Source organism: Phenylobacterium sp., assembly GCF_030693625.1.
Taxonomy (GTDB): Bacteria; Pseudomonadota; Alphaproteobacteria; order Caulobacterales; family Caulobacteraceae; genus Phenylobacterium; species Phenylobacterium ferrooxidans.
The window spans coordinates 1-53,593 of the sequence record NZ_JAUYAF010000066.1 but is presented as its reverse complement, the minus strand read 5'-3'; the positions used below and the strand labels follow the sequence as shown (position 1 = coordinate 53,593).

Sequence of the window (53,593 nt, the reverse complement as noted above, 5' to 3'; positions counted from 1 at the left end):
ACCGGCGAAGGGCTGAGAACGCATATGAAACCGAAATCAGTCGCGGTCGTCGGGGCCGCAGAGACCACCAAGATGGGCAAGATTCCGGACGTTTCCGTCCTGGGTCTGCACGCCGACGCCGCCCTCAACGCTATGAAGGACGCGGGGCTGAAGCCCTCGGACATCGACGGCGTCGCCACCGCCGGGGTCAGCCCCGTCGAACTGGCCCAGTATCTGGGCATCACGCCCACCTATGCCGACGGCACCAGCGTCGGCGGCTGCTCCTTCATGCTGCACGTCCGCCACGCGGCGGCCGCCATCAATGCGGGCCTGGCCAAGACCATCCTGATCACCCACGGGGAATCGGGCCGTTCGCGCGTCGGCGCCGGCGGCTTTGGCCGTAACGCCACCTCGCTGATGGGCCAGTTCGAAATGCCCTACGGCGTCACCAGCCCGCCCACCATGTTCACGATCCCGGTGCTTCGCTACATGAAGACCTACGGCGTGACCGAGGAGGACCTGGCCACGGTGTCGGTGATCCAGCGGGAGTGGGCGGCCCTGAACCCGCGCGCCTCGTTCAAGGACCCGATCACCGTCGACGACGTGCTGAACTCGCCGATGATCGCCTGGCCTTTCCGGATGTTGATGTGCTGCCTGGTCACCGACGGTGGCGGGGCCCTGATCATCACCAGCGCGGACCGGGCCAAGGACTTCCCCAACAAGCCGGTCTATGTGCTGGGCACCGGGGAGAGCGTCGAGACCCCGATGGTCAGTCAGATGGAGGACTTCAACTCCTCCAAGGCGTTCCGCGTCTCGGGCAAGAAGGCCTTCGAGGAAGCCGGCATCAAGCACGCCGACGTCGATCACCTGATGATCTACGACGCCTTCGCCCACCTGCCGCTGTACGGCCTGGAGGACCTGGGCTTCGTGAAGCCCGGCGAGGCCAAGGACTTCGTGCGTGAGCGCAACACCGCGATCGGCGGCAAGCTGCCCATGAACACCAACGGCGGCGGCCTGTCTTACATGCACTCGGGCATGTACGGGATGTACGCCCTGATGGAGAGCGTGCGTCAGATGCGCGGCACCGCGGCGGCCCAGGTTGACGGCGCCAAGATCAGCGTCTGCCAGGGCGTGGGCGGCATGTTCGCCGCGGCCGGCACGGTGATCTTCGGCAACGAAGCGTAGAGCTTAATCAACGACTTACCGCACTCCATGCTGCGCAGCATGGAGTGCAGCAATTTCGCCCTCTCCGGGAGACCGGGGAGGGCGTTTTGCTGCGGGAATACTGCGCAGCATTTTTTGCCTTTCCTCCCCTGTGAAGCGAAGCGGAACGGGGGAGGAAAGGAGACGCCCAAATCTACCCAGGGTCGCTGGCTGCAAGCCCTGCCTGTGGGGCGCCCTGTCGCACCCCTTGGAAGGTCTTCTTAACCCTCTCTGGTCACAGTGAATCGTCGCACTTGACGGCGAAACGCAAGAGATGACCGGGCCTTAGGGAAGCACCCAAGCCCGGTTCGAAGGACAGAATGGGTCTCAGCCCCGACTCTCGCGCCCGGTTCAACCTCGAGCGGGCCTCCGTGCTCATCCTCGAGGAATCGACCATGGGCATGAGCATCCTGGTGCAGATCCTCACCGGCTTCGGCGCCAAGGTGCTGCACCGGGCCGAGAACGTTGAGGAAGCCCAGGGGCTGGTGGCCAAGGTCGAGCTGGACCTGGTGGTGGCCGATGCGCTGGGCCCCGGCGGCGAAGGCTATGACTTCGTGAGCTGGCTGCGCCGCTCGCGCATCGAACCCAACTGCTACGCGCCGGTGCTGCTGACTGCGGGACATACCCCGGGCGGCGCCGTGCAGAAGGCCCGCGACTGCGGCGCCCACTTCGTGATGACCAAGCCGCTCACCCCCATCGCCGTGCTGGAGCGCGTGCTGTGGATCGCCCGCGAGGGCCGGCGGTTCGTGGAGTGCGACAGCTATATGGGCCCTGACCGACGCTTCAAGAACGAGGGCGTGCCGGCCGGCCAGGTGGGACGGCGGCGCGACGACCTGGTCGGCGATGTCGGCGAGGCCAGCGAGCCCAACATGGAACAGGACAGCATCGACGGCATGCTGAAGACACGACGGGTGACCCTTTGAGCGCGGTAAAGATCCATGTTCCGGTGGTGCGGCTGGCCAAGCTGCTGCGCACGCCCGGCGGGCTTCCCGTCGCCGACGCGGTCAAGCGGGCCGGGGCGGGGCTGGAGAGCCTGCGCGCCGAGTGCCTGGACGAACTGCGGGTGACCCTGGACCAGGCCGAGCTGTGCGCGGGCCGCGCCAACGGTGAGTACGACCCCGCCGTCGCCGAGGAGCTCTACGCCATCGCCAGCGCCGCCATCGGTGTGCCCACGGCCTGTGGCCTGGCGCCCATCGACACCGCCCTGGTCAGCCTGGCCGACCTCACCGACTATCTGAAGACCCGCAAGACCTGGGACCCCAACGCCGTGGCCGTGCACCTGCGGGCCTTCCGCCTGCTGCTGCACACCGAGGCGGGCAAGGACAGCAACGGCACCAAGGCGATCCTCGAGGGCCTGCGCCGGGTCAGCCAGCGCTACGCCAAGCCCGAGGCTCCGAGCGCCGCGGCCGGCTAAGGGCTTTACGTGTCCGGCCCCAGGCGCTTCACTGGGGGCATGACCGAAAACAGTATCCGTGAACGCTCCCGCCGCACCCTGGAGAGCGCCCGATCCAATTATCAGGCCGACCCCTCCCTCCCCAACACCGTCTGGTGCGGCCGGGTGCTGGGGTTCCGCTATCAGATCGAAGAGGCGATCGCGGTGTTCAGCGAGGGCCTGGAGCGGTTCCCCGACTCCTTCGAACTCCTGCGCCAGCGCGGCCACCGCTATCTGTCGACCCGGCGCTTCGCCGAGGGGCTGGCCGACCTGGCCCGCGCCGCCGAGCTGCTGGAGGGCAAGCCCGAATGGATCGAGCCGGACGGCAAGGACAACGAGCTGCCGGTGCCCCCCACCAGCATCCAGTTCAACACCTGGTATCATCTGGCCCTGGCCCATTACCTGCTGGGCGACTGGGACGCCGCCGAGGCCGCCTATCGCCGCTGCCTGGACTGGGTGCGGGCCGATGATCACGACGGGCTGACCGCCTGCAACGACTGGCTCTACATGACCCTGCGGCGCCGGGGCGACGAGGCCGCCGCCGCGCAGGTGCTGGCCTCGATCCCGCACGGCCTGCCCGATGAGGCCTTCGTCGAGGGCCCCTCCTATTATCGCCGCCTGCGGATGTACCGGGGCGAATTCGAGCCGCAGGATCTGCTGACCCCCGACCTCGGCTCCCAGGTGATCCACGACCTGGAGACCCTGTACGCCACCCAGGGCTACGGGGTGGGCAACTGGTATCTCTACAATGGCCAGGCCGACCTCGCCCGCGAGGTATTCGAGCAGATCCTGCAGGGCCGCAGCCGCTTCGCCTTCGGCTACATCGCCGCCGAACGCGACCTGCGTGAGATGACGGGCGGGTAGGGCGCGCGGGCGACAGGCCGCCAGGTTTCCATCGGGCCGGAACACCCGTCAGCCTGCGACGTCGCAAGCGAGCGCTCGTCAGGCGCGATGCGTTTGCCGGGTACGGCAATGGGGTGGTCTCGGCAGGTCTCAAGGCGCACTTCTAAGTCGCTAGCGTCACCCCGCGCCGGGTGGGCGCGCGGACGTTGGGACTGATGGCCTCGACGTCCAGCCCCATCTGGCGGGCGGCCTGGACCAGTTGCAGGAAGCGCTGAACGATGATTTGGCCGCCCTGCAGGATTTCCGGCGACTGTTGCCGACTCATGCTCGACAGGTAGCCGCCGGGCGTGCGCGCCACATAGCCTTGAGCGACATAGCGCACGACATGGCGGCGGATGGTCTCGTGGTGGAGGCCCAGCCTCTCGGAAAGCTCGGCTATGGTGACCGGCCGGCGCAGCTCATCCGGCGGCGGACTATTGGACCAAGCGTACTTCTGAGCGAGTTCGCGATCATAGGTGATGTCGCCAGCGTTCGTCGTGATCAAGCCGGAGAAGATCAAGGCGTCCAGCATCGAGCCGTACGGGGCGACGCCGGCCTCCAGGACCCGCAAAATGAAGGCGTCCAGAAGAGCGCCCAGGGGCGCAGCCAGGTCCTCGTCCCGCTGCGGTGTGGCGCCAGGGCCAGGATCGAAAGCGTAGCCGAGACCCTTGAGATCGGCGATCAGGCGGCGCAGGCCCTCGCATCGCTCCAGGTCCCAAGCCAAAGGCGGTGCGGGAGCCCCTGCGGCTATCGTGACCCCGGAGTCCCCCGCTCGGCTTACAAGACCCGCGGACTCAAGGACCGCGACTTGGCGGCGGGTGGTTTCATAGGCGAGCCCGAGGGACTGAGCGATAGCCCGGACACTGATGCCGCCGCGAACATTTCCGCCCGGGCTCCGGGAAGCCTGCGCCACGGCCATATGGACAACGCCCCGGGTGAAGCCGCCTCCGTGCCGGTCGATCAGCCTGCGGCCTTCGTCGAGCAGGAACTCCAGGACGCAGCGGAAGATCAGCCGGTTGCGCCGCGAGTTCGCCGCCTCGGAAATGTGGATCATGGTCCCGGCCCCCCAAGCTTGACCATAGACCGGCGAGGCTACCCCTCGGCAAGCCCGCATAACGATGTTTTGCAATCTAGCGAGTTGTGTCTCGTGGGGTGAGCCATCAGGGATTGCAAAGGCCCACGATCCGGGTAGGGCCGGTCTTGCTGTCGGCTCGCCAATCGGCATTCTTGCCGACCGAACTGAGTAAACGGCAGGAGATATTCATGCGCCGCCTTCTTGTTCTCGGCTTGGGTTGCCAGCTGCTTGGCGCCGCCGCCGCTCAGGCCCAGACGTGGACCCCCCTGGCCGTGACTGGGCCCGAGACCATCTTCTATGACCCGGCCACCGTCACCCGCGCGAACGGCGTGGTGACCGCCGTAATGCGGGCGGAGTTCAACCCGCCGCAGGCCTCTGGCTCGGTGATGGTCAGCGCCATGGTGGAGAAGATGTCCATCAACTGCGCCGGGAATGTCTATTCCGATCTCGGCAATGTCGCCTACGACGCCGCGGGCGCAGTGTTATGGAACCAGCCCGCGTCAGGCGCGGTCAAGCCGATTACGCCGGGCTCCGGGGCGAGCGCCATCCACGCCAAGGTCTGCCAATAGCTGACCATGAAGTTTCCGCACCGTGCGCTCGCCCTGGCGATCCTGGGGCTGCTGATGCTGGCGGCTGCACCCGTCCGGGCCCTGGCCGCCCCCACGCAGGCCATCACCTGCCGCCTGGGCGCCTGGTTCGTGTCCGTGCACGACATCAACGCCGCTGAGGGCACGTTCAAGGCAGACTTCTGGATGTGGAGCGTCTGTCCCGAGCGCGAGTTGAACCCGCTTGAGAGCCTGGAGTTCCTGAACGCCGCGGAGACCGAGGAGGGCCTCGACGCCACCCTGCAAAGGGGGGGCAAGTGGTGGTCGACGCGCAAGATCTCCGGCGTCTTCCGGCAGGACTTCGACCTCCAGAACTATCCCTTCGACCGCCAGGCTCTGGAGATCCTGGTGGAGGAGGCGGTTCTGGACGAACGGAGCCTTCGCTATGTCGCCGACAGCCGCAACTCGGGCCTCGACCCGGGGGTGAAGGCGCCGGGGTGGCGGCTGACCGGGTTTCGCAACACGGCGGGCGTCGCCATGCATCCGACCACCTTCGGCGACCCGTCCCTCCCCGACGGCGCAAGCTATTACGCCACCCTGCGCATGGAGATCGTGGCCAATCGCGCCCGGCTCGGCAACTTCGTGAAGGCCACCTTCGTCCTCTACATAGCCGCGATCCTGGGTCTGATGTGCTTGGCGCTGGACGTTGTGGACACCCGAGCATCCACGCACAGGCGCTGCCCATGCGCCCAGTTCGCGCGCTGGCCCACAAGCGCGGAGCGAAGACATCAAGAAGCGGGTGTTCCTAGTTCACGGGCGCGACGACGGCGCGAAGGCCAGCGTCACTCTGTTTCTTGAGCGACTAGGGCTCGAGGTGATCATCCTGCACGAACAACCGAATGGCGGCCGCACCTTGATGGCCAAGTTCATTGAGGAAGCATCAGCTGCAGCATTTGCGGTGGTCCTGATGACTGCTGACGACCTGGGACGACTGGCAAGCGATACTAAAAGCCACCCCAGCGCACGAGCGCGACAGAACGTCGTCTTCGAGCTCGGGTTCTTCATCGGGCTGATCGGGGCGAGCAGGGTTTGTGCACTCGTCGCCCCTGGTGTCGAGCGGCCCTCAGATTTCGAGGCAGTAGCTTACGTGCCGTTCGACGCGGGGGCCACGTGGAAACAAGAACTTGCCCGAGAACTGAGGGTGGCCGGTCTCCCCATCGATCACGACGCGCTTCTGCGTTGAGGGGGTACTCAGCGGGGTACGTTCCGGGGTACGCGGCACAGTCCGCTTTGCCCCAGGGGGCTGATTTCATTGACTAAAAAAGACCGCTTGGATTTTGGCGGTGAGAGAGGGATTCGAACCCTCGTTAGGCTTTCACCTAAACACGCTTTCCAAGCGTGCGCGATCGACCACTCCGCCACCTCACCGGCCGTCGCGAACGGCCCGGAGGTCGGTCGCGAAGGCGCGCAATATACTCAGGAAGCTCGCCCGGGCAAGCGGCGTCCGAGCGCGGCGGCAAGATGGTCGGGATCGAACAGGGAGCGGCCCTCGCGGCGGGTGAGCGCGGCCTCCAGTTTCACGCTGTCGGCCGACCATTCGGCCAGCCGCCGCCGGGCGTCGGGGCGGTCCTCGCGCAGGGCCTGGGCGGCCTGCGACAGGCGGGTGTCGGCGGCCCGCAGGCGCCTGCGCTCGCGGGGCAGGGCGGCGTAGCGCTCGTCGATCAGGCCGAGCCGCGCGCGGGCGGCGGCGATCATCACCCCGGCGGCGGGACGGTCGCCACGGGCGGCCAGGGCGTCGGCGGCGGCGAGGGCGCGTCGTACGTCGGACATCAGGCTGGCCACCGTGACGGGGACAGCGCCGGCGCGGGGGCAGGCGCTGGGCGAGAGGGCTCGGACATAGGCGACCAGGCCGGCCAGCACGACGGCGGGCGGTTCGCGGCCGTCGAACTCCTGGGTGATCAGGCCGTGGATGAAGGGCGGCAGGTCCTCAGGTGCGACCTTGAGTCCGCTGCGGCCGCGGCTGAGGTCGGGGATGGGCCGAGGGTCATCGAGCGCGTCGCCGCGATGGGAGCTGAACAGGGACGAGGTGACGTCGGCCGTGCCGGCCGGGCCGGAGACGCCGGGGAACAGGAAGGCGGGGTTGTCGCGGCCTGAGCGGTGACAGGTCTCGCAGGTCAGTCCGGCGCGGGCGGCCTGGCCCCCCAGGACGGTCGGGGTGCGGAAGGCCGCGCGGCCCACCTCCACGGCGAGGCGGGCCTCGGGACCGGTCGCGGGCGACAGGCACTCCGGCGGGGTGGTCGTCAGGGCGCGCACGAGATCGGCCTGGGGCGCCAGCCAGGCCTGGGCGCGCAGGGGCGTATCGGCCGCCTGGACCGCGACGATCCCCATGAGGGCGAAGGCGGTGGCTAGCTTGATGGTTCGCGGCCGGCGTCGATCCAGCGACGTAGTTCCTCGGCCTCGGCGCAGCCGAAGGCGCAGATGCGGTCCAGGCGGGCCAGCATCACCCGCGCCCCGGCCAGGTCGCCGCGCTCCACCTTCAGTTCGCCGTAATACTCCGTGGCGCCGCGATGATCGGGCGCGATGGCCAGGGCCTGGCGGTAATAGGCCTCGGCCTGCTCGGGCTGGCCCTTCTTGCGCCAGGTGTAGCCCTGATAGGTGAGGATGTCGGGGTGCGGCCCCAGGGCCTCCCGGGCGGCGGCCAGGGAGGCCAGGGCCTCATCATAGCGGCGCTCATTGATCAGGCTGACGGCGGCCAGATAGGCGCGGTCCCCGGCGGCGGGGACAGCCAGCAGCAGCGAGCCGGAGGCCGCCACCGCGGCGCCGGCGATGGCGCTCTCGACGGCCTTCACCGCCGCGCCGAGGGCGGGGGCGTCGCCGCAGGTTCCGCAGACCTGGGCGCGGGCCCTCAGCCAGTCTAGCTGAGCCTGCGCCTTGGCGTCCTTCAGACCGCCCAGGGCCACGCCGAGGCCGCGACGGGCCTCGATGCTGTCGGGCTCCAGCTTCAAGGCCTTCTCATAGGCGCGGCGCGCGCCCTTCAGGTCGTTCTGGCCGGCGTTGGCGAGGCCCAGCAGGCGCCAGGCCTCGGCGTTTTGGGGCAGGGCGTCGACGACCCGGCCGAGGGCGCGCTCGGCGTCCTTGAATTTGCTGGCGTTGAGGGCCTCGACGCCCTTCACATACTCGGCGGCCGGATCGTAGGTCGGGGCCGACATGCTGGGCATGTCGCCGCCGCCCCCGCCACCTCCGCCGGCGCTCCAGGCGATGCCTGTCGTGGCTAGGCTGAGCATCGCCCCGAGGACCAGCGCTCCGCGCAGTCTGTCACCCATCATCGCCTCCCTGAGCGTTCGCATAACAGTGTCATATCCTGTGCGCGACGTCAGCTGGGTGGTGGGCGAATGGCGCACCCTCGCCGTATATTGAGCTCTCCAGCCACAAGGACCGCCATGACCCCTGCCGAGTTCGACAAGGCCAGCCGGCGCGAACTGGGCCTGCCCCCGTGACTCCGGCGCAGCTGGAGGCTTGCGCCCTGAGCTTCCCAGGGGCCACCAAGGTGGTCCAGTGGGGCGGCAGCGACGTCTACAAGGTGGGCGGCAAGATCTTCGCCATCGTCGGCCTGGGCGGGCGGCTGATGTTCAAGGTCACCGACCTCGCCTACGAGGTGATGACGGAGAGCGGGATGGCCAAGCCCGCCCCCTATCTGGCCCGGGCCAAGTGGGTGTCCTTCGACGAGCCGGACCGGCTGGATCCTGACGAGGCGGCCGACTGGCTGAAGACGGCCCATGCCCTGATCGCCGCGAAGCTGACCCGGGCGAAGCGGAAGGAGCTGGGGCTCTAGCGTTCCTCACCCGCAGCGGGAGGAACCGGACCAGTTCCCAGCAGCGCGCGGAGCTCGCGGATGGCGGCGGCGGCCTTGGAATGGCGCTGGCGCCAGATCAGCAGGCTGACAGCGCCGAGGGTGACGACCAGGAAACTGATGGGTCCGAACAGCCAGGCCGCCGCCGCCAGGGCGAAATAGTAGCCGCGCACGCCGGCGTTGAAGGCCGAGAGCGCCGGGTTGAGCAGGCGTGCGGCGGCCTCCCCATAGCGGTCCTTGAAGGCCTGGTCCTCGGTGTCGGGCGCCGCGCCCACCACGGCGATGCAATAGTTCATCTGGCGAATGGCCCAGATGAAGTCGAGCAGGCCGCGGGCGAGGGCCACCAACACCAGCGCGATCTGGAACTCGAACAGCAGGCGGGTGGAGGTCTTGATCACCACCAGGCTGGAGGCCGAGCGGAAGGTGCTTTCGCCGCCGAACAGCACGCCCGCCGCGGCGGCGATCAGGATCAGGTTGGAGGAGGCGAAGAAGGAGGCGGAGTTCAGGACGTGGCCCAGCAGCTGGCCGTCCATGAACTTGTTCTCGCGCCCGGCCATGTTCTTCATCCAGGTCAGCCGGATGAGGGTCAGGTCGGTGTTGATGGCCCCCCGGCCCCGGGCGGCGGCCTTGAGCAGGGGCTCATAGGCCAGCCAGGCGACGGCGAAGACGAGGAGCGCCGTCAGGTCCAGGGGCGAGAGCGGCATGCCCTAGTCCTCCATGATCAGACTGTGCTTGTTGGTGTCGCGCAGGGTGAGCGCCACCAGGAAGGCGATGGCCATGATGGAGGCGACATAGACATAGAAGCCGCTCTCCATGCCCTCCTTCTTGAACCACAGGGCGACATATTCCGCGGTGCCGCCAAAGATGGCGTTGGCCGTGGCATAGGGCAGGGCGACGCCAAGCGCCCGCACATGGGCTGGGAAAAGCTCGGCCTTCAGCACCGCGTTGACGGCGGTGTAGCCGGAGAGGATCAGCACCAGGGCGCACATCAGGGCGAAGGCCATGGTGGCGTCGGAGGTCACGGCGATCCTCGAGAAGATGGGATAGGTGAAGATGCTCCCGAGCAGGAAGGCCGCCAGCAGGGTGGCCTTGCGGCCCACGACATCCGACAGGGCCCCGAAGGCCGGCTGGGCGATCATGTAGACCAGCAGGGCGGCCGCCGTGATCGCCGTGGCCATGTCCTTGGTGAAGCCCGAGGTGTTGACCAGGAACTTCTGCATGTAGGTCGTGTAGGCGTAGAAGGCCAAGGACCCGGCCGAGGTCAGGGCGAAGATGGTCGCCGTCTCCTTGGGGAACTTCACGAACAGCAGCATGGTCCGCGAGCGTTCCGCGCCCTCGGCCTGAGCGGTCAGGTAGGACTGGCTCTCCTCCAGGCCGGTGCGAATCCAGAACACCACGATGGCTAGGACCCCGCCGATGGCGAAGGGAATGCGCCAGCCCCATTGGGCGAGATCCTCCGGCGACAGGATGTTCTGCAGCAGGATGAGGACGCCGAGCGCCGTGAGCTGGCCCAGGATCAGGGTGACGAACAGGAAGCTCGACCAGAAGCCGCGGCGCTTCCTGCCGGCCATCTCCGACATGTAGGTGGCGCTGGCGCCGTACTCCCCGCCCAGCGACAGGCCCTGGACGAGACGCGCCAGCACCAGGGCCACCGGGGCGGCGGTGCCGATCATCGAATAGTCGGGGATGATGGCGATGGCGAAGGAGCCGGCGCACATCATGGAGACGGAGACGGTCAGGGCCGCCTTGCGGCCGGCGCGGTCGGCGTAGAGGCCCATGAACCAGGCGCCGATGGGCCGGGCGAGGAAGCCGACGGCGAACACCGCGGCGGCCTGCAGCAACTGGGCGGTCTCATCGCCCTTGGGGAAGAAGTGCTTGGCGAAATAGAGGGCGAAGGAGGAGTAGACGAACCAGTCGTACCATTCGACGAAGTTGCCGGCCGAGCCGCCCAGGATGGCCCTGAACCGCTGCATCGAGGTGAGCCCCGGCGCCATGGCCTCTGACGAAAGTTCTCCGCCGCTCTCGGTAACCGTCATGCATCCCCCCCAACGAACTCACTTTGGGGGGAATGCTAGAGGGTCTTTGCGTTCAGGCGAAGGGCGCTTGCGCTATATCCGGCCCATCAGGACCAGGACCAGGACAATCACCAGAACCAGGCCCAGGCCGCCGGAGGGGAAGTAGCCCCAGGAGCGCGAGTGACCCCAGGTGGGCAGGGCGCCGATCAGGGCGAGCACGAGAATGATGAGTAGAATGGTCCCCAGCGACATGGCTCAAGCCTCCCAAGAGCCTGGCCGGGTGGCCAGGCGATCAAGCTTGAGAACGGGCGCCGCCGGTTAAGGTTGCCGGAGCCCTTTCCTTCCAGAGAATCTGAAAGGAAAGGGCTCCTTCGAAAATAGGAGCGTGACGGGCGCCTGAATCGGTCCCCACTTCAGGCTGTCACGCTCCAGCGGACCTAGTCGACGATATCGGCGGTGTGTAGATGGGCGTCCTGCTCCTTGACCTTCAGGGCGTAGAGCAGGCCGATGAAGGCCCCCTTCACCCGGGGCAGGAGGGCCAGGGTCGCGGCCGCCAGGGGGATCAGGGTGGCGGGCAGCATGATCGCTGCCGGCGCCTGCCAGATGATCGGAAACAGCAGCAGCGGCGCCACCAGAAGGTGGCCGACGATCAGGATGGTGAAATAGGCCGGGCCGTCGTCGGCGGGGTACTGGGCGATGTCGTGGCCGCAGACCTGGCAGCGCGGCTCGACCTTCAGGTACTTCCAATAGAGCCTGCCGCGCTCGCAATGGGGGCAGCGGCCGCGCAGGCCGCGGATCATGGCTTGGACAAGGGTGGGGCGTTCATGACGGGACATGACCGCCATATGTGTATCGGGACCCTGGGAGTCCAAGGTGGCGGGCGGTCGCATCGGGAACATGATCTTCGCAATCCCAGGCGGGGCTTGAAGTTCCCCCAGATGGGCGCGTCGTTAGGTCCCACCGCGCCAGCGGGAAGGCGTCGTCCGCGCAACCTGCTCGGGAGCAAGGCGCGGAGAAGGCTCATGAATTTCAGGACGGGCTGCGCGAACCCGGGCTCAACGGTCGCGCCACCGGGCGCCAGATCACGCCGCTGGCGTCCTCCGGGGAGGACGCCAGGAAGCCGCGGCCCTAGCGCTTGGCGTCGTCGGCGGCGCCGCTGACCGCACGGCCGGCGGCCGAGACGTCTTGGCCCGCGCCGGAAATGGTGTTGCAGGCAGACGTCAGCATGGCGGCGGCGGCGACGGCGAGAACCAGGATCTTGCGCATTCGAGAACTCCTCAAGGACGGGCCGGCGGCATAGCCAAGCTTGTGGGCGATTTGTAGGCGAGGGTGAGGCGCCGGGGCAAGGGGCGCGCAAGCAGGTCCCTTCTCCCGCAAGGGGAGAAGGGGAGTCGTCGCTAATCGGCGTCCATCTTGAGCGCCGCGATGAAGGCTTCCTGGGGAATCTCCACCTTGCCGAACGGGCGCATGCGCTTCTTGCCGGCCTTCTGCTTGTCCAGCAGCTTGCGCTTGCGGCTCATGTCGCCGCCGTAGCATTTGGCCGTCACGTCCTTGCGCAGGGCGCGCACGGTCTCCCGCGCGATGATCCGGCCGCCAATGGCCGCCTGGATCGGGATCTGGAACATGTGGGGACTGATGAGGTCCTTCATCTTCTCCACCATGCCCCGGCCCCTGGCCTCGGCGCGGTCGGCGTGGACCAGCATGGAGAGCGCGTCCACCGGCTCGGAATTCACCAGGATGGACATGCGCACCAGGTCGCCGACCCGGTAACCCTCGATGGCGTAGTCGAAGGAGGCGTAGCCCTTGGAGACGCTCTTCAGCCGGTCATAGAAGTCGAACACCACCTCGTTGAGCGGCAGGTCGTAGACCACCAGGGCGCGGGAGCCGACATAGGACAGCTCGCGTTGTTCGCCGCGGCGATCCTGGCACAGCTTGATCACCGAGCCGAGATACTCGTCCGGGGTCAGGATGGTGGCCTTGATCCAGGGTTCGGCGATGGTGGCGATCTTCACCGGGTCGGGCAGGTCGGCCGGATTGTGCAACTCCAGCTCGCTGCCGTCGTTCAGGCCGATCTTGTAGACCACGCTAGGCGCCGTCGCGATCAGGTCGAGATCGAACTCGCGGCTGAGGCGCTCCTGGATGATCTCCAGGTGCAGCAGGCCCAGGAACCCGCAGCGGAAGCCGAACCCCAGGGCCGCGCTGGTCTCCATCTCGTAGGTGAAGGAGGCGTCGTTCAGGCGCAGGCGGCCGATGGCGGCGCGCAGGTCCTCGAAGTCGGCGGCGTCCACCGGGAAGAGGCCGCAGAACACCACCGACTGGGCGACGCGGAAGCCCGGCAGGGCCGTCGCCGTCTGGCGCTTCTCATCGGTGATGGTGTCGCCGACGGCGGCGTCGGCCACCTGCTTGATCTGGGCGGTGATGTAGCCGATCTCGCCCGGGCCAAGCTCGCCGGTCTCGGTCTGCTTGGGCTTGAAGACCCCGATGCGGTCGATCTGGTGGGTGACGCCCGCATTCATCATGCGCACCTTCATCCCGGCCTTCAGCACCCCGTCGAGGACGCGGACCAGAACGACGACGCCCAGATAGGGGTCGTACCAGGCGTCCACCAGCAGGGCCTTCAGCGGGGCGTCGCGGTCGCCCTTGGGGGGCGGCAGGCGGGTGACGACGGCCTCCAGGACGTCGGCGATGCCCTCGCCGGTCTTGGCCGAACAGAGCACGGCGTCCGAGGCGTCGATGCCGATGACGTCCTCGATCTGCTGGCGCACCCGCTCGGGCTCGGCGGCGGGCAGGTCGATCTTGTTGAGGACGGGGACGATCTCGTGATTGTTGTCGATGGCCTGATAGACGTTGGCGAGCGTCTGGGCCTCGACGCCCTGGCTGCTGTCGACCACGAGGATCGAGCCCTCGCAGGCCGCCAGGCTGCGGCTGACCTCATAGGCGAAGTCGACGTGGCCGGGAGTGTCCATCAGGTTCAGGACATAGGTCTCGCCGTCGCGGGCCGTGTAGTCGAGGCGCACGGTCTGGGCCTTGATGGTGATCCCGCGCTCGCGCTCGATCTCCATGTTGTCCAGCACCTGTTCGGTCATCTCACGCTTGGTGAGGCCGCCGGTCTCCTGGATCAGGCGATCGGACAGGGTCGACTTGCCATGGTCGATGTGGGCGACGATGGAGAAGTTGCGGATTCTGGAAAGAGGGGTGCTCATGGTGCGCCAGCCTCTACCACATTCCGGCGCGCCTGCGAGGGTGGAGGGGTGCTTGCAGCGCCATCATGCTTAATCAGGTGTTAAGCTGGACCGCCGCATTGATGACGCCAGGGGATGGGAGGCTGTTTCGCCTTCACTCGAGGACGTTCCATGGATCGCCGCACACTGATCGTTTCGGGCCTGGCCACGCTGGGCGCCGCCGGGGCCGCCAAGGCGCAGGAGCCGGGCCAGAACGGGCCCTACCAGACGCCCACCTATCCGGCGTCGCCGCCGGCCTATCCCAATCAGAATCACCCAAATCAGACCTACCCCAATCCGGGAGAGGCTCCGGCCGAGCCGTTCACCCGCGAGGAGATGGTCAACAACGTCTCTGACTTCCTGGGCGTGACGGCGGAGGCCGCGGGCGGGGCCATCGAGCGGGTGTTCCGCGACAACGGCCGGCCCACGGCCTATATCGCCGGCCAGGAGGCCTCAGGCGCGATCTCGGTCGGCGCCCGCTACGGCAAGGGCCTGCTGTACATGAAGAACCGCGCGCCGATGGAGGTCTACTGGCAGGGCCCCTCGGTGGGCTGGGACCTGGGGGGCAACGCCAGCCGCGTCTTCACCCTCTGCTACAATCTCCAGTACCCGGAGATCCTCTTCCAACGGTTCCCGGGCGTCGAGGGCGCCGCCTATCTCGTGGGCGGGCTCGGTGTGAACTACCTGCAGTCCGACGAGGTCATCCTGGCGCCGATCCGCGCCGGCGTCGGCCTGCGCCTGGGCGCCAATATCGGCTATCTCGGGTTCAGTCGGAAACGCCGGACCTGGCCTTTCTAGGGCCGAGCGCTTGTTTGCCGCGCTTCCGGGCGGCGAACCGGTTCCCACTTCGCCTGAAGCGCTAGTGCTTGTCGGTCTTGGAGGCCAGCAGGTCCATCAGGGCCAGCATGACGCCGGAGACCACGAAGGTCAGGTGAATGCCCACCAGCCACGCCAGGGTCCGGTCGGGGATCGGCTCGTTCTCCGACAGGCGCATGAAGGCCCGCAGCAGAGCGATGCCGGAGATCGCCACGATGGAGGCGATCAGTTTCATCTTCAGGCCTGAGAAGTCCACCGTCCCCATCCAGGAGGGGCGGTCCTCGTCGTCGCCGGTGTCGATCTTGGAGACGAAATTCTCGTAGCCCGAGAAGGTGACGATCAGCAGCAGGTTGCCGGCCAGGGACAGGTCGATGAGGGAGAGCGCCATGAGGATGGCCTCCTCGGGGCTCATCGTCGGGATGTGCTGGAACTCGTGCCACGCCTCGTTGAAGAAGACGAAGACCAGGGCGGCCAGGGCCATGATGAGGCCGACATAGAAGGGCGCCATCAGCCAGCGGGACCGGAACAGGCCGGTCTCCAGCCAGCGTTCGAGGACGGGCTTAGGCTTGGGCGATTTCCCGGGGCTGGACGTGGTCATGTTGGATGTATGGGATGATGCCTGGGGCGATTCAAGAGCGTTGGCGGGAACCCGCCGGCCTCCAAGGCGTAGCTCCGGAAATGCTGTGTCCCGGCGCCTGAGCGCCGGGCGCCCATGGGAGTGCGCGCTTGGAGAAGCTGTCCGCCACGGTCTGGGATTGGTTCGCCACCGGCCAATGGCTGGTCCCAGCTGGCAAGCTCGCGGTGGCCGCGGTCATCGTCGCAACGGGATTCATCGCCGCCCGCCTGGTGTCGGGGGGCCTGAGCCGATGGCGCGGTCGCGCCCGGGGCGGGCGGCCCATCATCTATATCGTCGAGAAGCTGTCGGGATACGGCCTGGTGGTGGCCGGGTTCTTTGTGGCTCTGTCCACCCTGGGGATCGACCTGACCTCACTGGCGGTCTTCGCCGGCGCCCTGGGGGTGGGGGTCGGTCTTGGCCTGCAGGGGATCGTGCGGGAGTTCGTCTCGGGCCTGGTGCTGATCTTCGATCCCCACGTCCATGTGGGGGACTTCATCGAGCTGGAGAACGGGGTGCGCGGGGTGATCGTCGAGGTGGGGCCCAGGGCGTCGCGGCTGCGCACCAATGACGGGCTCAATGTCGTCATTCCCAATTCCAAGCTGATCGAGAGCCAGGTGATCAACTGGACCCTGAAGGGCGGCACCCGGCGGATCCATGTGCCCTTCTCGGTGGCCTACGGGGTGGACAAGGCCCTGGTGCGCGACGTGGTGATCCAGGCCGCGCGCGCCACACCCTTCACCCTGCCGGAGACCGAGGACCGCAAGACCCAGGTGTGGCTGATCGGGTTCGGCGACTCGGCGCTGAATTTCGAGCTGGTGGTGTGGCCGACCTTCGACGCGGTGAAGCGACCGGCGGCCATGCACGCGGCCTATACCTGGGCGATCGAGGACGCCCTGCGCTCGGCCCAGATCGAGGTCCCCTACCCGCAGATGGACGTGCGGGTGCGCAGCCTGTTCGGCCAGGAAGGCGGCGAGGCGTTCACGGCCCTCGGCCTGAAGGCCGGCAGCGCGCACGAGCCGGCGCCCCACCCGGTGGTCGAGACCAAGAACGACGCCGCCGACGCCCTGGTCGCCGATGTCGAGCGCGAGGCCCGCGAGCGCCTGACCCAGGATCGGGAATAGGCCGCCTCAGCGCCGCAGCTTGGCGCCCACGGTCTTTTCGGCCGCGGCGACGATCCTGGCCGAGAGGGCCTCGATCTCGGGCTCGGTGAGGGTCTTGTCGCGGGGCTGGACCAGGACCTCGACGGCGACTGACTTGGAGCCCTCGGGCACACCGGGACCCGAATAGACGTCGAAGACCCGGGCGTCGGCGATCAGGGCCTTGTCGGCGGCCAGGATCGGACGGACCAGGTCGCCGGCCGCCACCTCGGACCCCACCACGAAGGCGAAGTCGCGGCTGAGCGGCATGAGGGTCGAGATGTCCAGGGCGGGCTTGGTCTTGGTGGACTTCCGCTTGCCCTCCGGGATGGTGTCCAGGTTCAGCTCGAAGGCCACCAGGGGGCCGTCGACGTCCAGGGCCTTGAGCACGCGCGGGTGCAGTTCGCCGAACTCGGCCACCACGGTCTTGGGGCCAAGCTGCAGTCGGGCCGAGCGGCCGGGATGCCACCAGTCGGAGGTCGAGCCCTGGACCAGCTGCAGGTTCGGCGCGCCGATCTCCTCCAGGATCGCCATCAGGTCGGCCTTGAGGTCGAAAAGCGGATCGGACTTCGCGCCGTCCCAGCGGCGGGGCGGGTGGGGCGCGACCAGGGCGGCCAGCACGGTCATCTGGTCCTGCGGCTCGTCGCCGCGATAGAGCGGGCCGATCTCGAAGGCCGCCAGGTCGGGGAAGCCGCGCCGGGCGTTGCGGCCCGCGGCCTCGATGAGGTTGGGCAGGATGGATGGCCGCATGCAGTCCAGATCGGAGGCGATGGGGTTGGTCACCACCAGCTTCGCATCGCCGCCGCCGAACAGCTTCGCCGTCGCCCGAGCCGTGAAGCTCCAGGTGATGGTCTCGGCATAGCCGCGGGCGGCCATGGCGCGCCGCGCGACGCGGACCCGGCCCTGGCGCACAGTGAGCACGCCGCCGGCGGCAGGCGCCAGTTCGGGCAGGGGGGTGGCGGGCAGGGCGTCATAACCCTGGATGCGGGCCACTTCCTCGACCAGGTCGGCCTTGCCCTCGACGTCGCGGCGCCATGACGGCGGGGTGACCTGGTCGCCGGCCACCGCGAAGCCGAGCTTGGTGAGAATCTCGTCGATCCGGGCGTCGCCGATGTCCAGACCCGAGAGGCGCTTCACATAGGTGTGGTCGAAGGTCATGGTGGTGGGGGGCGTGGGCGCCTCGCCCGCCAGGGTGACCTCTGAGGCCTCGCCGCCGCAGAGCTCCAGGATCAGCTTCGTCGCCAGCTCGAGGCCGGGGACCAGGGACTGCGGATCGACGGTGCGAGCGAAGCGGTACTGGGCGTCGGAATTGATGCCGGTGGAGCGCCCGGTCTGGGCCGTCAGGATCGGGTCGAACCAGGCGCTTTCCAGGAAGACGTCGGTGGTGGTTTCCGAGCAGCCGGTGCTTTCGCCACCCATGACCCCGCCTAGGCCGATGGCGCCCGAAGCGTCGGCGATGACGCAGATATCGGGGGTGACGGCGTAGGTCTTGCCGTCGAGGGCGGCGACCTCCTCGCCGTCGCGGCCCATGCGGGCCTCGACGAAGCCGCCGGTCAGCTTGGCGGCGTCATAGACATGCAGCGGCCGGGCGCGGTCGTAGGTGATCAGGTTGGTGATATCCACCAGGGTGTTGATGGAGCGCAGGCCGATGGAGGTCAGACGCTGGGCCAGCCAGGCCGGGGACGGCCCGTTCTTCACGCCGCGGATCAGCCGTCCCGAGAAGGCCGGGCAGGCCTCTGGCACGGGCAGCTTGATCGCGATCGGATTGGGGAAGGTCCCGGGGACCGGTGCGACGGCGATGTCCTTCAGGGTCCCGAGGCCCGCGGCGGCCAGGTCGCGGGCGATCCCGACGACGCCCAGCCAGTCGGGGCGGTTGGGGGTGACCTCGAAGTCGATCACCGCCTCCAGGCCCAGCGCCGTGGCGGCCGGGGTCCCGACCGCGAGATCGTCTGGCAGGTCCATGATGCCGTCGGACTCGCTGGCGGCCTCCAGCTCGGACGCCGAGCAGAGCATGCCGTTGGAGACCACGCCGCGCACTGGCTTCTCCACCAGCGTCACGCCGAGGCCCGGCACATAGGCGCCGATGGGGGCGTAGATGGTGGTCAGGCCCGCGCGCGCATTGGGGGCGCCGCAGACGATCTCCTTGCGGCCGTCGACGGTGTCCACCTGGCAGACCCGCAGGCGGTCGGCATTGGGGTGCTGCACGGCCTCAACGATCTTGGCGACCGTGAAGGCCGCAAGCTTGGTGGCGGGGTCTGCGACGTGCTCGACCTCAAGGCCGGCCATGGTCATGGCCTCCACCAGTTCGGTGGTGGAGGCGGTGGTGTCGAGGTGCTCGCGCAGCCAGGAGAGGGTGAATTTCATGATGCTCTCCTCAGCTCAGGCCGGTGGCGGGATTCGGCGCGGCGAAGGCCGAGAAGCCGTAGTGCTGCAGCCAGCGGACATCGGTGGCGAACATGTCGCGCAGGTCGGGCATGCCGTACTTGAGCACCCCCAGGCGGTCGACGCCGCAGCCGAAGGCGAAGCCCTGCCAGACGTCAGGATCCAGGCCGCAGTTGCGCAGCACATTGGGGTGGACCATCCCGCAGCCGAGGATCTCCAGCCAGTCGGTCCCCTGGCCGATCTTCACCTCGTCGCCCGAGCGGTCGCACTGCACGTCCATCTCGGCGCTGGGCTCGGTGAACGGGAAGTGGTGCGGGCGGAAGCGGGTGACCACGTCCGGGGTCTCGAAGAACCGGCCGAGGAAGGTCTCCAGGGTCCACTTCAGGTGGCCCATGTGGATGGCCTTGTCGATCACCAGGCCCTCGATCTGATGGAACATGGGCGTGTGGGTCTGGTCGCTGTCCTTGCGGAAGGTGCGGCCCGGCACGATGACGCGGATCGGCGGCTCCTGGCCTGAGGCGATCCAGGGGGCGGCCGGCTTCTGGTTGGTGCGGTTCATGACGCGGACCTGCACCGGGCTGGTGTGGGTGCGCAGCACCTTGCGCTCCCCCTGCTCGTTCTCCGGCAGGAAGAAGGTGTCGTGCATCTCCCGGGCCGGGTGCTTGGGGGGGAAGTTCAGGGCCGTGAAGTTGTTGAAGTCTGTCTCGATGTCCGGCCCCTCGGCCAGGGAGAAGCCCATGTCGGCGAAGATGGCGATCATCTCATCCATCACCTGCATGGTGGGATGGACCCCGCCCTTGCGGCGCGGCGCCGGCGGCAGGGAGAGATCGACGCGCTCGGCCGCCAGCCGGGCGTCCAGCTCGGCGGCTTCCAGGCCGGCCTTGCGCTCGGTGATGGCGGCGGCGACGCGGTCGCGCAGGCCGTTGATCAGCGGACCCTGTTCGCGGCGCTCGTCGGGGGACATGCCCCCCAGCGACTTGAGCAGGTCGGAGATCGCCCCGGACTTGCCCAGGGCCGAGACGCGGACGGCCTCCAGGGCCGTGAGGTCAGGGGCGGCCGCGATGGCGGCGGTGAGGTCGGCTTCGAGTTTGGCGGTCATGACACGGCGTTCTTAGAGGGGGTGACAGGGCGCGGGAAGAGGACAGCAAAAAGCCCTCCGGCGGTTCGGCCGAAGGGCTTTGAATGCTTTAGGAGCCAAGGGCTCCCGGGCCTCAAGCCAGAGCGGCGCGAACCTTCTCAGCGATGGCCTTAAACGCGGTGGGGTCGTTGCCCGCGATGTCCGACAGGACTTTGCGGTCGATCTCGATCCCGGCCAGGTCAAGGCCGTGGATAAAGGTCGCGTAGGTCAGCCCCTCGATGCGGGCCGCGGCGTTGATGCGCTGGATCCAGAGCGAGCGGAAGTTACGCTTGCGGACCTTGCGGTCGCGGTAGGCGTACTGGCCGGCCTTGTCCACCGCGGCCTTGGCCGTACGGATGGTGTTCTTGCGGCGGCCGTAGAAACCCTTGGCCTGCTCAAGAACCTTCTTGTGACGGGCGTGGGCGACGACGCCCCTTTTAACGCGTGCCATGTGTCAGTGCTCCGATCAAAGGCCGTAGGGCAGGTAGGACTTGATGGTCTTGACGTCGGACGACGACATGACCTTCGTGCCACGGTTCTGACGGATGTACTTGGCGCTGTGGCTCATCAGCCGGTGGCGCTTGCCCGCGACGCCGGCCTTGATGAGGCCAGACGCAGTGATTTTGAAGCGCTTCTTGGCGCCTGACTTGGTCTTCAGTTTCGGCATTTCTCTGCGGAGCGTGAGCCCCGTCCTCTGGCGTATTGATGAACCGTCCTGGCATGCCATTGGCCAGACGGTTCCGAAGGGGAGGGCGAATACGCGAAAGGCTGGGGGAAAGCAAGGGTTTGAGTCTCCCGAGACCCAGCCTGCCGGTTCCCGTGGATCTAGCCGGTTCGCCCGACATGGGGCATGCGGCGCGCCACCTGGATGGCGAGGATCAGGGCCGGGACGATGAGGATGGCGGTGAGCGCGAAGGGGGCGCCCGGGGAGACCAGGCTGAAGAGCTGGCCCGCATAGATGGGGCCGCCGATGCGGGCGAGCGCATTATTGGACATGTTGAGGCCCAGCATCTCGCCCTGGCGGTCCGGCGGCGTGGCCTTGGAGATCAGGCCCACCAGATTGGGGAAGCAGATGGACTGGCCAAAGCCAACGATGGCCAGGCCCAGCACCGCCTGGGCCGGAACCTGCGACGTGAACTGCACGAGCATGCCGACGAACATCAGGCACAGACCTGCGATCAGCACCCGGGGCTCGCCGAACCGGGCCACCAGCCAGCCGGTGGCGATGCCCTGGCTGAAGGCGCCGATGACGCCGATGACCATGAAGGCCAAGCCGATTTCGCGGGGGCCCCAGCCGAACTTGGCGGCGGTCCACAGGCCGTAGGTGGCCTCGATGCCGGCGAAGCCCGAGACGATGACGAAGGAGATGATCAGGATGCGGGCGATCACCGGATGGGCGAAGGCCTCGCGCAGGGCCACCTGACGGCCACGCGGACGAACGTCCGGCGTGCCGGGCCGGGTCTCGCGCACGAAGAAGAAGACGCCGGCCGCCGAGGCCAGGCCAAGCGCGGCGGCCGCGAACAGGGGCAGCTGGAAGCCGATGGGGCCGAGGCTGGGCTGGGCCAGCAGGCCGCCCAGGGCAGGGCCGGTCATGAAGCCCATGGAGAAGGCCGAGCCCATCACCCCCATCCGCCCGGCGCGCTTCTCCGGCGGGGTGATGTCGGCCATGCAGCCTTGAAGCGTGGAGATATTGCCCGCGAAGAAGCCGCCGGCGAACCGGGCCACGAAGGCGAAGATGATGTTGGGGGAGAAGGCTAGGGCGATATAGGCCAGGGCGCTGATGGCGATGGTGGCGATCAGCACGGGGCGGCGGCCCACCCGGTCCGACAGCCGTCCCCAGAAGGGTTCCCCCAGGAACTGGCCGAAGGAGAACATCGAAAACAGCAGGGCGATCTGCCAGGCCGGGGCGTCGAAGGCCTGGCCGAAGAAGGGCAGAAGCGGGATCACCACGCCGAAGCCGGCGATGTTCAGGAACACCACCGACAGCAGGATGATCAGGGCGCGGAGGTCCTGCTTGTCGCTCGGAACGCCCGCGCCCGGCGGGGTCATGGCTCAGGCTTTGGCGGCTCGGTCAGGAGCCGTGATCTTCGGGTGGCCGACAGGGCCAGCAGGATGGCCGGCGCCACCACCAGGGCGCCGAGGATGAAAGGCCCATCGCGCATGACGGGCACCATCAGGCCGGCACAGACCGGCCCCACCACCCGGGCCAGGGCGCCGGTGGCGTTGTTGAGACCCATGATCTGACCCTGCCTGTGCGGGTCGGCGGTGCGCGAGATGATGGCGCCCACATTGGGGAAGGCCACCGACTGGCCCGCCGCGGTCAGGCACATCAGGGCGATGGTCATGGGGCCGCTGACGGAGAACACCTGCAGAGCCGCGGCGACGGCGGTCATGCCCATGCCGACCGACAACATCACCCCCTCGCCGAAGCGCTCCGACATCGGGCCGGTGATCATGGTCTGGAAGAAGAAGGCGGTGGCGCCGGTGAAGGCGAAACAAACCGCGATCTCGCGCGGGCCCCAGCCGAACCGGGCCTGTGACCAGAGGCCGAACTGGCTTTCGATGCCGGTGAAGGCGAAGCCCACCAGGAAGGTCAGCAGCATCATGCGGCCGATCACCGGATGGCTGACCGCCTCGCCGATGGCCGACCAGCGGCTGGGGCGATGGCTGATGCCCTCCTCCCGGACGCGGCTTTCCTTGATGAAAAACATGATGGCGACGACGCAGAGCGCCGCCAGGCCAGAGGCGATGAACAGGGGAATCCGGAATCCGGCCGGGCCCATGCCGGTGTGGGCGAAGAAGCCCCCGACGGCCGGGCCGATGATCAGGCCGACGTTCCAGGCGGCGCCCTGATAGCTCATCTGGCGGGCGCGTTTCTCCGGAGGCGTGACGTCGGCGATGTAGCCCTGGACCACCGCGCCGTTCCCGGCCGCGAGGCCGCCCACAAGGCGGATGGCGAAGGCCACCCAGATATTGGGGGCGAAGGCCAGCGCCAGGTAGCAGAGGCAGTTGCCGATGATCGTGGAGATCAACAGCGGCTTGCGGCCGTACTTGTCCGAAAGCCGTCCCCACAGCGGTTCGCCGAAGAAGGCTCCCACCGAATAGGCGCCGAAGATCGCTCCGATCTGCCAGGGCTCGGCGTCGAAGGAGTCGGCATAGAAGGGCAACAACGGAACGATGATCCCGAAGCCCAACATGTTGATGAAGATAACGGCGATCAGCGACGCCGCAGCAAAACGCGGCACCGGGGCCTTATACGGCTCGGATTCAGACATAATGATCCGGTGTTAGGCTGCCCCGGTGGAGCCGTAAAGACCCAGCGTGAGGCTTGGTTGTCGCGGTTCACCTGAGACCACAAAAAAGCGGCCGCCCCTGGGGGACGGCCGCTTAAATCGTATGGTTCGCCGGGCTCTAGCGGGGCGCCAGGATCATGATCATCTGGCGGCCTTCCATGCGGGGCTCGTACTCGACCTTGGCCACCGGCTCGAAGTCGGCCTTCACCTGCTGGAGCAGCTTCATGCCAAGTTCGGGGTGGGCCAGTTCGCGGCCACGGAAGCGCAGGGTGACCTTCACCTTGTCGCCTTCTTCGAAGAAGCGATGCATGGAACGCGCTTTGACTTCGTAGTCGTGGATGTCGATGTTGGGACGGAGTTTGATCTCCTTGATCTCCACCACCTTCTGACGCTTGCGCGCCTCGTTCTTCTTCTTCTGCTCCTGGAACTTGAACTTGCCGTAGTCCAGGATCTTGCAGACGGGCGGATCAGCATTCGGCACGATCTCGACCAGGTCGAGGCCAGCTTCTTCAGCGGCCTCCAGAGCGGAAGAGGTCGGCATCACGCCCTGCTTCTCACCGTGCTGATCGATGAGCAGAACTTTTGGGACGCGGATGTCGTCATTGATGCGCGGTCCGTCTTTGACGGGCGGCGCCTGCATGGGGCGGCGAATAGGCTTTTGCTCCGTGAGCTATTTCAAGGCGAACGCACCGGCCACGCAAAGCGCTCCGGGGTCGTGCGGACAGTATATGACCTTGCGGCCCCCCGCGATCAAGCGCCGCCGGGAGCTGGGGCCAAAGCATTCGCCGCCTGTGCGACGCTCGCCACAGCCAGATCGCCCAGATTGTCGGCCTGGAGGACCGCGACATGGCCGCGCGGAGCCGACAGGCTGGGGTCCGAGGCCCGTGAGAACAGGACGATGGTCGGCGCCCCCGTCGCGGCGGCCAGGTGCAGCGGCCCGGTGTCGTTTCCCACCACCAGGGCGGCCTTGGCGCCCAGGATGGCGATGCGGGCGAAGTCGGTGCGGCCGGTGAGGTCGCGGGCCTTGCCCACATAGCGCTGGATCTGGCGGGCCTCAGCGCTCTCCTGGGGGCCGCCCAGGATGACGATGTCGAAGCCGCGGTCGTAGAGAATCTTGCCCAGCTCGCCGTAGCGGTCGACGGGCCAGCGCTTGTCCAGCCGGTGGGCCGAGCCGCCGGGGATGAACAGGACGTAGGGGCGGGGCATGACGCCGCCGGCCACGGGGCGTTCCTGCGGCGCCTTGCGCAGCACCCAGGAGAGATCCGGCGGCGGGGCGCTGCCCGGCTCGGTGGGGGCGTCGGGATAGATGCCGGCATATTTCAGCTGGTCGGCCTGGCGCTCCAGGGTGTGCATCGCGTTGCGGTGCGGGTTCTTGTGCGGCAGGGCGCAGCCCAGCGCGATCCCTGACCATTCGGGGGGGAAGGGCCGCAGCATCTGGAAGATGCGGTTGGACGCCGCCGAGGTCTGGAGGTCGTAGACCCGGTCATAGCGGGCCTTCTTGATCCGGCCGCGCAGGGCCAGCCATTCGCCGGGGCCGTTGGGCTTGCCGTCGGTCTCCACGGCGTTGAAATAGGGCGAGCTCTTGGCCAGGCCCTCGAACTGGGGGGTGGTCAGCAGGGTGATGTGGGCGCGCTTGTGCGCCTCGCGGATCTTCTTCATCGCCGCCAGGGCCAGGACGAAGTCGCCCAGGGCCGACAGCTTGATCACCAGGATCTTCTTGATCTCACGCGCCATGGGCTCTGGCCTCCAGCACGCGTTCATAGGCTCCCAAGGTGGCCGCGCACATGGCCTCGGCGGAATAGAGCTGGCGGGCGCGGGCCGAGGCCAGCTCCCCCATCCTGCGAAGTTCGACCGGCCCGGCCTCGATGGCGTGGGTCATGGCGGCGGCCCAGGCCGGAGCGTCGCCGGGGGGGACCAGCCAGCCGGTCTTGCCGTCCAGCACAGTCTCGGTGGCGCCGCCGTGGCTGGAGGCGATCACCGGGCGGCCCATGGCCTGGGGTTCCACGGCGGTGCGGCCGAAGGACTCCGGAACGGTCGTGGGCAGGATGGCGAGATCACAGACCAGGCAGGCGGCCGGCATGTCGTCGCAATGGCCCACCAGCTTGATCTCAGCGCTTAGGCCCTGGTCGCGGATCGAGGCTTCAAGTTCCTCGCGGTAGTCGGTGCGGCCCTGGTCGTCGCCGGCGAAGATGATCAGGAAGTTCGACTGGCCGGCCGCCTTCATGCGGGCGGCGGCCTCGATGATGGTGGGGTGGCCCTTGATGCGGGTCAGGCGCCCGCCCAGCAGGATCTTCACGCGGTTGTCGTCCGGCGTGATCCCCCAGGCCTCGCGCAGGGCGGCGATCCGCTCGCGGGTCACCCAGGCGGGGTTGAAGCGATCCAGGTCGACGCCGCGGGGGATGGTGACGATCTTCTCGGCCGGAAGCGCATGCTCTCTCAGCACATGGTCGCGGGTGTAGTCGGAATTGGCGATCACCAGGTCGCCGCGGGTCATCACCGCGTTGTACCAGCGCTTCAGCTTGGTCCTGGCGTTGTAGATGCCGTGATAGGTGGCCACGAAGGGCGTTCCCGTCGCCTGGGCGGCCCACAGGGCGGAGAAGGCCGGGGCGCGGCTGCGGGCGTGGACCAGGCTGACCTTCTCCTTGCGGATCAGGTCCACCAGGCGCGCGGCGTTGCCCAGCATCACCAGGGGGTTCTTGGACTGAACGGGCATCTGGGCCAGGCGCCCGCCGTCGGCCTCCAGGCGCGCGGTCATGCGGCCGCCGCGTGTCGCCACCAGGGCCTTGCCACCGGCGCGCACGACGGCGTTGGCCACATCGATCGTGGTCTGTTCGGCGCCGCCGGTCTCCAGCTCGGGGACGACCTGCAGCAATGTGAAGTTGGGAGGCAGTGGCACGGCCATCTGCATAACGCACTGCGGCGCCGCGTAAAGCCCGACGCACGCTGACGGGCGCCCTCGCACGGGCTATTGATCGCCGATGAGCGAAGAGACGGGTTTCCTGGCGCGGCCGGACGGCGAACAGGTGGCGTGGGGCAAGGTGGCGGGCGCCGGCCCCACCGTGGTCTGGCTGGGGGGCTTCCGCTCCGACATGGCCGGGACCAAGGCGCAGGCCATCGCCGAGTGGGCGCAGGCGACCGGCCGGGCCTATGTGCGCTTCGACTATTTCGGCCACGGCGAGTCCAGCGGCGACTTCGCGCAGGGGACCATCACACGCTGGCGCGAGGACGCCCTGGCGGTCCTCGATGAACTGACCGAGGGACCGCTGGTCCTGGTGGGCTCCTCCATGGGCGGCTGGATCAGCTGCCTGGCGGCCGCGGTGCGGGCTGAGCGGCTCAAGGCCATGGTGCTGATCGCGCCCGCCCCCGACTTCACCGAGAAGCTGATGACGCCGGAGATCGACGCGGCGGGCCGCGAGGCCCTGGCCCGCGACCGCGTCTGGATGCGGCCCAGCGACTATGGCGATCCCTATCCCATCACCGCCAACCTGCTGGAGGACGGCGCCCGTTGGTCGATCCTGCCCGGGCCCGTGCCGATCCAGGCGCCCGTGCGCATCCTGCAGGGCGGGGCCGATCCCGACGTTCCCTGGCGCCACGCCCTGGAACTGGCCCAGGCGCTGAACAGCGACGACGTGGTCTTCAGCCTGATCAAGGACGGCGACCACCGGCTGTCGCGGCCGCAGGACCTGGCGCGCCTGCTGGCGGCCCTCGAGGAGGTCTGTCCGGACTGAGAAGCGGCCTGTCCGGACAGGACTTTGATCGCCCTGGCGGCGGAAGTGGCTCAGACCGACGCCATGACAAGCCAGCACGTTCCCAAGACCGCCGCCTCCGAGTTCATCGAGATCGCCAAGACGGTGGCCGCCGCCCTGCTGCTCGCCCTGGTGCTGCGGGTCATCTTCTTCCAGCCCTTCACGATCCCCTCGGAGTCCATGCAGCCCGCCCTGCTGAAGGGCGACTACATCATCGTCTCCAAGTACGACTATGGCTGGAGCGCCCACTCCATCCCGTTCAGCCCGCCGCTGTTCCGGGGACGGATCCTGGGCAAGGCGCCTCAACGCGGCGATGTGGTGGTCTTTCACCTGCCTCGCGACAAGAGCGTCACTTACATCAAGCGGCTGATCGGCCTGCCCGGCGACCGCATCCGGGTGGCGGGCGGCCAGGTCTTCGTCAACGGCAGGGCCACCCCGCGCCGGCCGCTGGGCATGATCGAGGACCCCGGCGCTCCGTGGGTGCGGGTGATGCAGTACGCCGAGCCCAAGCCGAACGGCCGCAGCTACGTCACCTTCGATCGCGAGCCCGGCCACCCGGGCGATGACACCGAGGTCTTCGTGGTGCCGCGGGGCCATTACTTCACGATGGGCGACAACCGCGACAACTCCCTGGACAGCCGCTGGCCGCAGGAGCTGGGGGTGGGCTACGTCCCGGCGCAGAACCTGGTGGGCAAGGCGCGCTTCATCATGCTGTCGTGGAAGGGCGGGGCCTCGATCTTCAAGCCCTGGACCTGGGTGATGCGGTTCGACGCGAGCCGCGCCTTCCACCGCCTGGACTAGCGGGCGGCGTACTCGGCGCGGCTGAGGACGCCGTCATGGTCGGCGTCGATGCGGTCGAACTGTGCGGCGCCCAGGCTGGGCCGGGCCAGCGAGGGCAGGGCCGCGGCGCCCACCGCCGCGGCGATGGCGGCGCCGACGACAAGACGCAGACCCTTGCGGGGGGAACGGGGCTTGGCCGGCGCCTCGAGCTGCTGGTCGATGAAGGCGCGCAGGGCCTCGCTGGCCGAGCGGCCGTCGGCGCGGCAGCGGGCCATGAAGGCCTCCTTGGTGGGATAGGGAATCCGAATCTCCAGGGATTCGCTTTTCTTCAGTCGTCCGGGCTCGGTCATGGTGGTCTCAGAAGCTGGCGCGACGCCAGCCAAGCCTATGTCGCGCCCGTGTGACAGGAAAAAGGTGTCCGGACAGCGGAAAACCCGCGCCGAAACAGGCAGATGGGGCGGAACAGGCGGGCCCTGCCGGTGTTGGTCGAGGGACTCTCTCCTATCGGATCCGTGCCATGGCGCTGCTGTCTATCCTTCGGCTTCTCACCTCCCTGCTCTCCCTCGCCGTCCTGGTGACCAGCGGCTATCTGCTGTGGAGCTGGTACGACGCCCCCTGGCTCCTCGACGCCCAGGGCGACATCTATCGCGCCCGGGAAGCCTGGCGGCTCTGGACCGGACTTGGCCTGCTGGCCTGGTCCTCCCTCGGTCGCTTCCTGGTCCTGCCCCTGCTCACCCACCGCGACACCCGGCCCAGCCGCGCGGTCCGCTCTGACGGCAAGGTCACGCCAGGCGCCACGGGCGCCGAGCTCTATGTGGAGACCCATGGCCCGGCCGGCGCGCCGGCCATCCTGTTCACCCACGGCTGGGGCATGGACAGCACCTTCTGGAACTACGCCAAGCAGGACCTCTCCGACCGTTTCCGGGTGATCGCCTGGGACCTGCCGGGGCTGGGCAAGTCGCGCTTGGCCGCCAACCGGCAGGTCTGCCTGCCCGACTTCGCCGCCGACCTGGGCGGGCTGCTGCGCGCGACCCCGGGAGGCCCCGTGGTCCTGGTGGGGCACAGCATCGGCGGCATGACCATTCAGACCCTGGTCCGCGACCATCCCGAGCTGCTGAACCGGGTGGCCGGCGTGGTGCTGCTGAACACCACCTATACCAACCCGCTGAAGACCATGGTTTTCAGCGGCCTGCTCCGCGCGCTGCAGAAGCCAGTGCTGGAACCGGCCATGCACCTGGCCAAGTGGTTGCACCCCCTGGTCTGGCTGAGCGCCTGGCAGAGCTATCTCAGCGGCTCGGCGCACATGGCCAACCGCCTGGGGTTCGGCGACTTCGTCACCGCCAGCCAGCTGGAGCACGTCACCCTGCTGGTCACCCGCAACCCGCCCTCGGTGCAGATGAAGGGCAACCTAGCCATGCTGAACTGGGACGCCACCGGCGCCCTGGCCCGCTGCACCGTGCCGATCCTGGTGATCGGCGGCGACAAGGACATCATCACCAAGCTGGAGGCCAGCGGCGTGATGTCGGGGGAGAACCCCCGCGCCCAGCTGAAGGTGGTGGAGGACGTCAACCACCTGGGCCCCATGGAGCGGGCCGACCTGTACAACGACATGATCGCGGAATTCGCCCTTTCGGTGCAGCCGAGCGCCACCCGCGACCTTGGCGCCGGCGTCCGCGCCGCGGCTCCGGACGCTTCGCAAGCCTGGCCGGAACCGGCGGACCTACGCCCGGGCTTGGCCCACTAGCCGCCGGCCGCCAGGATCGCCGCCAGGCCCTCACGGTACGTCGGGTAGCGCGGCAGCCAGCCCAGTTCGGCCTTGGCGAGCGCATTGGAGACCCGCTTGGTCTCGGCGTAAAATCGCCGCGCCGAGGGGGTGAGGGCCTCTAGGTCGAGGGTTTCCTCAGGTGGCGGCGCGATGCCCAGCAGCTTGGCGGCGTGCGCCACCACCTGGCTGTTGGGGGCTGGTTCGTCGTCGCAGAGATTGTAGATTCCGCCGGCGCGGGGGCGGGCGATGGAGGCCTCCAGCCCGGCCGCCAGGTCATCCACATGGATGCGGCTGAACACCTGGCCGGGCGCTGACACGCGGCGTGCGCGGCCCTCCCGCAAGCGGTCGAAGGCTGAACGGCCGGGGCCGTAGATGCCGGGAAGGCGGTGGATGGTGACGGTCAGGCCCATGCCCCGGCCCACCTCGAGCCAGTCGCGCTCGGCGCCGACCCGGCGGGCGCCCTCGGTGGACTGGGCGGCCAGGCGGCTGTCCTCGAACACCCAGCCCCCGCGCCGATCGCCATAGACCCCGGTGGTGGAGAGGTAGCCGATCCAGTCGGGGAAGGCGCCGGCTCGGGCCATGGGGCGCACCAGGGCCGGCAGGGCAGGGCAGCCATGGTCGGTCGGCGGGGCGGTGATCAGGATGGCCTGGGCCGCCCTCATCTGGGCGGCGATGGCGTCGGGGTCGGCCACCGGGACGGGCTCGATCCCCTCGGCAGCCAGGCGTTCCGACCCGCCATGGTCGCGGAACGTCGCCGCCACGGTCCAGCCTTGCGGCATGAGGCGTTTCGCCAAGGCGCGGGCGGAAAAGCCGTAACCAAAGACGAAGAGGCGCAAGGCTCAGGTCTCCTAGAGCAGAGCCTGGATGGCGGCGCGGGCCGCATCGGCGAACTCGGGCCGGCGCAGGGCGAAGGCGACATTGGCCCGCAACAGGCCGATCTTGTCGCCGCAGTCGTAGGTGACGCCGTCATATTCCAGGGCGTGGAAGGTCTGGGTCTTCATCAGCTGCACCATGCCGTCGGTGAGCTGGATCTCGCCGCCGGCCCCCTTGCCCTGGCGCTCCAGCAGCTCGAAGATTTCCGGCTGCAGGATGTAGCGGCCGGAGATGAACAGGTTCGAGGGCTCGGTCCCAGGGGCCGGCTTCTCCACCATGCCGGTCATGCGGTTCAGCCGCCCGTCCTGGCCGTCGAGGGCCACGATCCCGTACTTGTGGGCCTCGCCCTCGGGGCAGGGCTCCACGGCGATGATGTTCCCGCCCACCTGCTCGTAGGACGCCACGGCCTGGGCCAGGGCCGGGACCTCGGCGGCCATCAGCATGTCGGGCAGCATGACGGCGAAGGGCTCGTCGCCGATGATGTGGCGGGCGCACCAGACGGCGTGGCCGAGGCCGAGGGGCGCCATCTGGCGCACGAAGCTCATGCCGCCGGGACGCGGCAGGTCGGCGCGGACCTCGGCGAGGATGTCGGTCTTGCCCTTGGCTTCCAGCGCCCCTTCGATCTCGGGATTGGAGTCGAAATAGTCCTCGATGGCGCCCTGGCCGCGACCGGTGACGAAGACGATGTGCTCGATCCCCGCGGCGCGCGCTTCCTCCACCACATAGGAGAGGATCGGGCGGTCGAAGATGTTCAGCATGTTCTTCGGCGTGGTCTTGGCGCCGGGAAGCACCCGGGTCCCCAGACCCGCCACGGGAAGCACAGCCTTGCGCACAGGTTTCGTCATGCAGTCCTCCGTCGGCCTTTGCCTAGAGGACCCAACGCACGAAATCCATTACCGCCTTGTGACGAACCGCCGCGACGCGTCGTTTGCGCGCCCGCTACTCGACGGTGACCGACTTGGCGAGGTTGCGGGGCTGGTCGACGTCGGCGCCCTTCTGGACGGCCACATGATAGGCCAGCAGCTGGATAGGAGCGGAAAACACCAGGGGCGCCACCAGGGGATCGCAGGTGGGAACGACGATCACCTTCACCCCGGCCGGCGCGTTCTGCGCGCCCTCCGCGTCGGTGAACAGGATGATCGGCCCGCCGCGCGCCATCACCTCGCTCATGTTGGACATGGTCTTTTCGTAAAGCGCGTCGCTGGGGGCGATGACGATCACCGGTGTGGCCTCGTCGATCAGGGCGATGGGGCCGTGCTTCAGCTCGCCGGCGGCGTAGCCCTCGGCATGGATGTAGCTGATCTCCTTCAGCTTCAGCGCGCCTTCCAGGGCCAGGGCCGACATGGCACCACGGCCGAAATAGAGCACGTCGCGGGCCTTGGCGAGGTCGGGCGCCAGGGCGCGGATGGCGTCCTCCACGGCGATGGACTGGGCGATCAGGCGCGGCGCCTCCAGCAGCAGCCTGGAGAGGCGCGCCTCCTCGGCGGCGTCGAACATGCCGCGCGCCGCGCCGGCGGCGATGGCGAGCGCGGTCAGCGCCGCGACCTGGCTGGTGAAGGCCTTGGTCGAGGCCACCCCGATCTCGGGACCCGCATGGGTGGGGAACAGCACGTCGGCCTCGCGGGCCATGGTGGACTCGTGGACATTGACCACGGCGGCGGTCTGCAGGCCCTGGCCCTTGCACCAGCGCAGGGCGGCCAGCGTATCGGCGGTCTCGCCCGACTGGGAGACGACGATGGCCAGCGTGCCCGGCGTCACCGGCGGCTCGCGGTAGCGGAACTCCGAGGCCACCTCGACATCGACAGGGATGCGGGCCAGGCGCTCGAACAGGTAGCGGCTGATCAGGCCGGCATAGAAGGCCGTGCCGCAGGCGATGATCTGGATGCGGTCGACCTTGGCGAAGTCCACGCCGCCGGGCGCCGTGGCCTTGCCGCTGACCGGGTCGAGATAGGCCGAGAGGGTGTGCTGGCAGGCGTCGGGCTGGTCATGGATCTCCTTTTCCATGAAGTGCCGGTAGTTGCCGCGCTCCACCAGGGCCGCGGACGGGGAGACGACACGCATCTCGCGGGTCACGGCCTGGCCGAGCTCGTTGAAGATCGAGGCTGAGCTGTGGTCGATGGCGACATAGTCGCCCTCTTCCAGATAGGCGATGCGGGTGGTGAAGGGGCCGACCGCCAGGGCGTCTGAGCCCAGGAACATCTCTCCCGAACCGTAGCCCACCACCAGCGGGCTGCCGCGCCGCGCGCCCAGGATCAGGTCCTCGCGGCCCTCGATCAGGACGGCGATGGCGTAGGCGCCGTGCAGGCGGTCCAGGGTGGCCTTCAGGGCGGCCAGGGGTTCCAGGCCGGCAGCGAGGTTGGTGTCCAGCAGGTGGGCGATGACCTCGGTGTCGGTCTGGCTCTCGAAGCTGCGGCCCTTGGCCTCCAGTTCGCGGCGCAGCTCGGCGAAGTTCTCGATGATGCCGTTGTGGACCAGCGTCACCTTGCCCGCTTGGTGCGGGTGGGCGTTGGCCTCGGTGGGCGCGCCATGGGTGGCCCAGCGGGTATGGCCGATGCCGACCATGGCCTTCAGGGGTTGGGCGGCCAGCACGTCCTCAAGGGCGCGGATCTTGCCCTTGGCGCGGCGGCGCTCGACCTTGCCGCCGACGACGCCGGCGATGCCCGCGGAGTCATAGCCGCGGTACTCCAGCCGCTTCAGACTCTCCAGAAGACGATCCTGAACCGGGGCCGTCCCGACAATACCGATGATGCCGCACATGGACCCGAGGTTCCTTTTGTCAAACGAAGGCGCAATAATCTTTGAAAGCCCACGCCGCCTTTAGCATTCGCAAACGCGGCGTCGACTAAATCTCAGTTTCGTATCGTTTCGAGAGCTGCCTCCTGATGACAAAACGCGCCTATTTCGGAACTGACGGCATTCGCGGTCAGGCCAATAGCCACCCGATGACCGCCGAGGTGGCGCTACGCGTCGGGCTGGCCGCGGGCAAGTTGTTCATGTCGCAGGACGATCGCCGTCACATGGTGGTGATCGGCAAGGACACCCGGCTCTCGGGCTACATGGTGGAGCCTGCCCTGGTGGCCGGGTTCGCCAGCGTGGGCATGGACGTGCGCCTGCTGGGGCCGATGCCGACCCCGGGCGTGGCCATGATGACCCGCTCCCTTCGGGCCGACCTTGGCGTGATGATCTCGGCCTCTCACAACGCCTTCATCGACAACGGCATCAAGCTGTTCGGCCCCGACGGCTACAAGCTGTCGGACGCGCGTGAGCTGGAGATCGAGGCCCTGATGGACCAGCCCCTGGCCGAGGGCCTGGCGGCGCCCACGGCGCTGGGCCGGGTGTCGCGGGTGGACGACAGCCAGGCGCGCTATGTGGAGATCGCCAAGGCCACCTTCCCGCGCCGCATGAGCCTGGCGGGCCTGCGGGTGGTGATCGATTGCGCCCATGGCGCAGCCTATAAGGTGGCGCCGGTGGTGCTGTACGAACTGGGCGCCGAGGTCATCAAGATCGGGGTCGATCCGAACGGCACCAATATCAACGAGGAATGCGGCTCCACCCATCCTGAGGCCATGGTCCGGGCGGTGCGCGAGTATCGCGCCGATATCGGCATCGCCCTGGATGGCGACGCGGACCGCCTGCTGATCTGCGACGAGAAGGGCCACGTTGTCGATGGCGACCAGATCATGGCCCTGATCGCCGACAACTGGGCCAAGCGCGACCGCCTGAGCGGCGGCGGGGTGGTGGCCACGGTGATGTCGAACCTTGGCCTGGAGCGCTTCCTGGCGGCGCGGGACCTGAAGCTGGAACGCACCGCGGTGGGCGATCGGGCGGTGATGGTGCGCATGCGCGAGGGCGGCTTCAACCTGGGGGGCGAGCAGTCGGGCCATATGATCCTGTCGGACTTCTCCACCACGGGCGACGGCCTTCTGGCGGCGCTGCAGGTGCTGGCGGTGCTGAAACTGGCCGACAAGCCGATGAGCGAACTGGCCCACCAGTTCGAGCCGGTGCCCCAGCGCCTGGAGAACGTGCGTTTCGCCGGCGGCAAGCCGCTGGAGGACGAGCAGGTCAAGAAGGTGTTGGCCGCCGCGGAGGTGCGCCTGGCGGGCACGGGGCGCCTGGTGGTCCGCGCCTCGGGCACCGAGCCCCTGATCCGGGTCATGGCCGAGGCCGACGACGAGAAGCTGGTCCGCGACGTCATCAAGGACATCGTCGGCGCGGTGAAGAAGGCCGCGGCCTGAGTTCCGGCCCGGTCTGCAACTGCGCAGAACGAACCTGCTACACGCCTATTTGAAGGCCCGCGCCCCGCGGCAAGCTGAACAAAGGGTTTCCCAGGCTGTTCAACTCCGAGAATTCATGTCAGCTTCGTAATGTTGGGGCCGCTCGACCGGCCCCGGCAGGAAAAGAAGACAGTCCTTGGGAGGACACATGCAGCGTAGTCCCGTTATCGCGGGCGCGACGCGAGGGCCGATCCGGGCGACCAGCTCGATCGCCAGCCTCGCCTTCGTCGCGCTCCTCGCCGTCGCCTTCTGGGCCGGTGCGCTCTGGATCGGAACGGTACTCTTCAACCTGCTGAGCTAGACGCCGCAGGTTCACCCGATCCTTGCCGCGACGCCCGGCGAGCGTCGCTCGCCCTGAGCTACGCGCGCCCGATGGAGGCGTACTTGAAGCCCCGCGAGCGAATGTCCTCGGGCTTATAGATATTGCGCAGGTCCACCAGAGTCGGGGTCTTCATCAGGCCCTTGATGCGATCCAGGTCCAGCGCCCGGAACTGATCCCATTCGGTGATGATCACCAGGACGTCGGCGCCGGTCGCCGCCTCGTAGGCGTCGGACTTGAAGTCCACATCCTTCAGCATGTGCTTGGCCTCTTCCCCCTCGGGGTCATAGGCCTGAACCTTGGCGCCGAGGGCCTGCAGGGCCGGGAGGATGTCGAGGGCGGGGGCGTCGCGCATGTCGTCGGTGTTGGGCTTGAAGGTCAGGCCCAGGACCCCGACGGTCTTGCCGGTCAGGTCGCCGTCGAGGGCCTTGGCGACCTTGCCGGACATGGCCTTCTTGCGGGCGTCGTTGATCTCCACCGTGGTCTCGATCAGCCGCACGGGGCTGCCGGCGTCGGTGGCGGTGCGCACCAGGGCCAGGGTGTCCTTCGGGAAGCAGGAGCCGCCATAGCCAGGGCCTGCGTTGAGGAACTTGCCGCCGATCCGCTTATCGAGGCCGATGCCCTTGGCCACCTGCTGCACGTCGGCGCCCAGCGCCTCGCAGAGGTCGGCGATCTCGTTGATGTAGGTGATCTTCAGGGCCAGGAAGGCGTTGGCCGCGTACTTGATCAGCTCGCTGGTGCGGCGGCTGGTGAAGACGATGGGGGTCTCGTTCAGATAGAGCGGGCGGTAGAGCTCGGTCATAACCGGCCGGGCGCGCTCGTCCTCCAGACCCACCACCACGCGGTCGGGACGCTTGAAGTCCTCGATGGCCGCGCCTTCGCGCAGGAACTCCGGATTGGAGACCACGGCGAACTGGGCGTCGGGGCGCTTGGCCTTGATGATGCGCTCGATCTCGTCGCCGGTGCCGACCGGCACGGTGGACTTGGTGACGATCACGGTGAAGCCGTCCAGCAGGCCGGCGATCTCCTCGGCGGCGGCGTAGACATAGGAAAGGTCGGCATGGCCGTCGCCGCGGCGCGAGGGCGTGCCCACGGCGATGAACACCGCGTCGGCCTTGGCCACCGCCTCGGCGGCCTCGGTGTCGAAGGACAGACGGCCGGCCTTGACGTTCTGGGCCACCAGCACGTCGAGACCCGGCTCGTAGATCGGGATGCCGCCAGCCTTCAGGCGCTCGATCTTGCCGGCATCCTTGTCGATGCAGATGACGTCATGGCCGAAGTCGGCGAAGCAGGCCCCACTCACCAGGCCTACATAGCCGGTGCCAATCATCGTAACGTGCATCATCTACCCCCGAGTTCGTGCTGGCCCTGCGTCAGGCCGGTACATCTTTTTGCAGCGCAGCAAAAGTGGCGCCGTGCGATCAGACTTCCTGGTTGTAGGCGCCGACCTCAGGCCGCTTGGCGAGGCGCGGCTTCACCTCTTCGCGGAACAGGGCGCGCATGTCGGCGTCCGACTGGGTGCTCTCCACCACCACCACGATCTCTGGCTTGTTGGAGGAGGCCCGCACCAGGACCCATGAACCGTCCTCCAGCGCCACGCGGACGCCGTTGACGGTGATCACCTCGACGATCTTCCGGCCCAGGATCGTGCCCCCGGCCTTGGCCAGGGCCTCGTACTCGGCCACCACGTCGTCCACCACCCCGTACTTCACCTCGTCGCCGCAGTGGGGGGACATGGTCAGCGAGGTGTAGGCGATCGGCAGGGCGTCCTTCAGCTGCGAGAGCTTCTTGCCCGGATTGCGGTCCATCATCGCCAGGATGGCGGCGGCGGCGGTCAGGCCGCAGTCATAGCCGCGCCCCAGGGGATCATTGAAGAAGAAGTGGCCGCTCTTCTCGAAGCCGGCCAGGGCGCCCAGTTCGGCGGTCTTGCGCTTGATGTAGGAGTGGCCGGTCTTCCAATAGACGGTCTTGGCGCCGTTGGCGGCCAGGACCGGGTCGGTGGCGTAGAGGCCCGTGGACTTCACGTCGACCACGAAGGTGGCGTTCTGGTGCAGGACCGACAGGTCGCGGGCCAGCATCAGGCCGATCTTGTCGGCGAAGATCTCCTCGCCGGTGTCGTCCACCACGCCGCAGCGGTCGCCGTCGCCGTCGAAGCCCAGGGCCAGGTCGGCGCCGTGCTGGCGCACCGCCTTGGCCATCTCTTGCAGCATCTCGTGGTCTTCAGGATTGGGATTGTAGCGCGGGAAGGTCCAGTCGAGCTCGCAGTCCATCTCGATGACCTCGACCCCCATGCGGCGCAGGGCGTCGGGGGCGAAGGCGCCGGCGGTCCCGTTGCCGCAGGCGCAGACCACCTTCAGCGGCCGCTTCACGGCCACCCGGCGAACGATGTCGGCGACGTAGCGTTCCGGCACGCCAGTGACGTGGGTCAGGGAGCCGCCCGGGCGCATCTGGCTCAGGCCCCCCAGGACGATTTCCTTCAGCCGGCCCATCTCGACCGGGCCGAAGGTCAGGGGCCGCTGGGCGCCCATCTTCACCCCAGTCCAGCCGTTCTCATTGTGGCTGGCGGTGACCATGGCCACGCAGGGGGCGTCCTGGTCGAACTGGGCGAAATAGGCGATGGGCGACAGGGCCAGGCCGATGTCCAGAACCTCGCAGCCCGCGGCCAGCAGGCCGACGGTGAGGGCTTGCTTCACGGAAATTGAATAGGACCGGAAGTCGTGGCCGATGACGATCTTTGTCTGGCCCAGTTCCTGGATATAGGTCCCGAGACCCAGGCCCAGGGCCTCGATGCCCAACAGGTTGATGTCAGGCCCAAGCAGCCAACGCGCGTCGTATTCCCTGAAACCCGTGGCCTTCACGAGTGGATAGATTTCGTAGTCCAGGGTGTTGGGAACGAGGTCGGCGCGCGGAACGGGATGCATCAGGACTCCATCGATGTGTTCGATCAGGCTTCTTAGGGGTCTTGAGGCCTTAAGACCATGCGAACGCATGCCTTGGACTTATGTTTCGTGACGATTGCTACACGCCCGCGCGCACCAGGTCGTGAACCCGCAAGATCCCGACCGGTTTTTCGCCCTCGACCACGAACAACACGGTGACCATCGGCAGGGGATCGCTCATCAGGGCCAGGGCCTCGCCGGCCAGCATGCCCGGGGGCGCGGTCTTCTTGGGGCCAGGCGTCATGACCTCGCCGGCGGTGTGGCCCATCAGGCCGTCGATGTGGCGGCGAAGGTCGCCGTCGGTGATCACGCCGCGGAGCGCGCCGTCCGGACCGGTGACGCCGACGATGCCGAAGGCCTTCTCCGTCATCACCAGCAGGGTCTGGGCCATGGGGGTGTCGAGGGAGACCAATGGCAGTTCGGCTGCGCCGTGCATCAGGTCGCCGACGGTCTGCAGCATGGCCCCCAGCTTGCCGCCGGGGTGGAAGGTCTTGAAGTCACGAGCGGTGAAGCCTCGCCGTTCAAGAAGCGCGACGGCCAGGGCGTCGCCGAGCGCGATCTGCAGGGTGGTTGACGTGGTGGGCGCCTTGACCTCGGCGGTGGCCTCGGCGGCGTCGGCCAGCTGCAGGACTACATCGGCCGCCTTGCCCAGCGCGCTCTGGGGGTCGGCGGTTAGCGCGATCAGGGGGATATGGAAGCGGCGCGAATAGGCCAGGACATCAGCCAGTTCCTTCACCTCGCCCGACTTCGACAGGCAGAGCACCACGTCGCCCTCGGCGATCATGCCCAGGTCGCCGTGACTGGCCTCATTGGCGTGAACGAAAAAGGCCGGCGCGCCGGTGGAGGCGAAGGTGGCGGCGATCTTGCGCGCCACGTGGCCGGATTTCCCGATGCCGGAACAGACGATCTTGCCCTTGGCGGCGTAGAGTATGTCCACGGCCTTGGCGAAGGCCGCGCCCAGGCCGTCAGCCTGATGGGTCAGGGCGTCAGCCTCGGCGGCCAGCACTCGCCGGCCCACGGCCACGGCGTCGAATTCGGTCATTGGGTCGGGGATATGGCTTGGCTCTGCAGGTCGGAGACCGCCTGCCGGGCCTGATTGACGCGCCTGTTGGCCGCTTCGGTCTCCCGCTGCATCGCCGCCTGCACCGCCGGTGTCCGCTGGGTGGGCGTGCGCCCGAAGACGCCCGGCGAGCGGTCGCCAAGGCCCTGGGGCCAGACAAGGGCCAGGGCCACCATCACAAGGGCGGCCAGGGCGATGGCGGGGAAGAACAGGCGGTCACGCATGGTCAAGCCGATATAGCGGCTCCAATCGCCTCGGGCCAGCGAACCCTTGACCTCACCGGCTGCGCACCCTAGCCCGCAGGCCTCGCTCGCGAATGGAGGTTTCCCAGTGCCCACCCTGATCCTGCTGCGCCATGGCCAGAGCCGCTGGAACCTGGAAGACCGTTTCACCGGCTGGGTGGACGTGGACCTGACGCCCGAGGGCGAAGCCCAGGCGACCAAGGGCGGGGAATTGATCAAGGCCGCCGGCATCCAGATCGACCGCGCCTTCACCTCGGTCCTGACACGCGCCATCCGTACCTGCTGGCTGGCCCTGACGGCGGCGGGCCAGGTCTATGTTCCGGAAACCAAGGACTGGCGGCTGAACGAGCGCCACTACGGCGGACTGACCGGCCTGAACAAGGCCGAGACCGCCAAGAAGCACGGGGACGATCAGGTCAAGGTGTGGCGGCGTTCCTATGACGTGCCGCCGCCGCCGCTGGCGCCCGGCGGGGAGTTCGATTTCGCAGGCGACCGCCGTTATGCCGGCGCGACCCTGCCCGACACAGAGAGCCTGAAGACCACCCTGGACCGCGTCGCCCCCTACTGGGCCGCCGAGATCGCGCCGAAGCTGGCGGCCGGCGAGACCCTCCTGGTGGCGGCCCACGGCAATTCCCTGCGCGCCATCGTCAAGCTGCTCTACGGCCTCAGCGACACCGCCATCATCGATGTGGAGATCCCTACCGGCAACCCGCTGCTGATCGAGCTGGACGCCGCCCTGAAGCCTGTTTCCGCGCGGTATCTGGACGAGGCCCGCGCCACCAAACTGCCGACCTACGGCGCTTAAAAGCTAGCGTGCGGCGACCCGCAGGGCCTGGGCGATCTGGGCGTCCGTGCGGCGGACGGCCAGCAACAGCAGACCCGCCAGCAAGGCCGGAATGAGCGCCCAGGCCAGGCCCGCGGCGGCAAGGCCGGTGGCCGCGGCGATGCACACCCCCACCGCGACCTCGGCCAGGGTGGAGATCCAGCTCGACCCCCGGCGGCGGCGGAACTCCGAGCGCTTGGCCGGGCGCTGATACCAGATGTTGATGAGGCCGTTAGCCACCGTCGCCGCCGCGCAGCCGGCGGTCGCCGCAAGGCCGACCCGTGGCTCCAGCACGATCAGGGTGACCAGGATGGGGGCCAGCAGGGCGGCGACCGGGATGAAGGCCGCCGCCAGCTTAGCCCGGCGCGCGATGGCGATAGGGGTGGGCGCGCCCGCGATCAGGTCGGGGGCGTCCTCCGCCGAGACGGTGATCCAGGCCAGGCTGGCGGCCACCTGGCCGGCCACGAAGGCCAGGGCTGCGGCCCCGCCCGGCAGGGCCAGCAGGGATTGGCTTCCGGCGTTGCGCACCAGGACGAAGGCCAGGGGCAGCAGGTAGAGCACCCGCAGCATCACCTGGGACATCAGGGCCGCATCGCGGCTCATCAGCCGCAGCTCCTTGCGCACCGTGGCGGCGAAGGCCCCGCCGGTGAAGGCCACGGGCCGGGTGCGCGCCTTGACCGCGCTGGCCTCGGCCCCGGCGGCGGCGGCGGAGTCGGCGGCGAACCGGCCCCCCAGCCAGAGGTTCACGCCGGCGAACATCGCCAGGGCGGTCACCAGCAGGATCGCCACCGCGCCCGGGTCGCCCAGCAGGGCGCGCAGGGGCAGGGCCGCCACCGGGGGCATGACGACGCCCGGCGCCGTGGCCGCTGCGACCAGGTCGCTCCAGACCGAACCCACCGGGGCGCCGAAGATGTTTCGCGCCTGGGTGACCAGGAAAAACCCCGCCCCGATCAGGGCCGAGGTCACCTGGGCGATGGTGCGGGTTCGTCGCGGACCGATGGCGGCGAACATGCCCATGGCCACCACCAAGCCGCAGGCCGTGGCCGCGATGGCCACGCTCGCCAGCACCAGGAAGGCCGACAGCCAAGGCGGGTGGCCGATCAGGGCGATGGGGATCAGGAAGGGGCCAAGGAAGGCCGAGAACACCAGGAACAGGTTCAGGGCGATGGCCGCGAACCGCACGGTCAGCACCTTGCGCGGATCGATGGGCGAGGAGAACAGCAGGTCCAGGTCGCCCCGGTCGTAGAGGACATCGGCGGCGGCGGCCAGGGTCTGGGACAGCATCAGGCTGAAGATCACCGCCAGGATGGCGTCGGCCAGCAGGATGCCCGTCGGGGTCACGGTGATCTCCACCCGGCGCAGCATCAGGCCGATCGGCACGCCGCCGGCCAGGGTGACCAGACCGACGGTAGCCAGCGCGATCCAGCCGCCGCGGCGGTTCTCGCCGCGCCGCGCCAGCAAGGTGCGCCAGCCCAGCCGCATCTCGTGGGCCAGCAGCCACAGGGTCGAGCCCGGCCTGGCGATCACGCGGGCGCGGCCTCGGTCTGGCCAGTGAGGTCGAGGAACAGGTCCTCCAGGCTGGCGTCGCCATCCCCGGCCTGGGCCCGCAATTCCTCCAGACGGCCCTCGATGAGCAGCCTGCCGTGCTGGATGATGCCGATGCGGTCGGCCATCCGCTCGGCCACCTCAAGGATATGGGTGGTGAGGATCACCGTCGCCCCGGCCCGGGTGCGGGCGGTCAGCAGGTCCTTCACCTGGCGCGCGGCGCCGGCGTCCAGGCCGGTGAGCGGTTCGTCGAGGATCAGCAGTTTCGGATCGTGGATCAGGGCACCGGCGAGGGCGGTTTTCTGCTTCATGCCGCGCGAGAACCCCTCGCATCGGCGGCCGCGCTCGTCCCAGAGGCCGAGCATCCGCAGCAGCTCCTCGGAGCGGTTCCTGGCGGTCGCCGCCTCGACGCCCCAAAGTCCGGCCACGAACTCCAGATACTCCAGAGGGGTCAGGCGGTCGTAGAGCATGGGCTCGTCCGGCGCCCAGGCGATGAGCTGCTTGGCGGCCATGGGGTCGGCCAGCGCATCGACGCCGAACACGCTGATCGATCCGGTGTCGGGCTTCAGCAGGCCCGCCACCATGCGCAGGGTGGTGGTCTTGCCCGCGCCGTTGGGGCCCAGCAAGGCGTAGAGTTCGCCGGAGCGGACCGTGAGGTCCAGGTTGTCCACGGCGGGCGTCCGGAAGGTCTTGTTGAGGCCCCTGATCACCAGTGCGTCGGTCACGAAGCCCTCCCGTCCAGGCCCGACTATGGGCGAGGGGCGAAGCCGGCTCAACCGCGCGGGCTTGCGGGGAACGCCCCGGGCGCCTCACAAACCCGGCATGACCGACGACGACCACATGCGCGCCGCCATCGCGTTGGCCCGCACCCAGCTGGGGAAGACCGGCCTTAACCCCTCCGTGGGGTGCGTGATCGTGGCCGGAGGCGCGGTGGTGGGGCAGGGTGTCACCCAGGCTGGCGGCCGCCCCCATGCCGAGGAACAGGCCCTGGATCAGGCCGGGGAAGCCGCCCGTGGCGCCGTGGCCTACCTCACCCTGGAGCCCTGCGGCCAGAGGTCCACCGGAACGGCCTCCTGCTCGGAACGGCTGGTGGCGTCCGGGATCGCGCGCGTCGTCATCGCCTGCACCGACGCCTCAACCTATGCGTCGGGGCGGGGCACGGAAAGGTTGCGCACCGCCGGCCTCAAGGTGGAGCTTGGTTTGCTGGAGACCGAGGCTGGGAGCCTGTACGCGGACTACCAGCCGCCCGGGACTTAGTGATTCTTCATCGTGTTTTCGCTAAGTGGCGGAAACAGCGTGTTAATTGCGAGAACCTATTCTGGGGACAGTAAGTTCAGGGTCCCCCAGCCTCCCATGTCGCTTCAAACCGCAACCATCCAGGATCTCCAGCCCCTCACCCAGGCTGAAGTCGACGCCATCTGCGCCAAGCATGACCGGCTCTGGACCTCCAAACCCGGCGGCGCCCGGGCGGTGTTCGCCTGGAAGAATCTCACCGGCCTGGACCTGCGCGGGCGCAATCTGTGTGACGGCGATTTCACCGGCGCCATACTTTCCGACTGCCAGCTGCAGGGCACCCGCCTGGACCACGCCAACCTGTTCGGCGCAGACCTGCAGAACGCCAATCTCACCGACGCCTCCATGCGCCGGGCCGACCTGCGCGGCGCCTGCCTGCGGAACGCCAACCTGACCGGCGCCGACCTCTTTGAATGCGACCTGCGCGAAGGCTCCATCGCCTCGGTGGACCGCGTCCAGGGCCTGAAGGTCATGGAGCACCAGAACCGGGCGGGCGAGATGCAGGGCGCTATCCTGGCCGGCGCCAACCTGGAGCGGTCGCGCCTGTCGGGCGTCATGGCCGTCCGGGCCGACTTCACCGACGCGGTGCTCAAGGACGCCAAGCTGGTCCGGGCCAACCTCAAGCAATGCACCCTGACCGGCGCCAACATGGCCGGCGCCGACCTTTCCGGCGCGGACCTGGCGGGCGCGGACCTGCGCGACTGCATCCTGGTGGGCGCCAAGACCTACTCCTGGAACATCAGCCAGGCCGACATGCGCGGCGCGCTTACCGACCAGCCCTCGGGCAAGGCGGTCTCCGACCTGCCCTATAAGACCATGATCCGCGACCACGCCCGCTGGTGCGAGACCGGCGGGGCGGAAGGGTCGCCGAGCGTGTTCGACAACGCCGACCTGCGGGCCCTGGAGACGGTCCGCGGCTTCAACCTGACGGCGCTCTCGGCCAAGGGCGCAGTGTTCTACGGCCTCGACATGGAGGGCGTGCAGCTTCAGGGCGCGAACCTCGAGGGCGCCGACCTGCGGGCCTGCAACCTGCGCCGCGCCGACCTCAGGGGCGCGCGCATGATGGGCGCCAAGCTGGCCAGCGCCGATCTGCGCGACGCCCAGATGGGGCCCCTGCTGCTCGGGGGCGACCGCATCCTGCCCTGCAATCTCACCGGCGCGAGCCTGAAAAACGCCGACCTGGCGCGCGCCGACCTGCGCCACGTCCTGCTGATCGACGCCGATCTGAGCCGGGCCAACTTCACCAACGCCCAGTTGCGGCAGGCCAGTCTCACCGGCGCCCAGAAGTGGGGCGCCCGGGGCCTGGGCGAGACAATATGATCACGTTGCGTCAAGCTTAAGGGTTCGGTTGCATCTGGGGTCTAAGAAATTCCCACAGATCGCCGTTCGCCAGAGCCTGTCCGCATGACCAACATCACATTGTCCGGGCGAAGAAAGCTGTCCGCTGGCGAGATCGAGCTGATCGTCTCCGGCCATGAGAAATTCATCGCCCGGCGGCCCGGCGGCAAGCGTGCGATCCTGAAGTTCGTCGATCTCTCCGGCGCTGACCTGGCGGGTCGTAACCTGGCGGACGCCGACGTCTCGGCTTCGATCTTCGACGGCGCCAAGATGGCCGGGATCAACCTGGAACGCGCCATCCTGTTCGGCTGTGATCTGCGCAAGGCCGATCTGCGCCGCGCCCGCCTGGTCCGCGCTGACCTGCGCGGCACCTGCCTGCGCGGCGCCAATCTCTCCCAGGCCGACCTGACCCAGGCCGATTTCCGGGTTGGCCAGGTGGCCCTTCCGCATCCTTCCAAGGGCCTGGCCTCTGTGGTGCACCAGACCCGCGAGGGCCAGCTGGACAACGCCATCTTCGCCGGCGCGACCCTGGACGGCTCGCAGCTCAACGACGCCTCGGCTTTCGCCTCGGACTTCACCGACTGCTCCCTGAAGGGCGCCAAGATGTCCGGCGCGAACCTGAAGGACGCCAATCTGTCGGGCGCCATGCTGGACGGCGCCGACGTGGCCAACACCAATTTTGAGGGCGCCAACCTTTCTTTCGCAACGATCACCGGGGTCGATGTGGCCCAGGCCCGCACCTACGGCGCCAACATGTCCGGCGCCATCCGCGCCCCCACCGCGGCCGCCATCGAGCGGGCGGAGGAGCTGTTCGCCCGCGCCCAAAGCAATCACCTCTGGTGCCAGACCGGCGGCCGCGAGGGGAAGCCCGCCACCTTCGACAATGAAGACCTGCGCCCCTTGGCCGATCGCCTGCGCGGGCTACGGCTCAGCGCCATGAGCGCCAAGGGCGCGATCATGGTCGGTCTTGATCTCACCGGCTCTCATCTGCAGGGCGCGCAGTTGGACGGCGCGGACCTGCGAGGGGTCTGCATGCGGGACGCCGACGCCCGCGGCGCGCGGCTGACCGGCGCCAACCTCACCAAGGCCGACCTGCGCGGCGCCATCTTCGCGCCCCTGCCGCTCAGCGCCACCCGCCAGACCGCCGCCAGTTTCGAGCGGACCAATGTTCGCTACGCCCTGGCCCAGGGGGCTGACATGACCGGTGCGGTGCTGGACGGCGCGGACCTGCGCGGTTGCGACCTCACCGACGCCCGGCTGAGCGGGGCTAGCATCCGAGACGTGCAGCTGTACGCCACCCTCGGCTTCGAACTCGCCCGCGCCGCCGCCTGAGCATTCGCTGACGCGGCGTCAGCAGCGTAGCCTGACCTCCTGAATTCAGAAGGAGGCTCCCGTGCAGACCGTCAGCGTGGAAACCATCGGGCGCATCGCGGTCGTCACCATCGAGCGGCCGGACGCCCGAAACGCCGTCGACGCCCCCACCGCCCAGCAGCTCTACGAGGCCTTCAAGGGCTTCGACGCCGACCCCAACCTGGACGTGGCCGTCCTGCAGGGGCGGGGCGGGACCTTCTGCGCGGGCGCCGACCTGAAGGGGGTCAGCCAAGGACACGGCAATCCGCTGCATCGCGAGGGCGACCTTGGCCCCATGGGCTGTACGCGGCTGGAACTGTCCAAGCCGGTGATCGCCGCCGTGGAGGGCCATGCGGTGGCCGGCGGCATCGAGGTGGCGGCCTGGTGCGACCTGCGGGTGGCCGCGGAGGGCGCGATCTTCGGGGTGTTCTGCCGCCGGTTCGGGGTGCCCCTGATCGACCTTGGCACCGTGCGCCTGCCGCGCCTGATCGGCCACTCCCGGGCCATGGACCTGATCCTCACAGGACGACCGGTCGAGGCGGCGGAGGCCTACGCCATTGGCCTGGCGAACCGGCTGGTCCCCAAGGGCGAGGCGCTGACGCACGCGATCGAGCTGGCGCAACAGCTCAGCGCCTTCCCCCAGGCCTGCCTGCGCAGCGACCGCGCCTCGGCCATCGCCCAGTGGTCGATGGATTGGCCGACCGCCACCACCAACGAGGTCGACCTTGGCCGTGAGACCCTCAGGTCAGGCTCGGCGGTTCAGGGAGCGGCTCGCTTCGCCGCCGGCGAGGGGCGGCACGGAGAGTTCTAGTTCGCGGGCTGTAGGGCGGCGCGCGTCTCGCCGGGGCTGACGACGATGTCCTTGTCGGTGTCCAGCCGGGCGAAACGCTTGCGAGTGTGAGCCTCCACATCAGCCAGGGTGACCTCCCCGTCCGTATCGGTGTCGGCGCGCATCAGCCGGCCGCCGGCGCCCCAGCGCGGGCCGGAGACCTCGCGGTCGGCGCGGCCCTGCTCCAGTTCCTCGGTGGTCACCTTGCCGTCCTGGTTAAGGTCGGCCGTGGCGAAGCGCTCCCGGGCGCGCGCCAGCATCCCGTCCAGGGTCCGGTGTTCGGCCATGGCGGGCGGCGTCGCCGTCGCCGAGGTCGTCGGATCGATCGCCGCGACGGTCTTCTCGGCCTTGGGCGCGCACGCGGCGAACGCCATCAGCGCGAGGACGGCGGCGGCGGGAACGGTGCGGTTCATGATGTCCTTGGCGGAACCAGCCCGGAGACCGCGAGAGGCTGAGGGCGGTGGCGGGCGAGTTGTTGTTAGCGATGACCGAGACGATCAGGCCGGGCCACGGTCTGATCTTGCAATCTGAATATGACATCATCGATCTGAGCCCTGGCTGAACGCCGGGTATCATCTTCAGTTCATTGTATTTCCTCTGCGAAACACTGCGCTTCACGGCCAACAAGATGCGGCGTCGTTGACCGTGGATCCGCGGAGAGGGTCACTGAAAAGGGCGGCGCGTCGCCGCGCCGCCCTTCCGGTGAGCCAGCCTGAGAGGGGATCAGGCGGCCTTTTCACCTTCGATCAGGCCGGTGGCCTCGCCCGTGGCGATCTCGATCCGGCGGGGCTTGAGGGCCTCCGGGAGTTCGCGTTTCAGGGAGATGGCCAGCAGACCGTCGGAGAGCTTGGCCTCGGTGACCACCACATAGTCGGCCAACTGGAACCGGCGCTCGAAGTCACGCTCGGCGAGGCCGCGATGCAGGAAGCGGCGCTGGTCGTCATTGGCGGCCTTGCGGCCTTGTACGGTGAGGAGGTTTTCCTTCACCTCGATGTTCAGTTCGTCGGGACGGAAGCCCGCCACCGCGATCTCGATACGGTAGGCGTTCTCGTCGGTGCGCTCGATGTTGTAGGGCGGATAGCCAGTGGCGGCGTCCGCGCTGGCGGTTTCAAGCAGGGCCGCGAGACGGTCGAAGCCGACGACGGAACGATAGAGGGGGGAGAAATCGACAGTACGCATGTGGGTTACATCCTTCTTGGCTTAAGCAAGGTTGCAGGTCAGGGATGCAGGCGTCGCACGCACCGAAGTCACGCGCGGCCTGGAAGGCCCGGATTTCCAGCGCCTTCGAGATCTTAGGTAGGCGCCTCTTTTCGGGCTTCAAGGGGGGTTTGTTCTGACGCAAACGTCATGGCGCGGGGCCTTGCCAAGGAAGGCTTGGCCATTAGGGTCGCGCGGTCCCAAACACCCTGAGGTTCGCTCGATGTCCGCCCGCTCGCTCGTCCTGCTCTCCGCCCTGGCGGTCATCGCCGTGACTCCCGCCGCCCAAGCCGCGGAGGACAAGGCGCTGAAGGCCGCTGTCGCCGGCCCGTCCCGCACCGAGGCCAACACCGTCCGCGACGCCGCCCGCCACCCCTATGAGACCCTGACCTTCTGGGGCGTGAAGCCCAAGCAGACCATCATCGAGATTTCGCCGGGCGGCGGCTACTGGACCGAGATCCTGGCGCCCTACGCCAAGGCCACCGGCGGAACCTACATCGCCAGCGCCGCCGACCTCGACAATCCCAAGCTCTCCGACGGCGCCCGCAAGGGCCGCCAGGCCTTCGAGGCCAAGTACGCCGACGAGGCCAAGTTCGGGAAGGTCGGCTTCGTGAATTTCGGGGCCGAGTCCAAGCCCCTGGGATCGGCCTCGGCCGACATGGTGATCACCGCGCGCAACATCCACAACTGGCTCTGGCAGCCCCCGATGCTCGACAAGGCCATGGCCGACTTCTACGCCGTGCTGAAGCCGGGCGGAGTCCTGGCCGTCGAGGAGCACCGCTCCGATCCGCGGCCGCAGAACGCCGACGCCCGGGATGGCTACGTCTCCACCGCCAATGTGGTCGCCGCCGCCGAGAAGGCCGGCTTCAAGCTGGCCGCCTCATCGGAGGTCAACGCAAATCCCAAGGACACCAAGGATCACCCCTTCGGCGTCTGGACCCTGCCGCCGGTGCGTCGCAACACGCAGGGCGACAAGCCTGCCGATCCGGCCTTTGACCGGGCCAAGTACGACGCTATCGGCGAGAGCGACCGCATGACCCTGCGCTTCGTCAAACCCCGCTGAGCCGCGGGGTTTTGACCGTCCCGCCGACTGAGGCTACTCCGGCGGGGCGGTTCGCCAGGGGTTCGGGTTCGTAGATGCTCTCAGCAGTTTCTCTGTCGCGGCGCGCGATGATCGGCTCCACCTTGGCGCTCGCCGCCTGCGGCAAGAAGGCCGACGAGCCGCCCGCCGCGAAGGCCGGTCCCCTGACCCTGGAACAGGTGGTGGCCGGCGCCTGGCGCGACCCCCTCGACAAGGTCCGCGATCCCTGGCGACACCCCGTCGAGACGCTCCAGTTCTTCCGCCTGGCGCCCGGCCAGACGGTCGTGGAGTTCTGGCCGGGGGCCGGCTGGTACACCGACATCCTGGCGCCCTACCTGGCGGCCACCGACGGCAAGCTGTTCGCCGCCGACCTGCAGACCAACGATCCTGGCGAACCCGCCGCCGCCGAGATCGTGGCCGCCTACCGCCGCAAGATCCGCGCCCAGCCCAAGCTCTATGGCGACGTGGAGATCACCTCCTTCGGCCCCACCAGCGGCGCGGTGGCGCCGGCGGGGTCGGCCGACCTGGTCCTGTTCATGCGCAACCTGCACAACTGGATGGCGGCGGGCATCGCCGAGAAGGCCTTCCATGACGCCTTCGTGGCCCTGAAGCCGGGCGGGGCCTTGGGGATCGAGGAGCATCGCGCCTCGCCCGGGGTCGTGCAGGACGTGCTGGCCGCCGACGGCTACGTGCAGCAGGCCTATGCGATCCAGCTGGCCCAGGAGGCGGGGTTCATCCTCGACAAGACCTCGGAGATCAACGCCAACCCCAAGGACACCAAGGACCATCCCTTTGGGGTCTGGACCCTGCCGCCGGTGCGCCGTTCCTCGCCCCGTGGCCAGCCGGCCGACCCGACCTTCAACCACGCCAAGTACGACGCCATCGGCGAGAGCGACCGGATGACCCTGCGCTTCGTCAAACCGACCTGAGGTCCATGGCCAATCCCGACACTTCCGAGATCGCCGCGGGCTTCGCCGCCGCCGGCTGTGACGGCGCCCTGCATGTGCGCGACCTCGCCACCGGCGCCGAGTTCGGCTTCGAGGCCGACCGTCCCGTGGTCCCGGCTTCGGTGTTCAAGGTCCTGGTGGCCCTGGAGTTCTACGCCCGGGCGGCCGAGGGGGAGATCGATCCGGCCAAGCAGGTCGACCTGCGCCCCGCCGTCGTGACGCCAGGCCCGGTGGGGATCTCCAACTTCCAGGATCCGGTGCGTCTGTCCCTGCGCGACCTGGCTGCGATGATGCTGACCCTCAGCGACAACGCCGCCACCGACCTGCTGATCGCCCGCATCGGCCTCGACGCCATCAACGCCCGCGCCGTCAGTTGCGGCTGCCGGGAAACGCGGATCGTCAGCGACCTGAAGGCGATGCTGGACACCATGGCGGTGGAGCTGGAGTTCCGGAACTACGCCGAACTGCTGGCCGCCCAGTCCGGCAAACTGGGTCCCGCCGCCCACGCCGGAAGCACCGATCCGGGCCGCATCGCCGCCGTCGCGGCCCTCGACCCAGCGCGGGGTTCGCGGACCACCGCGCGGGACATGACCACCCTGCTGGCGGCCGTCTGGAACGACACCGCGGCCCTGCCGCCGGCCTGCGCCATGTTGCGTGATGTGATGGGTCGGCAGGTTACGAGGCGCCTGGAAGCCGCCGTGCCGGACGGCGGCGCGCTCGCCGCCAAGAGCGGCGCCCTGTTCGGCCGCGTGCGCAATGAGGTGGGGGTGATCACCTGGCCGGATGGCGCGCGCTATGCCGTCGCCGTCTTCACCCAGGCGCACCAGCCCTTCGTCGGCGCCGCCGCCATCAACGCGCAGATGGCGCGCGCGGTGAAACTGGGGATCGAAGCCCTGTGGGCAGGCTAGCTGTCGGCGCCTTCCCCCGTGGACGGGGGAGACCTCAGAGCTGGGTCTTGTAGTCGGCCATGATCACCTCTTCGGTCACCGGAACCTTGCCCATGTTCAGCTGGTCGAAGATGACCTCCGCCAGGGTGGGCAGGGCCGAGCGGTCCACCTGGGCCTCGGCCTCCCACAGTCGGCCGCGCATGATCGCCTTGGGGCAGTGGAAGAAGGCCTCCTCCACGGCGATGGACAGCACCAGGCGCGGCGTCTTCCCGAACTCCACGAACTGAGCCAGCAGGTCCGGATCGGCGCTGGCGCTGGCGCGGCCGTTCACGCGGTAGACGTCGTCAAAGCCGGGGATCATGAACATGAACCCGATCCGCCCAGGTCCGGCCAGCAGGTTGCGGAGGGTGTCGAGGCGATTGTTGCCCGGGCGGTCGGGCAGGAAGATCGTCCGCCCGTCCTCGCTGACATGGACAAAGCCCGGCTCCCCACCGCGAGGCGAGACGTCGATCGACCCGTCGGCCCCCGCCGAAGACACCACGCAGAAGGGTGAGAGCGCGATGAAGCTCCTGCCATGCTTGTCAACCGTGGCCAGGGCCTTGTCGATCACCAGCTTGCCCGGCTGGCGGTAGATCTGGTCCAGGTCGGCGAGCTCGAGCGTCCTCATGGCGTTTCCCGTTCTTGCGAAGCGTTCTCAACTATGCGCGCCGGTCCCGCGATGTGCAAGATGAACGGGACCCGAAACGCCGGGTCAGACTTGAGCCACCTTGATGCGCTATTCTGTCAGCATCATTCGTTCGAGAGCTGGAACATGTTGCGAATCCTCACTGCTGGCCTGATCACCCTGGCCGCCGCGGCGCCGGCCCTGGCCCAGGAGTCCACGATCCAGCCCGGCTATTGGGAGGTGACCAACAAGGTTCAGGCGGTGATCAGCCAGACCAAGAAGGAGCGGCGCTGCATCACGCCGTCGGAGGTCGCCAAGTTCACCATGGGCCCCAGCAACCGCCACTACGCCTGCACCTATCCGACCCGGGTCTTCCAGGACGGCAAGATCACGCTCAAGGGAACCTGCGCCAGCAAGAAGGGCCGTCAGGTCGCCATCGAGGCCAAGGGGAGCTATTCCCCCAGCACCTTCAAGTTGGTGGCCGATGTGGACACCACCTATGCCGGACTGCCGCTCGGCGGTCGCTTCACCACCGATGCGCGCCGTCTGGGCGACGTCTGTCCCGCGCCGGTCAAGGCGGGCTGATCCGCAGGCCCTGAAACCCTTCGCTAACCCTGAGAAAAGCGTCGCCGTTTACATCATTCGCGCGAGAGGCGAAGGTGCCCCTTACACCCACCGGGAAGGGCTGGATCCTTGGCGAGCTTGCAGGAACTGACCGAACGGGTGCGGACGGGCGTGGGCGACGACTCCGGCCTCGGCAAGTCCGTGAAGTTCGACCTCAAGGGCGAAGGCTTCATCCACATCGACGGCGGGGTCGTCAGCAATGACGACAAGCCCGCCGACCTGACCATCACCATCAGCCAGAACGACATGAAGGCCATGGGCAAGCGCCAACTCGACCCCATGACCGCGGTCATGAAGGGGCGCATGCGGCTGTCTGACATGGGCCTGGCCATGTCCCTGCAGCCCCAGGTCCAGCAGCTGTTCTCGAAGATGGTGGCCGACCATGGCTGAGGCCGCGCCCCTGGTCTCCATCCCCTCCGCCCCGATCCCGGCGGGCGGCGTCGCCGAATGGGTGGTCGGTTCGGGCGGCGCGAAGCTGCGTGCGGCGATCTTCAAACCCAAGGACGCTTCGCGGGGCTCGGTGGTGCTGAGCACCGGCCGCACCGAGCACATCGAGAAGTACTTCGAGGTGGTCGAGGACCTGATGGCGCGGGGCTTTACGGTCCTGGTCCAGGAGTGGCGCGGACAGGGCCTGTCCCATCGCGAGCTGCCCGACCGCCTGAAGGGCCACGCCTACGGCTACCAGACCTTCGTCGAGGACTATCACGCCATCCTGGCGGCCTTCGAGGCGCGCCTGCCCAAGCCGTGGATCGCGGTGGGCCATTCCATGGGGGGCTGCCTGACCCTGCTGGCCCTGGCCAAGGGCGAGTCGCCCCGCTTCGCCGGCGCCGTGCTCTGCGCACCCATGTTGGGGGTACGCACCGGAAACACCCCGCCCTACCAGGCCAAGCTGATGGCCGCCTGGAAGAGCCTGACCGGCCGTGGCGGCCAGTACGTACAGGACACGCCTGCCGACCCATTCAGTGAAGTCTTCGAGGGCAATGTCCTCACCCACGATCCCGTCCGCTTCGCCCGCACCCGGGCTCAGGTGGCGGCCAATCGGGACCTGGCGCTCGGCAGCCCCACCTGGGGCTGGCTCGATTTCGCGTTCCGCGCCACCGCCTACCTCGCCAATCCCGCAAACCTGCGGAGCGTCAAGATCCCCGTGGTCATCGTTTCGGCCGGAGACGACAAGCTGGTCGTCGACGACGCACAACGATCGGTCGCATCACATCTGCCCGACGGCAAATTCGTCAGCGTGGCCGGCTCCTATCATGAGATTCTTATGGAAACGAACAACAAGCGCTCCGGCTTCTGGGCCGCTTTCGACTCTCTGATCGGCAAGATCACCGGCGCCAAGCCAGCCCCCGCCAAGCCCGTGTCCGCAGCGGCGGCGCCCGCCGTCTCGCCGGCGCCGGCTCCGACGCCCGCTCCCAAGCCCGCCCCGGCCCCTGTCGCCGCCGCGCCGAAACCGGC

At 68.4% G+C, this 53,593-nt stretch carries 59 protein-coding genes and 1 tRNA gene (1 of these 60 cut by a window edge); 27 read left to right on the top strand and 33 right to left on the bottom strand.

The window, feature by feature from the left end; genetic code table 11:
- The 5 genes from Q8N10_RS15230 to Q8N10_RS15210 all read left to right on the top strand — a co-directional run.
- Positions 1 to 16 carry the 3' portion of a Zn-ribbon domain-containing OB-fold protein gene (locus Q8N10_RS15230; RefSeq protein WP_215342494.1) on the top strand. It extends 380 nt beyond the left edge of the window, so only the last 16 of its 396 coding nucleotides appear in the window; the start codon falls outside the window, past its left edge; the stop codon is at positions 14 to 16.
- Between the two features lie 8 nt (positions 17 to 24).
- Positions 25 to 1,164, top strand: coding sequence for a hypothetical protein (locus Q8N10_RS15225; RefSeq protein WP_304781119.1), 1,140 nt, complete (start codon positions 25 to 27; stop codon positions 1,162 to 1,164).
- A 338-nt stretch (positions 1,165 to 1,502) separates the two neighbouring features.
- Positions 1,503 to 2,105: a response regulator gene (locus tag Q8N10_RS15220; protein ID WP_304781118.1), complete on the top strand. Its 603-nt coding sequence runs from the start codon at positions 1,503 to 1,505 to the stop codon at positions 2,103 to 2,105.
- Positions 2,102 to 2,596 carry a hypothetical protein gene (locus tag Q8N10_RS15215; RefSeq protein ID WP_304700222.1) on the top strand — a complete coding sequence of 165 codons (495 nt, stop codon included), beginning with the start codon at positions 2,102 to 2,104 and terminating at the stop codon, positions 2,594 to 2,596. Before Q8N10_RS15220 ends, Q8N10_RS15215 begins: the two co-directional genes overlap by 4 nt.
- A gap of 39 nt (positions 2,597 to 2,635) precedes the next feature.
- On the top strand, positions 2,636 to 3,478 hold the full coding sequence (locus Q8N10_RS15210; RefSeq protein WP_304781116.1) for a tetratricopeptide repeat protein: 843 nt from the start codon (positions 2,636 to 2,638) through the stop codon (positions 3,476 to 3,478).
- Between the two features lie 142 nt (positions 3,479 to 3,620).
- Here Q8N10_RS15210 and Q8N10_RS15205 read toward each other — a convergent pair whose 3' ends face one another.
- Positions 3,621 to 4,550: a MarR family transcriptional regulator gene (locus Q8N10_RS15205; protein WP_304781110.1), complete on the bottom strand. Its 930-nt coding sequence runs from the start codon at positions 4,548 to 4,550 to the stop codon at positions 3,621 to 3,623.
- 209 nt (positions 4,551 to 4,759) lie between these two features.
- Between Q8N10_RS15205 and Q8N10_RS15200 the strand changes: the two genes are divergently transcribed.
- The 3 genes from Q8N10_RS15200 to Q8N10_RS15190 are packed head-to-tail and all read left to right on the top strand — an operon-like array spanning position 4,760 to position 6,359.
- Entirely contained in the window at positions 4,760 to 5,140 is a 381-nt protein-coding gene (locus Q8N10_RS15200) for a surface-adhesin E family protein (protein ID WP_304781107.1), read from the top strand.
- Positions 5,141 to 5,146: 6 nt separating this feature from the next.
- The gene (locus Q8N10_RS15195; RefSeq protein ID WP_304781105.1) at positions 5,147 to 5,974 is read left to right on the top strand and encodes a hypothetical protein; all 828 of its coding nucleotides are present in this window, start codon (positions 5,147 to 5,149) and stop codon (positions 5,972 to 5,974) included.
- Complete coding sequence (locus tag Q8N10_RS15190) at positions 5,916 to 6,359, top strand: nucleotide-binding protein (protein ID WP_304781103.1); 444 nt, start codon at positions 5,916 to 5,918, stop codon at positions 6,357 to 6,359. The genes Q8N10_RS15195 and Q8N10_RS15190 overlap by 59 nt, the downstream gene beginning before the upstream one ends.
- A 95-nt stretch (positions 6,360 to 6,454) precedes the next feature.
- Here Q8N10_RS15190 and Q8N10_RS15185 read toward each other — a convergent pair.
- From Q8N10_RS15185 to Q8N10_RS15175, 3 genes are all read right to left on the bottom strand, one after another.
- Positions 6,455 to 6,544, bottom strand: a tRNA-Ser gene (locus Q8N10_RS15185).
- Positions 6,545 to 6,592: 48 nt separating this feature from the next.
- The gene (locus Q8N10_RS15180) at positions 6,593 to 7,504 is read right to left on the bottom strand and encodes a hypothetical protein (RefSeq protein WP_304781099.1); all 912 of its coding nucleotides are present in this window, start codon (positions 7,502 to 7,504) and stop codon (positions 6,593 to 6,595) included.
- 17 nt (positions 7,505 to 7,521) lie between these two features.
- The gene (locus Q8N10_RS15175) at positions 7,522 to 8,439 is read right to left on the bottom strand and encodes a lipopolysaccharide assembly protein LapB (protein ID WP_304781096.1); all 918 of its coding nucleotides are present in this window, start codon (positions 8,437 to 8,439) and stop codon (positions 7,522 to 7,524) included.
- Between the two features lie 170 nt (positions 8,440 to 8,609).
- Between Q8N10_RS15175 and Q8N10_RS15170 the strand changes: the two genes are divergently transcribed.
- Positions 8,610 to 8,948 (top strand): MmcQ/YjbR family DNA-binding protein, encoded by a 339-nt coding sequence (locus Q8N10_RS15170; protein ID WP_304781093.1) that lies wholly within the window; start codon positions 8,610 to 8,612, stop codon positions 8,946 to 8,948.
- Here Q8N10_RS15170 and Q8N10_RS15165 read toward each other — a convergent pair.
- From Q8N10_RS15165 to lepA, 6 genes are all read right to left on the bottom strand, one after another.
- On the bottom strand, positions 8,945 to 9,670 hold the full coding sequence (locus Q8N10_RS15165) for a DUF599 domain-containing protein (protein ID WP_304781090.1): 726 nt from the start codon (positions 9,668 to 9,670) through the stop codon (positions 8,945 to 8,947). The genes Q8N10_RS15170 and Q8N10_RS15165 overlap by 4 nt on opposite strands.
- Before the next feature lie 3 nt (positions 9,671 to 9,673).
- Positions 9,674 to 11,002 (bottom strand): MFS transporter, encoded by a 1,329-nt coding sequence (locus Q8N10_RS15160; RefSeq protein ID WP_304781087.1) that lies wholly within the window; start codon positions 11,000 to 11,002, stop codon positions 9,674 to 9,676.
- Positions 11,003 to 11,074: 72 nt separating this feature from the next.
- Positions 11,075 to 11,233 carry a DUF3309 family protein gene (locus Q8N10_RS15155; RefSeq protein WP_304781084.1) on the bottom strand — a complete coding sequence of 53 codons (159 nt, stop codon included), beginning with the start codon at positions 11,231 to 11,233 and terminating at the stop codon, positions 11,075 to 11,077.
- 185 nt (positions 11,234 to 11,418) lie between these two features.
- Positions 11,419 to 11,817, bottom strand: coding sequence for a DUF983 domain-containing protein (locus Q8N10_RS15150; RefSeq protein WP_370690235.1), 399 nt, complete (start codon positions 11,815 to 11,817; stop codon positions 11,419 to 11,421).
- Positions 11,818 to 12,109: 292 nt separating this feature from the next.
- Complete coding sequence (locus Q8N10_RS15145) at positions 12,110 to 12,247, bottom strand: entericidin A/B family lipoprotein (RefSeq protein ID WP_304781079.1); 138 nt, start codon at positions 12,245 to 12,247, stop codon at positions 12,110 to 12,112.
- A 131-nt stretch (positions 12,248 to 12,378) separates the two neighbouring features.
- Positions 12,379 to 14,184, bottom strand: coding sequence for a translation elongation factor 4 (gene lepA, locus Q8N10_RS15140; RefSeq protein ID WP_305663952.1), 1,806 nt, complete (start codon positions 14,182 to 14,184; stop codon positions 12,379 to 12,381).
- Positions 14,185 to 14,334: 150 nt separating this feature from the next.
- On the opposite strand from lepA, the gene Q8N10_RS15135 reads away from it, so the two are divergent.
- Positions 14,335 to 15,000, top strand: a complete 666-nt coding sequence (locus tag Q8N10_RS15135; protein ID WP_304781074.1) for a DUF1134 domain-containing protein — start codon at positions 14,335 to 14,337, stop codon at positions 14,998 to 15,000.
- Between the two features lie 61 nt (positions 15,001 to 15,061).
- Here the strand turns inward: Q8N10_RS15135 and Q8N10_RS15130 are convergent, their stop codons facing one another.
- Entirely contained in the window at positions 15,062 to 15,616 is a 555-nt protein-coding gene (locus Q8N10_RS15130) for a TIGR00645 family protein (RefSeq protein ID WP_304781071.1), read from the bottom strand.
- A gap of 128 nt (positions 15,617 to 15,744) precedes the next feature.
- On the opposite strand from Q8N10_RS15130, the gene Q8N10_RS15125 reads away from it, so the two are divergent.
- On the top strand, positions 15,745 to 16,755 hold the full coding sequence (locus tag Q8N10_RS15125; protein ID WP_304781068.1) for a mechanosensitive ion channel family protein: 1,011 nt from the start codon (positions 15,745 to 15,747) through the stop codon (positions 16,753 to 16,755).
- Between the two features lie 6 nt (positions 16,756 to 16,761).
- On the opposite strand, the gene pheT is transcribed toward Q8N10_RS15125, so the two are convergent.
- The 9 genes from pheT to Q8N10_RS15080 form a co-directional block, all read right to left on the bottom strand.
- Positions 16,762 to 19,134 carry a phenylalanine--tRNA ligase subunit beta gene (pheT, locus tag Q8N10_RS15120; protein ID WP_304781066.1) on the bottom strand — a complete coding sequence of 791 codons (2,373 nt, stop codon included), beginning with the start codon at positions 19,132 to 19,134 and terminating at the stop codon, positions 16,762 to 16,764.
- A gap of 10 nt (positions 19,135 to 19,144) precedes the next feature.
- Positions 19,145 to 20,251 (bottom strand): phenylalanine--tRNA ligase subunit alpha, encoded by a 1,107-nt coding sequence (gene pheS, locus Q8N10_RS15115; RefSeq protein WP_304781063.1) that lies wholly within the window; start codon positions 20,249 to 20,251, stop codon positions 19,145 to 19,147.
- A 112-nt stretch (positions 20,252 to 20,363) separates the two neighbouring features.
- Complete coding sequence (gene rplT / locus Q8N10_RS15110; RefSeq protein ID WP_304781060.1) at positions 20,364 to 20,720, bottom strand: 50S ribosomal protein L20; 357 nt, start codon at positions 20,718 to 20,720, stop codon at positions 20,364 to 20,366.
- A 15-nt stretch (positions 20,721 to 20,735) separates the two neighbouring features.
- Positions 20,736 to 20,936, bottom strand: a complete 201-nt coding sequence (gene rpmI / locus Q8N10_RS15105) for a 50S ribosomal protein L35 (protein WP_215342450.1) — start codon at positions 20,934 to 20,936, stop codon at positions 20,736 to 20,738.
- Between the two features lie 158 nt (positions 20,937 to 21,094).
- Positions 21,095 to 22,318: an MFS transporter gene (locus tag Q8N10_RS15100; protein WP_304781054.1), complete on the bottom strand. Its 1,224-nt coding sequence runs from the start codon at positions 22,316 to 22,318 to the stop codon at positions 21,095 to 21,097.
- Entirely contained in the window at positions 22,315 to 23,514 is a 1,200-nt protein-coding gene (locus Q8N10_RS15095) for an MFS transporter (protein ID WP_304781052.1), read from the bottom strand. The genes Q8N10_RS15100 and Q8N10_RS15095 overlap by 4 nt, the downstream gene beginning before the upstream one ends.
- Positions 23,515 to 23,680: 166 nt before the next feature.
- Positions 23,681 to 24,202: a translation initiation factor IF-3 gene (gene infC / locus Q8N10_RS15090; RefSeq protein WP_215342444.1), complete on the bottom strand. Its 522-nt coding sequence runs from the start codon at positions 24,200 to 24,202 to the stop codon at positions 23,681 to 23,683.
- 110 nt (positions 24,203 to 24,312) lie between these two features.
- Positions 24,313 to 25,296: a glycosyltransferase family 9 protein gene (locus Q8N10_RS15085; RefSeq protein WP_304781049.1), complete on the bottom strand. Its 984-nt coding sequence runs from the start codon at positions 25,294 to 25,296 to the stop codon at positions 24,313 to 24,315.
- Positions 25,286 to 26,458: a glycosyltransferase family 4 protein gene (locus Q8N10_RS15080; protein WP_370690234.1), complete on the bottom strand. Its 1,173-nt coding sequence runs from the start codon at positions 26,456 to 26,458 to the stop codon at positions 25,286 to 25,288. Before Q8N10_RS15080 ends, Q8N10_RS15085 begins: the two co-directional genes overlap by 11 nt.
- A gap of 82 nt (positions 26,459 to 26,540) precedes the next feature.
- On the opposite strand from Q8N10_RS15080, the gene Q8N10_RS15075 reads away from it, so the two are divergent.
- Both Q8N10_RS15075 and lepB read left to right on the top strand, forming a co-directional pair.
- Positions 26,541 to 27,290 carry an alpha/beta hydrolase gene (locus Q8N10_RS15075; RefSeq protein ID WP_370690233.1) on the top strand — a complete coding sequence of 250 codons (750 nt, stop codon included), beginning with the start codon at positions 26,541 to 26,543 and terminating at the stop codon, positions 27,288 to 27,290.
- Between the two features lie 63 nt (positions 27,291 to 27,353).
- The gene (lepB, locus tag Q8N10_RS15070; RefSeq protein ID WP_304781196.1) at positions 27,354 to 28,109 is read left to right on the top strand and encodes a signal peptidase I; all 756 of its coding nucleotides are present in this window, start codon (positions 27,354 to 27,356) and stop codon (positions 28,107 to 28,109) included.
- On the opposite strand, the gene Q8N10_RS15065 is transcribed toward lepB, so the two are convergent.
- Positions 28,106 to 28,438, bottom strand: coding sequence for a hypothetical protein (locus Q8N10_RS15065; RefSeq protein ID WP_304781044.1), 333 nt, complete (start codon positions 28,436 to 28,438; stop codon positions 28,106 to 28,108). The genes lepB and Q8N10_RS15065 overlap by 4 nt on opposite strands.
- 167 nt (positions 28,439 to 28,605) lie before the next feature.
- On the opposite strand from Q8N10_RS15065, the gene Q8N10_RS15060 reads away from it, so the two are divergent.
- Entirely contained in the window at positions 28,606 to 29,832 is a 1,227-nt protein-coding gene (locus Q8N10_RS15060; RefSeq protein ID WP_304781041.1) for an alpha/beta fold hydrolase, read from the top strand.
- Here Q8N10_RS15060 and Q8N10_RS15055 read toward each other — a convergent pair.
- From Q8N10_RS15055 to glmS, 3 genes are all read right to left on the bottom strand, one after another.
- The gene (locus tag Q8N10_RS15055) at positions 29,829 to 30,689 is read right to left on the bottom strand and encodes an SDR family oxidoreductase (RefSeq protein WP_304781038.1); all 861 of its coding nucleotides are present in this window, start codon (positions 30,687 to 30,689) and stop codon (positions 29,829 to 29,831) included. The genes Q8N10_RS15060 and Q8N10_RS15055 overlap by 4 nt on opposite strands.
- A gap of 12 nt (positions 30,690 to 30,701) precedes the next feature.
- Positions 30,702 to 31,571, bottom strand: a complete 870-nt coding sequence (locus Q8N10_RS15050) for a UTP--glucose-1-phosphate uridylyltransferase (RefSeq protein ID WP_304781035.1) — start codon at positions 31,569 to 31,571, stop codon at positions 30,702 to 30,704.
- Between the two features lie 94 nt (positions 31,572 to 31,665).
- Positions 31,666 to 33,483: a glutamine--fructose-6-phosphate transaminase (isomerizing) gene (glmS, locus tag Q8N10_RS15045; protein ID WP_304781032.1), complete on the bottom strand. Its 1,818-nt coding sequence runs from the start codon at positions 33,481 to 33,483 to the stop codon at positions 31,666 to 31,668.
- Between the two features lie 125 nt (positions 33,484 to 33,608).
- Here glmS and glmM point away from each other — a divergent pair, with 125 nt between their 5' ends.
- Positions 33,609 to 34,961: a phosphoglucosamine mutase gene (gene glmM / locus Q8N10_RS15040; protein WP_304781028.1), complete on the top strand. Its 1,353-nt coding sequence runs from the start codon at positions 33,609 to 33,611 to the stop codon at positions 34,959 to 34,961.
- A gap of 187 nt (positions 34,962 to 35,148) precedes the next feature.
- Positions 35,149 to 35,301: a hypothetical protein gene (locus Q8N10_RS15035; RefSeq protein ID WP_304781025.1), complete on the top strand. Its 153-nt coding sequence runs from the start codon at positions 35,149 to 35,151 to the stop codon at positions 35,299 to 35,301.
- A gap of 58 nt (positions 35,302 to 35,359) precedes the next feature.
- Here the strand turns inward: Q8N10_RS15035 and Q8N10_RS15030 are convergent, their stop codons facing one another.
- From Q8N10_RS15030 to Q8N10_RS15015, 4 genes are all read right to left on the bottom strand, one after another.
- Positions 35,360 to 36,661, bottom strand: coding sequence for a UDP-glucose/GDP-mannose dehydrogenase family protein (locus Q8N10_RS15030; protein ID WP_304781022.1), 1,302 nt, complete (start codon positions 36,659 to 36,661; stop codon positions 35,360 to 35,362).
- Between the two features lie 79 nt (positions 36,662 to 36,740).
- Positions 36,741 to 38,240 carry a phosphomannomutase/phosphoglucomutase gene (locus Q8N10_RS15025; protein WP_304781020.1) on the bottom strand — a complete coding sequence of 500 codons (1,500 nt, stop codon included), beginning with the start codon at positions 38,238 to 38,240 and terminating at the stop codon, positions 36,741 to 36,743.
- 97 nt (positions 38,241 to 38,337) lie between these two features.
- Positions 38,338 to 39,300: an SIS domain-containing protein gene (locus Q8N10_RS15020; RefSeq protein WP_304781017.1), complete on the bottom strand. Its 963-nt coding sequence runs from the start codon at positions 39,298 to 39,300 to the stop codon at positions 38,338 to 38,340.
- Positions 39,297 to 39,542, bottom strand: coding sequence for a hypothetical protein (locus tag Q8N10_RS15015; RefSeq protein WP_304781192.1), 246 nt, complete (start codon positions 39,540 to 39,542; stop codon positions 39,297 to 39,299). The genes Q8N10_RS15020 and Q8N10_RS15015 overlap by 4 nt, the downstream gene beginning before the upstream one ends.
- A gap of 106 nt (positions 39,543 to 39,648) precedes the next feature.
- Here Q8N10_RS15015 and gpmA point away from each other — a divergent pair, with 106 nt between their 5' ends.
- The gene (gpmA, locus tag Q8N10_RS15010) at positions 39,649 to 40,365 is read left to right on the top strand and encodes a 2,3-diphosphoglycerate-dependent phosphoglycerate mutase (protein ID WP_304781015.1); all 717 of its coding nucleotides are present in this window, start codon (positions 39,649 to 39,651) and stop codon (positions 40,363 to 40,365) included.
- Between the two features lie 3 nt (positions 40,366 to 40,368).
- Here gpmA and Q8N10_RS15005 read toward each other — a convergent pair whose 3' ends face one another.
- Together Q8N10_RS15005 and Q8N10_RS15000 are read right to left on the bottom strand one after the other, a co-directional pair.
- Complete coding sequence (locus tag Q8N10_RS15005; protein WP_370690232.1) at positions 40,369 to 41,910, bottom strand: hypothetical protein; 1,542 nt, start codon at positions 41,908 to 41,910, stop codon at positions 40,369 to 40,371.
- A complete protein-coding gene (locus Q8N10_RS15000) occupies positions 41,907 to 42,653 on the bottom strand; it encodes an ABC transporter ATP-binding protein (protein ID WP_304781012.1) in 747 nt (248 codons plus the stop codon). The genes Q8N10_RS15005 and Q8N10_RS15000 overlap by 4 nt, the downstream gene beginning before the upstream one ends.
- A 97-nt stretch (positions 42,654 to 42,750) precedes the next feature.
- On the opposite strand from Q8N10_RS15000, the gene Q8N10_RS14995 reads away from it, so the two are divergent.
- The 4 genes from Q8N10_RS14995 to Q8N10_RS14980 all read left to right on the top strand — a co-directional run bounded on the left by Q8N10_RS14995 (position 42,751) and on the right by Q8N10_RS14980 (position 46,720).
- Positions 42,751 to 43,185 carry a bifunctional diaminohydroxyphosphoribosylaminopyrimidine deaminase/5-amino-6-(5-phosphoribosylamino)uracil reductase RibD gene (locus Q8N10_RS14995; RefSeq protein ID WP_304781010.1) on the top strand — a complete coding sequence of 145 codons (435 nt, stop codon included), beginning with the start codon at positions 42,751 to 42,753 and terminating at the stop codon, positions 43,183 to 43,185.
- Between the two features lie 96 nt (positions 43,186 to 43,281).
- Entirely contained in the window at positions 43,282 to 44,541 is a 1,260-nt protein-coding gene (locus Q8N10_RS14990; protein WP_304781008.1) for a pentapeptide repeat-containing protein, read from the top strand.
- 84 nt (positions 44,542 to 44,625) lie between these two features.
- The gene (locus tag Q8N10_RS14985; protein WP_304781006.1) at positions 44,626 to 45,891 is read left to right on the top strand and encodes a pentapeptide repeat-containing protein; all 1,266 of its coding nucleotides are present in this window, start codon (positions 44,626 to 44,628) and stop codon (positions 45,889 to 45,891) included.
- A 61-nt stretch (positions 45,892 to 45,952) separates the two neighbouring features.
- On the top strand, positions 45,953 to 46,720 hold the full coding sequence (locus Q8N10_RS14980; protein WP_304781002.1) for a crotonase/enoyl-CoA hydratase family protein: 768 nt from the start codon (positions 45,953 to 45,955) through the stop codon (positions 46,718 to 46,720).
- On the opposite strand, the gene Q8N10_RS14975 is transcribed toward Q8N10_RS14980, so the two are convergent.
- Together Q8N10_RS14975 and Q8N10_RS14970 are read right to left on the bottom strand one after the other, a co-directional pair.
- Positions 46,717 to 47,151, bottom strand: a complete 435-nt coding sequence (locus Q8N10_RS14975; protein ID WP_304780999.1) for a hypothetical protein — start codon at positions 47,149 to 47,151, stop codon at positions 46,717 to 46,719. The genes Q8N10_RS14980 and Q8N10_RS14975 overlap by 4 nt on opposite strands.
- A gap of 310 nt (positions 47,152 to 47,461) precedes the next feature.
- Positions 47,462 to 47,917 (bottom strand): Hsp20 family protein, encoded by a 456-nt coding sequence (locus Q8N10_RS14970; protein ID WP_304780997.1) that lies wholly within the window; start codon positions 47,915 to 47,917, stop codon positions 47,462 to 47,464.
- A gap of 241 nt (positions 47,918 to 48,158) precedes the next feature.
- Here Q8N10_RS14970 and Q8N10_RS14965 point away from each other — a divergent pair, with 241 nt between their 5' ends.
- The 3 genes from Q8N10_RS14965 to Q8N10_RS14955 all read left to right on the top strand — a co-directional run bounded on the left by Q8N10_RS14965 (position 48,159) and on the right by Q8N10_RS14955 (position 50,871).
- Positions 48,159 to 48,998 carry a class I SAM-dependent methyltransferase gene (locus Q8N10_RS14965; protein ID WP_304780993.1) on the top strand — a complete coding sequence of 280 codons (840 nt, stop codon included), beginning with the start codon at positions 48,159 to 48,161 and terminating at the stop codon, positions 48,996 to 48,998.
- Positions 48,999 to 49,072: 74 nt separating this feature from the next.
- Complete coding sequence (locus tag Q8N10_RS14960; RefSeq protein ID WP_304780992.1) at positions 49,073 to 49,945, top strand: class I SAM-dependent methyltransferase; 873 nt, start codon at positions 49,073 to 49,075, stop codon at positions 49,943 to 49,945.
- Positions 49,946 to 49,950: 5 nt separating this feature from the next.
- The gene (locus tag Q8N10_RS14955; protein ID WP_304780989.1) at positions 49,951 to 50,871 is read left to right on the top strand and encodes a serine hydrolase; all 921 of its coding nucleotides are present in this window, start codon (positions 49,951 to 49,953) and stop codon (positions 50,869 to 50,871) included.
- A 34-nt stretch (positions 50,872 to 50,905) separates the two neighbouring features.
- On the opposite strand, the gene Q8N10_RS14950 is transcribed toward Q8N10_RS14955, so the two are convergent.
- Complete coding sequence (locus Q8N10_RS14950; protein WP_304780987.1) at positions 50,906 to 51,517, bottom strand: MSMEG_1061 family FMN-dependent PPOX-type flavoprotein; 612 nt, start codon at positions 51,515 to 51,517, stop codon at positions 50,906 to 50,908.
- Positions 51,518 to 51,661: 144 nt separating this feature from the next.
- Between Q8N10_RS14950 and Q8N10_RS14945 the strand changes: the two genes are divergently transcribed.
- From Q8N10_RS14945 to Q8N10_RS14935, 3 genes are all read left to right on the top strand, one after another.
- Positions 51,662 to 52,099, top strand: a complete 438-nt coding sequence (locus Q8N10_RS14945; protein ID WP_304780984.1) for a DUF3617 family protein — start codon at positions 51,662 to 51,664, stop codon at positions 52,097 to 52,099.
- 117 nt (positions 52,100 to 52,216) lie between these two features.
- Positions 52,217 to 52,528, top strand: coding sequence for an SCP2 sterol-binding domain-containing protein (locus Q8N10_RS14940; protein ID WP_305663951.1), 312 nt, complete (start codon positions 52,217 to 52,219; stop codon positions 52,526 to 52,528).
- Positions 52,521 to 53,593 (top strand): alpha/beta fold hydrolase (locus Q8N10_RS14935; RefSeq protein WP_305663950.1); only part of this gene is annotated, 1,073 nt, incomplete at its 3' end. The genes Q8N10_RS14940 and Q8N10_RS14935, both read left to right, overlap by 8 nt.

Coding starts and splice junctions, on each gene's coding strand:
- Q8N10_RS15225 (WP_304781119.1), top strand. CDS start 25: ATGAAACCGAAATCAGTCGCGGTCGTCGGGGCCGCAGAGACCACCAAG.
- Q8N10_RS15220 (WP_304781118.1), top strand. CDS start 1,503: ATGGGTCTCAGCCCCGACTCTCGCGCCCGGTTCAACCTCGAGCGGGCC.
- Q8N10_RS15210 (WP_304781116.1), top strand. CDS start 2,636: ATGACCGAAAACAGTATCCGTGAACGCTCCCGCCGCACCCTGGAGAGC.
- Q8N10_RS15205 (WP_304781110.1), bottom strand. CDS start 4,550: ATGATCCACATTTCCGAGGCGGCGAACTCGCGGCGCAACCGGCTGATC.
- Q8N10_RS15200 (WP_304781107.1), top strand. CDS start 4,760: ATGCGCCGCCTTCTTGTTCTCGGCTTGGGTTGCCAGCTGCTTGGCGCC.
- Q8N10_RS15195 (WP_304781105.1), top strand. CDS start 5,147: ATGAAGTTTCCGCACCGTGCGCTCGCCCTGGCGATCCTGGGGCTGCTG.
- Q8N10_RS15180 (WP_304781099.1), bottom strand. CDS start 7,504: ATGGGGATCGTCGCGGTCCAGGCGGCCGATACGCCCCTGCGCGCCCAG.
- Q8N10_RS15175 (WP_304781096.1), bottom strand. CDS start 8,439: ATGGGTGACAGACTGCGCGGAGCGCTGGTCCTCGGGGCGATGCTCAGC.
- Q8N10_RS15165 (WP_304781090.1), bottom strand. CDS start 9,670: ATGCCGCTCTCGCCCCTGGACCTGACGGCGCTCCTCGTCTTCGCCGTC.
- Q8N10_RS15160 (WP_304781087.1), bottom strand. CDS start 11,002: ATGACGGTTACCGAGAGCGGCGGAGAACTTTCGTCAGAGGCCATGGCG.
- Q8N10_RS15155 (WP_304781084.1), bottom strand. CDS start 11,233: ATGTCGCTGGGGACCATTCTACTCATCATTCTCGTGCTCGCCCTGATC.
- Q8N10_RS15150 (WP_370690235.1), bottom strand. CDS start 11,817: ATGTCCCGTCATGAACGCCCCACCCTTGTCCAAGCCATGATCCGCGGC.
- Q8N10_RS15145 (WP_304781079.1), bottom strand. CDS start 12,247: ATGCGCAAGATCCTGGTTCTCGCCGTCGCCGCCGCCGCCATGCTGACG.
- lepA (WP_305663952.1), bottom strand. CDS start 14,184: ATGAGCACCCCTCTTTCCAGAATCCGCAACTTCTCCATCGTCGCCCAC.
- Q8N10_RS15135 (WP_304781074.1), top strand. CDS start 14,335: ATGGATCGCCGCACACTGATCGTTTCGGGCCTGGCCACGCTGGGCGCC.
- Q8N10_RS15130 (WP_304781071.1), bottom strand. CDS start 15,616: ATGACCACGTCCAGCCCCGGGAAATCGCCCAAGCCTAAGCCCGTCCTC.
- pheT (WP_304781066.1), bottom strand. CDS start 19,134: ATGAAATTCACCCTCTCCTGGCTGCGCGAGCACCTCGACACCACCGCC.
- pheS (WP_304781063.1), bottom strand. CDS start 20,251: ATGACCGCCAAACTCGAAGCCGACCTCACCGCCGCCATCGCGGCCGCC.
- rplT (WP_304781060.1), bottom strand. CDS start 20,720: ATGGCACGCGTTAAAAGGGGCGTCGTCGCCCACGCCCGTCACAAGAAG.
- rpmI (WP_215342450.1), bottom strand. CDS start 20,936: ATGCCGAAACTGAAGACCAAGTCAGGCGCCAAGAAGCGCTTCAAAATC.
- Q8N10_RS15100 (WP_304781054.1), bottom strand. CDS start 22,318: ATGACCCCGCCGGGCGCGGGCGTTCCGAGCGACAAGCAGGACCTCCGC.
- infC (WP_215342444.1), bottom strand. CDS start 24,202: ATGCAGGCGCCGCCCGTCAAAGACGGACCGCGCATCAATGACGACATC.
- Q8N10_RS15085 (WP_304781049.1), bottom strand. CDS start 25,296: ATGGCGCGTGAGATCAAGAAGATCCTGGTGATCAAGCTGTCGGCCCTG.
- Q8N10_RS15075 (WP_370690233.1), top strand. CDS start 26,541: ATGAGCGAAGAGACGGGTTTCCTGGCGCGGCCGGACGGCGAACAGGTG.
- lepB (WP_304781196.1), top strand. CDS start 27,354: ATGACAAGCCAGCACGTTCCCAAGACCGCCGCCTCCGAGTTCATCGAG.
- Q8N10_RS15065 (WP_304781044.1), bottom strand. CDS start 28,438: ATGACCGAGCCCGGACGACTGAAGAAAAGCGAATCCCTGGAGATTCGG.
- Q8N10_RS15060 (WP_304781041.1), top strand. CDS start 28,606: ATGGCGCTGCTGTCTATCCTTCGGCTTCTCACCTCCCTGCTCTCCCTC.
- Q8N10_RS15050 (WP_304781035.1), bottom strand. CDS start 31,571: ATGACGAAACCTGTGCGCAAGGCTGTGCTTCCCGTGGCGGGTCTGGGG.
- glmS (WP_304781032.1), bottom strand. CDS start 33,483: ATGTGCGGCATCATCGGTATTGTCGGGACGGCCCCGGTTCAGGATCGT.
- glmM (WP_304781028.1), top strand. CDS start 33,609: ATGACAAAACGCGCCTATTTCGGAACTGACGGCATTCGCGGTCAGGCC.
- Q8N10_RS15035 (WP_304781025.1), top strand. CDS start 35,149: ATGCAGCGTAGTCCCGTTATCGCGGGCGCGACGCGAGGGCCGATCCGG.
- Q8N10_RS15030 (WP_304781022.1), bottom strand. CDS start 36,661: ATGCACGTTACGATGATTGGCACCGGCTATGTAGGCCTGGTGAGTGGG.
- Q8N10_RS15025 (WP_304781020.1), bottom strand. CDS start 38,240: ATGCATCCCGTTCCGCGCGCCGACCTCGTTCCCAACACCCTGGACTAC.
- Q8N10_RS15020 (WP_304781017.1), bottom strand. CDS start 39,300: ATGACCGAATTCGACGCCGTGGCCGTGGGCCGGCGAGTGCTGGCCGCC.
- Q8N10_RS15015 (WP_304781192.1), bottom strand. CDS start 39,542: ATGCGTGACCGCCTGTTCTTCCCCGCCATCGCCCTGGCCGCCCTTGTG.
- Q8N10_RS14995 (WP_304781010.1), top strand. CDS start 42,751: ATGACCGACGACGACCACATGCGCGCCGCCATCGCGTTGGCCCGCACC.
- Q8N10_RS14990 (WP_304781008.1), top strand. CDS start 43,282: ATGTCGCTTCAAACCGCAACCATCCAGGATCTCCAGCCCCTCACCCAG.
- Q8N10_RS14985 (WP_304781006.1), top strand. CDS start 44,626: ATGACCAACATCACATTGTCCGGGCGAAGAAAGCTGTCCGCTGGCGAG.
- Q8N10_RS14975 (WP_304780999.1), bottom strand. CDS start 47,151: ATGAACCGCACCGTTCCCGCCGCCGCCGTCCTCGCGCTGATGGCGTTC.
- Q8N10_RS14970 (WP_304780997.1), bottom strand. CDS start 47,917: ATGCGTACTGTCGATTTCTCCCCCCTCTATCGTTCCGTCGTCGGCTTC.
- Q8N10_RS14965 (WP_304780993.1), top strand. CDS start 48,159: ATGTCCGCCCGCTCGCTCGTCCTGCTCTCCGCCCTGGCGGTCATCGCC.
- Q8N10_RS14960 (WP_304780992.1), top strand. CDS start 49,073: ATGCTCTCAGCAGTTTCTCTGTCGCGGCGCGCGATGATCGGCTCCACC.
- Q8N10_RS14955 (WP_304780989.1), top strand. CDS start 49,951: ATGGCCAATCCCGACACTTCCGAGATCGCCGCGGGCTTCGCCGCCGCC.
- Q8N10_RS14950 (WP_304780987.1), bottom strand. CDS start 51,517: ATGAGGACGCTCGAGCTCGCCGACCTGGACCAGATCTACCGCCAGCCG.
- Q8N10_RS14945 (WP_304780984.1), top strand. CDS start 51,662: ATGTTGCGAATCCTCACTGCTGGCCTGATCACCCTGGCCGCCGCGGCG.